Genomic DNA, 57,671 nt, shown 5'->3' on the forward strand with positions numbered 1-57,671 from the left:
CCCTATGGCAGCACACCCGACGGCCCACCCCCAACCCGGCGACAGGCACCGACTGTTGTTCGTTGGCAGCAATACGGCACCGAACGTCATCGGACTGGAATGGATGTTCGAGAAAGTATGGCCGCTGATTCGCCAGCACTCGCCCGATTGCACGCTCGATATTGCTGGCACGGTCGCTGCGGGTTTTCCGCGTGGCGGACCGGACGGCGTAGTCTTCCACGGAATGGTCGACGATCTTGGACCTTTCTATAGCCAGGCGGGCATCGTCGTGTCTCCGCTCACGTTCGGGTCCGGGCTCAAGATCAAACTGGTTGAGGCACTGGCGCAGGGCAAGGCAGTGGTCGCCACCAGCGTAACGCTGCAAGGGGTAGAACGCGAATGCCTCGGCGCGGTGGACCATGTAGATGCGGCCGGAGACTTCGCCGCAGCAATCCTCGCTCTGGCCGACGACGATCGCCGGCTGGCCTTGGCAACGGCCGCACTCGGCGCCGCACGAGCCCATTTCTCGCCTCAGGCGTGTTACGCCGAATTCACCGCCTGGCTCGAGGAAAAACGCCCCCACGCCTCGCATCCCCTCACCGCGGAGCAGCGCGGGTGACAGTAACGCGCCCGGCCATCGCATCGCCGCTTATTTGGTCCACCGCCTCCAGCCTGGCCACGCAGGCCCTGTCATTCCTCACTTTTGCTATCTTGGCGCGCTTGCTTGGTGCGTCAGCTTTCGGCCTCGTCGCTCTCGCCGCACTGGTGATCGACCTGCTGCTTGTGGTTAGCAACGCCGGCATCAACGAGGCGGTAGTTCAGCGCCGCACCCTCACCGAGGAAGATGCCGATACCGCGTTCTGGACCAACCTTTGCTGCGGCCTGCTATTCTGCATCGCAACCATCGCGGCCGCGCCGCTGATGGCGTATCTGTTCGGCCAACCCGAGTTGACGGCTATCGTCACTGCCCTTGCGACGATCTTCGCCATCACGCCGCTCGCGGCCATCCACACCGCGCGGCTGACGCGTGACCTCAAATTCCGGTCCGTCGCCATGCGCAACATCAGCGCAGCGCTGGCAGGAGCAGCCGTAGGCCTACCAATGGCTTTTGCCGGTTACGGCGTATGGGCGCTGGTAGGCCAGCGCATCGCAGCAGCGCTGGCAATGGTAGTGACCGCATGGGCAAGCCTGCCGTGGCTACCACGCCTACGTTTTCATCGGCAATCGTGCGCGGAGATGTTGCGGTTCGGGGCCTACATCGGCATTTCAGGCACGCTGAACCAAATCAATATACGCAGCGCGGAAGTGATCTCCGGGGCCTTGGTGGGTCCTGTCGCGGTAGCTTTCATCCGTGCCGGCTCTCGCATCGTGGAGGTGCTCAATCAGATCACCTACATGCCCTTTCAGCAAATTGCGATGCCAGTCCTCACACGCAGCACGCACGATCTTGACGCGCTGAAAAGCACTTACCTGCGGCTCAGTCGCCTTTCCGCTTTCATCATGTTTCCCGCATTCCTTGGCACGCTGGCCTTGGCGGGAGAGATTGTCGCGATCGTGTTCGGAGACGGATGGGAGCCGGTAGCCGATGCGATCCGCATTTTCGCCTGCGCCGTCGTCGCATCGCAGATGAACAATCTCATCATTGCTGCCATAACCGCAATGGGCCAGTCGCGTACTGTGCTGTCATGGACCTCCACGCAGATCGTGGTGGGTGTGGCCGCTGCAGTTACCGTTCACGGCTGGGGCTGGCAGGCAATGCTGATAACCGGCGTGGCACGTGGATACCTGATCCTGCCTTACGGTTTCCACCTGCTACGCAAACATGCGGACATCCATTTTGTCGATGTACTGGCAAGCTTGCGCCCCGCCATGGCCAGTTCCGTGTTTATGGCGCTGGTGGTAATTCTTGGCGTCAATGCCTGCCAGGGCCAACTTCCGCCGATGGCAATCGTCACGATCTGGCTACCGGCTGGTGCCGTCTTCTATTTCGCGACTTACTTCTGGCAGGACCGCACGATCATCGGACAATTACGCGACATGATCACAGCGCGGCGGGCACGATCCGCAACGGCAGGATAACCAACAGCTGCTTGCGCTTCGCCCGCCCCTTCAGACCATAATTTAACTACCCGCCAGCACTCTGACTGCGCGCTTGGCCCGCTGCAACGGCGTGGGCCGGCGTAGCGCCCACAAGTCCTCAATGTCGGGATGAATATCTGCTGTGAGGTCAAAGAAGCGGTCAAGGTCACCAAATACAGTTTCCAGCCGAGATGCCACCATGTCCGTGGAGTAGCCTGCGAACCACGGTGCAGGCGGCGGGGCAGGCGCGCGATCGTTGACCGCGCGCAACACTTCCGCGACATCCCATTCCAGCGAATGGACGCGGATCTTACGGCAATTGAAACCGGGGTCGAGGTAATCGGCCAGCGCATCGTTGACGCTAGAGAAGACCACGCAACCATGCCCCATGGCCTCAAGCGGTGGCAGTCCGAACCCCTCGGTCGCTCCCACGTCTGCCCAGTGTTCGAGCGAATCGTAAAGGTAGACACTCGAACGCCGAAACCACGCGGATAGGTCGTCCACCCAGCCATCTAGCAAGGCCACCCGGCACCGCTCCTGTAATGCCGGGACCAGCCGCTCCAGTAGGTAGCGCGAAGATTTTCGCCCTTGTACCAGAACGTCGATATCGCGCGGCCGCGCCGTGGCCGAGCTATCGACTTCGACCACGTTAGGCACATGGGCGATGTAAGAGTTGGGCGCATGCCGCCCCCAATATGCCATCGTATGGCGGCTGACGCAGAGTACCGGCACTTTCGAAGGAAGCGCCATGCCCCAGCCGGTGCTGTGCGCAAAGTAAACCACGTCGTGGCCCTTCAACCTCTCAAGCAGCATCGCGATATCCGGGCCCCAGTGAATGACGAAGATCGGTGACGATGATCCCTTTGTGTCCTGCGTCAGACAATCATCCAGATGAAGGTGCCCCGCTATCCGTTCGCCGTAAAAAGCCACGCTTGCCGCGGTGAACCGGCAACATGCCTCAAAGAAACGCATTTGCGCGGAATTGCCGCCTACATTCATGCGATCGTGCGGAAACAGGAAGATCAGCGGGCGCATTATGGCTCCATCAGGGATTGAGAACAGCAGATTGCAGGCCTTGCGTGATGGCGCGCAGCCGTTCTGCCAGCGGTTCACCGAGCATCGGCGAGGCAGCTAGCCCATCCTCCCGCGACGGCTGGAGACGGCCGATGCGCTTGGCCGTAGCCTCGTAAAGGCTGGACAGTGTCAGGTGGCGGGCATCGCGGTTTCCAGCCGTCAGCCGCAAGGCTCGCACCAGCTTGCCGGCCTTGATCGCAGCAATGGTGTCGAGATGGAGAAGTGCTCCTTCCAGGTTCGCCCGGCGGGCCAGCAACTCTACGGCAAGTGCACCGTCCGCCTCGCATGGATAGGCCTGCGCCGCGCGCAGCAGCCCTTCCAGATCTGCTCGCGACAGACGGTGCGATGTGGAGGCAGAATGCCTGCGGTAATAGTAAGTCGCCTGGGGCAAATAGAGATACCGCGCCCCCCCCAGCATCGCACGCAGCACAAGATCGAAATCCTCTCCGATGCGCAGCCGTTCGTCATAGCCCAGTCCGTTAGCCCGCAAGAACGAGATGTCGAACAAAGGTTTGAGATAGCCGGGCAACGCGCCTTTGCCGCCGATCATGCCGCGTCCGACGTATTCTTCCGCCCCGATTTGCCGCGCTTCGTTCCACATAGGACCTTGCGCGAACGGCCGGGTCGTGAGGCTGCTGCCTTCCTCCTGAAATTCGATCATGTTGGTGACCGATATTTCAACACCGACCCGCGCCCTCCTCGCCATCAGCCATTCCAGGTGACGCGGATGCAGGATATCATCACTGTCGAGGATCGCGGCGAAGCGCCCCCGGGCTGCCTGAAGGCTGGCGTTCCGCACCGCGCTCAACCCCTTTTGCGGACCTTCCAGCAGGCGCACGCGGCTGTCAGTAGCGGTATGGGCACGGGCGAGCTGAGCAGTACCGTCGCTGGACCCATCATCGACGACGACGATCTCGATATCGGTCAACGACTGTTCGCGCGCGGAAAGAATCGCCGCATCGATGAAAGCAGCAGAATTGCGCGCGACCATCAGAACCGACACCAAAGGGGCTGCCGTCATCGCGTGCCAATCTTCGTCATCGCAGGGACAATCATCACGGCCTCCACGAACGGGAATGGGATGGAAATGGGCGTTCGTTCATGAAGAGCGACCCGGCCAATACTAGGCGAAGCCACGCCTGCGACGAACGGTAACGACATCCATTCCGGAGCCAAAATTCCGTCCAATAGCCCCGCATTGCAGTAAGATCATGCCGCAACGGATCTAGGCGGGCCTACCGCGCCACAGTCCGGCACCTCACGCGCGTCCAGATCGTATATCGCTGCTTAGAGAATTGAGGCCCAGCATTCGATAGGAAAGCCATGCCCGGAAAGCGGAAGCCGTGAGGATACGATGCCAGATGGCACTGGCAGCCTGTTCGCTATTTATGTTCCCGTCGATCGGTCCACCGCCGGTTACCGCAAAGGCAGCGGCGAAAGCAGAGCAGGCCGGCCACCTTACGCCCAGTGCATTCATCAATGCGCTTGCCCAAGGCCCGCTCGGTACCCCTTCTTTTGACGAACGATTCGACACGTTCGACAGCGGCACGGACCAACAACGTCCGAAGAAGCCCCATCGCTGGCGCACGGTCTATGGGTACGGCGGGCCGCGCTCGTTGTCCAACCGACAGATGTCGGCCGGCAGCTTCGCCTCCGATGCGCATTTCGCGGGAATGACGTCCTCGGGCGCAGGCACGATGCCGCTCGGGCTCGATCCGTTTCTCCACGAACGCGGGCAGCTCACGATCCTTGCGCAGCGGACGCCTCAAAGCTTACGCGCAATGACTTGGAACAAGCCTTATTATGGCGGCGCAATCACCACCAAGTTCAGCTTTGCACAGAAGTATGGATACTTCGAGATCGAGGCCAAATTGCCCTCAGGCAAAGGAATGTGGCCAGCGTTCTGGCTCATGCCGTTGAAAGGCACCTGGCCCGATGCCGGCGAAATCGACATCATGGAGGGCCTTGGCGACCCGCACACGATTTACTGCACCGTGATCGCCGGCAAACATAAGAAAACCACACGCGTGCGACTGGGCTTCGATGCTTCCGCCGCATTCCATCGCTATGGCTTGCTATGGGGGCCTTCGGAAATGGTCTGGTTCGTGGATCGCAAGCCGGTCGCCAGCGCCCCGACGCCGCGCGCGCTCACCACACAGAGGACTTATATGATCGCAAATCTTGCCGTTGGTGGCGCCTGGGGTGGATATCCCGACAAATCCACCCGCTTTCCCGGCCGCTACGAAGTGCGCCGGATTGCCGCATGGCCGCATCCCGACATGCAGGCAACGCGGCGTGGGACCAGCTCGAATCCAACCCTATCCTTCTAACGACTTGAGTCAGCTTGAATGCGCTGCAACATATCCTGCACGCGAGCAGCGAAATCGGGACCATCAATGGGCCCGAAGCATCGCTGCAAGGGAATGGGATGGGAAAGCGATGAATCACGAACACACGGCCGACCTGCCCTACTTGCGCAAGGTGGTGGGCGCGTCGATGGCCGGGACCATCGTCGAGTGGTACGAATTCTTCCTCTACGGAACCGCCGCCACCCTGATCTTCGGCAAGCTGTTCTTCCCGGCGACCGGAAACGACCTGGACGGCGTGATCGCGGCTTTTGCGACTTACGCGGTTGGCTTCATCGCGCGCCCGCTTGGTGGCATCGTGTTCGGGCACATCGGCGATAAGGTGGGGCGCAAGTCGCTGCTCCAGTTCAGCCTTATGTTGATCGGCCTGTCCACCTTCCTAATGGGCTGCTTGCCGACCTTTGGCGGCATTGGTTACTGGGCGCCGGTACTGCTGGTGGCGCTGCGCTTCGTTCAGGGGTTCGCGCTGGGCGGTGAATGGGGCGGCGCCGTCCTGCTCGTCGCAGAGCACAGTCCGAACCGCAGCCGCGCGTTCTGGGGCAGCTTCCCGCAGGCGGGCGTACCCTTGGGCAACCTGCTGGCGACGATCGTGCTGCTGGTGCTTTCCGCCACCTTGTCCGACGCGCAGTTCCTTGCCTGGGGCTGGCGGATCGGTTTCTGGCTCTCGGCAGTGATCGTGGGCATCGGTTACTACATCCGCACTCAGGTGACAGATTCGCCAATCTTCGAAGCCGCCAAGGCTGAAGCAGAAGAGCGCGCGGACGACGGCTATGGTCTTGTTGAAGTGTTCCGCCGTTATCCGCGCGGCGTCTTCACCGCGATGGGCCTGCGCGTGGGCGAGAACATCCTCTACTACATGGTCGTCACGTTCTCGATCACGTATCTGGCGCATATCGGCGTCAACACCACCAGCATTCTCACGCTGCTGTTCTGCGCGCATATCCTGCACGCAGTGGTCATCCCGCTGTTCGGTGCAAGCGCCGACCGGATCGGGCGCAAGCCAGTCTATATGCTGGGCGCGGCGTTGACCATGGTTTGGCCCTTCGTTGCCTTCCCGATGTTCGGCACCGGCAGTCTGCTGACTATTCTGGTTGCGATCTTTCTTGGCATGATCGTACATGCCCTGATGTATGCTGCGCAGCCAGCGATCATGGCCGAGATGTTCCCTACACGTATGCGCTATTCGGGTGTGTCGCTGGGCTATCAGGTTACCGCGATCTTCGCCGGATCATGGGCCCCGCTGATTGGCACCGCGCTGCTGCGGCAATACAACGACTGGCTGCCGATTGCGTTCTATATCCTGGGCGCCGGAGCGATCAGCCTGATTTCCACGATCATCATGACCGAGAGCAAGGGCGTGTCGCTGCTCGCAATCGACCGCGAGGACGAACTGCGGCTAAACAAAGGTTCAGCCTGACCCAGCCTGCGGGGTTCGCGCCGTCCCTGATCTTACCACGGGAAACCAGCCGAACCCCAAGGCCGCGAACAACATGATGGTCGGCGCGACCAGGGCGGCCGGGCGGATCGGCTCTACCGGCGTTTTGCTCAGTTGCAGCGCCATGTAGCTCAGCCAGAAACAGGTGGCGAGCGAAGGCGTCAGGACGAAGCGGCGCAGCAACGCGACAACGCCCGCGATCCAGCCTCCGAGCATAATGGCGAGACCGATGTAGCCGGTCTCCACCATGGTCTGGATATAGCTGTTGTGAAAGGAGAAGCCGGTGCTCTCCTGATGCACATCAAAGTACCGCCACAAGCCGATCGCATCGGGATTCGCGGGATTCCAGAAACCGAAATAACCCACCCCCAGCCAAGGGCGCTGGGCGATGATGAAGTCTGCCCGATACCAAAGGTAGCCGCGCCCGGTGAGCCCGGAATCCTTGGCCGACAGTTCCTGAATCAGTGCAAGAAGCGGCTGAAAGAACAGTAGGCTCAGCGTGAATATCCCGACTACTCCAGCAGCGAAGCCCAGCTTGAGAGCCGGTGAACGTGCCCGCAGAGCCAGCAGTGCGCCCAGCAGCGCGGCGGAGAGCGCCAACGAAGCCACCGCCCCGGCCGAATGCGCCCGCACCGTCGTCAGGACGCAAATCGCAGCCATTCCGCCCGCAACAACAACAACCACCGGAGAGCGCCGCTCGATTCCTGTTACCAGCGTGACCAGCGCCAGCAAGACGGCCGTACCGGCAGTGTCCGCAAAATAGTTCTTGGCCTCGCCTCCCAGTCCATAGAGAGCAAGCGCGCCTCCCATACCGTCGGGGTGGATGTTCCCAGCTAGAAGGGAAGCAACGGTATAACCGGTGTAGGCGAAGAACAGCCCCGCCAGCACCGCCATAGGCCGCGCGGCTTGGGACAGGAGCAGCCCGGCGAAAGCTGTCAGTGTCATCTGCACCGCATAGCGCAATGTCACTTCCGGGTAGATTGCCCATGCCACCGATAGCAGTGCGAAGGCCGGGAACGTCAATTGCAACCGGCACCGCCACAAGGCATCCCGGGTTTGCTCGAGCCGGATCGCAGCATAGAGACCGGTCAGGACCAGAAAAACGAAAGCGCCGGGCATACCGAGACTGGCCGGAATGCGTGCGCTCACCATGAGTGCAGCGAAAGCACCATCCTGAAAGCTGCGATCTGCAAGAAGGGCGACAAGGCGACTGCGAGGCGTCGACGCCCCAGCGAGCGCGATGGTCATTGCACTGCACTGCCCCGCCGTAGCGAAGCAAAGGCAGCGCGCAGGATCGGCAGCCCCGCCCGGCCCATCCTCCGAATGCCGTGATTGACTTGAACGTTACGACGCATCTGTCTGAAAGCCCCCGAAGCCGCAGCACCCATGGTGCTGCAGCTTCGATACAAGGCCCCGGCTACAGGGTCGACCAGACCGCCGGGAAGACTGCTTCATTCTGGAGTATGTTCTCGGACCAATCAGGCCATCAGTCCGATCGTAGCGCCGTAATCCACGGTGCTGAGGAAGCTGATGTCGGTCAGTGCAAACTGCGCATCGCCCATCAGGGTGATCTTTTCCGCACCGATCGACACCACGGTCGAGGTTGCCGTGTGGCTGATCGAAACCGCGCTCGATTTCACGCCTACCAGTACGAGCTTATCGACGCCGTGCTGGAAGTCGGTCACCGTATCCTTGCCGTAACCTGCGGCGAAGACGAAAGTGTCCGCGCCCGCACCACCAGTCAGCATATCGTCGCCTGCGCCGCCGTTGAGGACATCGTTACCAGCCCCGCCGTCGATCAGATCGTTACCGGCCCAGCCGAACAGCTTGTTGGCGCCGTCGTTGCCGTAGATTTTGTTCGCCAGCGAATTGCCGGCGCCGTTGATCGAAGCGCTACCGGAAAGGCGCAGTACCTCGACGTTGGCGGGCAACGTATAGCTGACCGAAGAGCGTACAGTGTCGTTGCCCTCGTTGGCCTGCTCGATCACCCGCACACCGGCCTGGTCGACGATGTATGTATCGTCACCCTTGCCGCCAACCAGAGTATCAAGACCGCCGGCACCGTCGAGGTAGTCATTACCCGCAAGCCCCGTCAATACATTGACCCCGGCATTACCGATAATGCGGTTGTCTCCGGCATTGCCGGTGCCGTTGATGTTGGTGGTCCCGCTCAGGCGCAGATTTTCCACATTCGTAGTCAGGGTGTAAGTGACCGTGCTGATGACCGAGTCCGAGCCTTCGTTCGCTGCTTCGATCACCTTCACCGAAGTGCTGTCTACCCGATAGGTATCATCGCCCAGCCCGCCGTAGAGCGTATCGGCGCCGCCATTCCCGTCGAGATAATCATTGCCGGCCATTCCCTTGAGGACGTTCGCGCCCTTGTTGCCGATCAGGCGATTGTCGAGCGCGTTACCGGTGCCGTTGAGCGCGGCGTCGGTGGAAAGGGTCAGGTTCTCGACGTTATCGGGCAACGTGAAACTGACGCTGGAGATGACCGCATCAGCGCCCCCGTTCACACGCTCGACAATCTTGTCTAGCACCGAGGTAACACGGAAAGTATCGTCGCCGCTGGTGCCGGTGTAAGTCTTGCCGGTTGCGACACCGCCCGCAACGCTGTCGCCCGAACCAACCGGAACCGTAGTGCCCGGGTTGGCGGTAACCGGAGTGGTCACTACGCCAGCACCCGAACCGCCCGCCGGATAAACGGTATGCGTGCCGCTGATCGTCGCCGAGACGGTGTCGGCCGTGCGATAGGCACGCACATAGTCCACCTTCATCTCACCCGTTCCGGTAGTCGTGTCGGCCGCGCCGCCCCAGCTGCCATTCCCGCCAACCGCAAGATTGACGAGCATGTACATTTCTTTGTTCATAGCTGGCGGCGTCGCCTGACGCGCTACTTCCACGCCGTCGATATAGTAGATCACCCTGTCACCGTTCCAGTCGACGCCGTAGGTATGGAACTTCGTGGTATCCAGCACAGCGCGATCCTGCGCCATCGTGTTCTTGCCATTCTCGATACCGTGGGTCGTCAGGTAAACGACGTTCGGGTCCTTGCCGAGCATCTCGAATACATCGAGTTCAGGCGGCCAGCTGCTGTCTGTGGGCAGCAACCAGAATGCAGGCCAGAAACCCTGCCCGGCCGGCAGCGCAGCACTGATCTCGAAGTAGCCATACTGCTGCGCGAACGTGAACTTGGTCGTCAACAGACCTGAGGTGTAAGTATGCCCGTCGATGAAAGGCAGCACATCCGCCGTAGCCGGCGCTGCGGTGATCGTCAGTACGCCGTCGTTGATGGAAAAGGGATTGACGCCGAGCGCCTTCTTGCCGGTGCCCCCCCAGTCCGCGTCCATGTAGACCTCGGACTCGGTTTTCAGGGTGCGGCTGGCGATAGTGCCCGGCCCGCCGTGGCCATATTCGGTGCGCCAGGTGCCCCCCTTTGAATAAAGGCTGAGCGAATTGAAATCATCACCGAAGTTGAGCGTCAACGCAGCGCGGTTGATTTCGTAAGTGAAGTCCTTGGCCACCAGGCTGGTCGCCTTGACGCCGCGCAGGATCAGGTCTTCACCATTGGAGAAGTGCAGTACCGTGTCCGCGCCCACCTGCTTCGCGGCGGACTGGATCTGCGAGAAACTGGTAATGCCGTAACCGCCGAGCTGGATCTTGTCGACGCCGGTCGCGAAGTCGACGATGACGTCGCTGCCATCACCCTTGACGACGATGAAGGTATCCGCCCCACCGCCCCCAACCAGCACATCGTTGCCGGCGCCGCCGTTGATCTGCTGCGCATACTCGTTGCCGATGATGACGTTATCGAGGTCGTTGCCGCCACCGTACCATGAGCCACTGCCTTCCAGGATCAGGTTTTCGAAGTTGGCGCCCAAAGTATGATAGACCGAGGAGCGGACGGTATCGATGCCCTCGCCCGAGGCCTCGAACAGCTTGTCCTTTTCGGACGAGATTATGTAAGTGTCGTCACCCTGACCGCCATAGTAGCTGTCACCGCCGCCGTAGCCGCGCATGATGTCGGCCTTATCCGTCCCCCGGATAATATCCGCCGCCGAAGTTCCGAGAAACGTCTTAACAGACGAAGAAGAGCTGCTCAGTAATTTACCGTAAGCATTGCTATACGAAAAAGCCATAATGAATAACCCCGTCACTGAAGCCATATTGCTTCGCCGTGTTGAGGTTTTTGGTAGCGTTTCTATTCACAAGGCGGACATAAGGACTCTGGTAAATGCAATTTAATCGATTGCATCTGTGCATCTTATCTTGACACCACCCAATGCAATTCGCCGCGCGGAAAATATTCGCACATAAAGCGCTTTGCGCCGCTCCCCCAATTCCGCCAGGATAAACACCGCGCCGACAGTGACGCTGCCCGCAAGCAGGCCGCCCGAATCCGTCCCGATACTATCAGGCCTGATCGCTGCGATCAGCACCAGGACCGGAAGGTGGGCGATGTAGAGGGTGAAACTGCCCCCTGCGCAGTAACGAACAACTCGTTCCACGCCGGCCGGCCAGATCGACCGTTCCGGTGTACACGCCGCGAAGATGACGATGATCGCGGCCAGCAACACGCCCAGCACCAGGTAGTAGGCCATGCTTGCGCCCAGCAGTGCCGGATCAGGCCATTCGAATAGCGGAACCGCCAATGTGCCGCCCCATCTGCGCCATACAAGCATCGCGAGCGCCAAGCTTGACAGCAAAGCCCAACCGGCGACCGCGCCAATCCGCGGTCGACGCCGTACAACACGCCAAGCCCCTACTCCAACCAACCACAACGGGAATGCCACCGAGATACGGGGGCCGCAGGCCACCAGCCACAAAGCAGCCAATACCCAGCGCCAGCTCCCTCGCACATAGAACAGAATGGCGAAGGCCACATAATAGGCTACTTCGAACCCAAGCGACCAGAACGGTGAACCCGTGGATACAACCACACGATAGAACCAGAATTCGTTGGTGAAAGTCAGATAGTGGAGGATCGGCTGCCACCCAGGGGCCTCACCGGCAAGAGCTCCGCCCAGCGTAGTATAAAGCGTCTGTTCGCCGACATCATAGAGCGCAGGGTTCACGCTCGCGCCGATCGCATGGCACACCACCAGCACAACAATGGCGACAGGGATCACCGAATACATCCGGATGGCCCGCGCACTCGCAAAGCATCGAAAGTCATGCTCTTTGCATTCTGCAACAAATGCGATAACGAATCCCGAAAGAACGAAGAAGATAACCACCCCTTCTTTCGCACTGTGCGCAATTATATCCGGCATATCGAGACGAAAAACTGCGCCGGTGTGAGCGAAAAATACCAGAAAAGCGGCAAGAAGGCGAAGAATATCGAGAAAGACAGACAGATTTCTACTCAAGATCTTCCCCGCGCTCACCTTGCTTGCCCGGCCCACTTGCACATAGGCGACAAAGCGCGAGGTACAGGCATTTTCGAGCAAAAGCTGTTTTCGGCCTCAGACTAGGTGAGCCGGCAGCGGTCACAACGGAAAGAACATCCGAAATACAGGTGATTACATCCCGGTAGAATAGGCCGGTGGCACGGGATGAAACGAAGCGTCCCGTCGGATAAGCCAACGCGGCGCAGACGGCACCGGCAGGCATCGCAAAGAGGCAGGATTATTAGCCAGTCGGGCCACGCCCGGCACTAATCCAGGCTATAAGCGTAATCCCGACAGTCGCGGGCGGTTCAGCCCTGCACGCGAGCCTTCACAAGGTCATGACGACCAATACGATGCCGCTCCACAGGCAAACACTGATAGCCGCGCCGGCGAGCCAGCCCTGCCACAGAATCGGCTTTGCACCGATACGTACGGGACTTGATGCAACCGAAGTGGTCGGTCGGAAGGGGTGTTGAGGCCTTTGCATAGACCTCTCATAAGCACCAAACTGCCTCCAATCGGTTAACTTCAATCTTGGGGCGCGCCCAGGACTCTTATATCGCGTCAGGCGAGTACCGCCCTCTGATGCAACCGGACCAACGCCTCAAGCCTCTGCAACATGGCATCGCGCAAGCTCTCACGCTTGGCCGCCCGGCTCAGGTACGGCTCGCAAGTCGCCAGTTCGGCCAGTGCTATCGCGGTGCGCTGTGGGCTGAACCCGAGCAGTCGGCGCGCCGCGGGCACATCCTCCAACACCCGTTTGGCCTGCGCTTTCAGGAAGGGTATCCGGGCAGGAGGCGCAATACGGCTGCGGAACTCGCGAAAGGAAGCCTCAGGGTCCAACGGCAGCATCGTGCCGAAAGGCTCTCCCCGTTTACCGAAGCGCAGCAGCGGCATCGGATCGGGCGGGGGCACCAGCGCGATCTCTACATTCAGGTCCAGCGACCGGGTCCAGTCTGCCCACTTGGCAGTCGAGAAATTGCGCGAGACCGCAAATCCTCTCCATGGCACGCCGTAAGCATCGGCCAAAATCGCGCCATGCAGCGATTCGGTAAGCACCAGACGCGCCCCTGCCAATGCGGCGATAACCGTCTCAGGCGCGCCCCTTGGGTCGACGAGATCGAACCCAGCCATCCGCACCGCACGATCCCATCCGGGAAAGGTGATCGTCTCATAATGAGGGACGACAACCGTACTTCCGCTCACCGGAACACTGCCAACTCCGGTGTCTATACCCGTCACCGAACGTCGAAAACGATCAACCAGCGGAGCCAGGATCGCACCATCGGTCAAAGGCCTGTCCGCCGACAATCCCAGCACCTTTGCCGTCACTGGTCCGCGCACGCAGTGATAATGCACGTCCAGTCCATCCCATCGATCGGCAGCCGTATAGCCAGCACCACTGGAGAATACGTGCAGGTGTCGCAGCCGCCCGGGGTCGATCCCTATAATGGTGCCGATGCCAACAAAGGCCTCCCCCCGATCATCGGCTGCATTCTCTTCCTCGAACAGCGAGGGCGCCAGGGTCGGCCAGAGGATCCCGTTGAGGTCATCGCCGAAGTTCGGGACGGCGGGTTCGTAATGCAGCAACTTCACTGAGCGCCTCCAACACGAAGGCGATGAAGCGCCCTCCCCCGGAGATGAACCAAATCCGATTCAACCACCACCAAGTTGAACATCAGCATGGTGCGCCCATGCAACACTTCAGCCCGCACGGAGCACACCATATCCACTCGATACGGCAAAACTTGGCATATGCTGGCCGTCGGAACGGCCGCCGCTGAGGCTATTCGCATCCACTATGAACCGTTCCTTTGGCACCCGACCGCCGCGCGATTGACGACCTCTAGGGGATACGCCTGCTTCCAGCCGCACTTCTCCTGACGAATGTATCCGAACAGAGAAGGTAATAAATCACATAATCGTCCATAACGGACAATACGGAACAAATTTCAACGATTCACGTCACGGAAATACTTGAGCTAGAAAATAATTTAGAATTATAGTGAACGCGGCGAAAATTATTGCTCATCAGAGATAGGCGCTATTAATCTCAATAATACACTTAAATCTCTGAAATTTCCGCCACCACCGGGGATTACTACATATTTTCACTTAGGAGGATGGACATGACAGCTTACAGAGGAACCGAGGGTAGCGACAAAATCGCCGGCAGCGGCGGCAACGACTCCCTCGCTGGCGGCAAGGGCATCGACTATTACTATGGCGGCGCGGGCAACGACGCATTCGTGCTCAAGCTGTCGGACTTCGATCCGGCGCTGAACAACAACGCGTCACTCGGAGCGAAGGCGCAGGATTTCATCTACGATTTCCACGGTGCCGGCGTATACGAAGCAGGGAACAACGACTTCCTCTATCTCTCCGGCTTCGGGGCCGGATCGACGATCACGTTTACGGGATACGGATACAACAGCGCGAGCCCCGGCGGTGACATTCACGCGCAATACTACACAATCCACAGCACCACCACGGGGCTGGACTACGTCGTCGCCGTGGGGTCAACGAACGGCAACCAGCTCAAGCTGGGTGACTATAACTTCTATAACTGACGTCCACGAAGGGCTGCCTTCTTGGTTGAGACCTTCTTGGAATAGTGGGAGAGAGACGTCTCGGCGTCTCTCTTTCGCATCCGGCACAAAGACATCAAGGCATCGCCAGAAGGCATAGCCTGACGTGTACCCTCCCGGACCCAGGCTTTCGCTCCCTCAGATATACGAAAAATTCCCAATGAGCGGGCTACCGCCAAATATTGGGACCAATACCTATACCTATAAAACTGGTTATATATTGCAGTATGCATGGACGCAGGGACGAAAATCCGACATCCGACACCGGATCCACGTAAATTGGTCGCTATTGGACCAGTATCGCGCAATTCGGATCGCAATTGAACGGTTCTTTCTTTGAAGAATGTTGCTGTCCCAGCCAGACTGCCCCGCAAGACATCAGCCATTTACCGAACCGAACAGACACAAGGTTCGAACAGAAAACAGGCGACAAATGCGGATATTCGTGACCGTTCTGTCAATTCTCATCACCGGATGCCTGACATCGGGCTGCGCAAGTAGCGGATCGCTTCCGGAACTGGCCTTGTCGAGCACTGACACCAGCTATGCATTGGGCGCTGGCGACAAGCTGCGCATCACCATCTACGGCGAGGAAAAGCTGACCGGCGAATATCTCGTCGATGGTTCCGGCGCCATTGCGTTCCCGTTGATCGGCGCGGTCCAGGCGAAAGGTCTCACCGCGCCGGCGTTAGCTGACCGCCTCACACGCGCACTCAGCAAGGGCTATATCGACAATCCCAGTGTCGCGATCGATGTACTGAACTTCCGCCCCTATTACATCCTGGGCGAAGTCAACACGCCAGGAGAGCATCCCTTCGTCGAAGGGCTGACCGTGTTCAGCGCGGTCGCCAAAGCGGCAGGCTTCACCTACCGCGCCGATGAAAAACGCGTTTATATCCGCCATAAGGACAGCACTGGCGAAGCCCTTTACCGGCTAGACGGCAACACGCCGGTGCAACCGGGCGACACGATCCGCGTCCTCGAGCGGAAGTTCTAGGGCTGTGCCAAAGATCGCCTTCTACGGCACTGGCTCCTGCCAACTATCAAGTCACGCCGTAGGTCCTTCAGCCTTGTGTATTACGGGCCTACGCACCAGCTTCGCGGTCCTTGCCCTGTCAATTGCCTGGTCTCCCGCAGCGGAGGCCCAGAACATCGGGCCGCTCATCCGTGAGCCGAACGATGTACCCGGTTCCAGGATCATCTCGGAGTATAAGCAGATCGGCTACGATATCGCCGGCTTCCAGGTGCTCCCGACCGTCACTTTCGGCGTGCGCGGTGACGACAACGTGTTCACCCGCACCAGCGTGAAGGAATCCGACAATGTGCTCCAGGCGGAACCGCGCCTGCAACTGCGCAAGCAAAACAGGTTTTACAACATTTCCGTCGGAACCATGGTGCGCACCAGTTCCTACTTGAAGCTTACCAGCCAGGATTCGACTGAATATAGCCTTGAGGGCACTTACACCCTTGGCACCACCAGCCCCAATTCGATCGCGGTGAATGTGGGCTACCGCCGCGAAGCGATCATGCGCGGCACGGTGGAGAACGACCTCGCCGGCGGTGAACCGTTGATGCGCCGCGTCCTCCACGGCTCGTTTACCGGGCGCAAGCAGTTCAACCGGGTTGCGATAGATGCCCAGGTCCTTAGCATACACCAGCGTTACGAAGATCTGGAGGACAGTGCGGGCACTCCGGTCGATCAGCACTTCCGCAACGTCACGCGGTATGGTGTGCAGGGCATCGCATCCTACGAGATCAGCAGCCGCACTGCGATCTTCCTCGGCGTCGAATACGACCGTTTCAACTACGCACTCTCACGCCGTCTAGTGAACCGTGACGCCGAGAACTGGAGCGGGACGGCGGGCGTCCGCTACGAGATCTCACGCCTGATCTATGCTCAATTGGGGTTCGGATACCGCCGCTATAATTTCAAGGACCCGGCGTTTGGCGCCATTGCCGGCCTCGCCGTTTGGGGGCACCTGCGCTACTTTCCCTCGCGCGTACTCGCCGTGCGCGGCAGCATCGAACAGAGCAACACTACCAGCCCCTACGATCTCGTAGGCGCCGTCACGCTGACAACCGCGAAAATCGAAGCGGAATACGAGATGCGGCGCAGCCTGTCCTGGCTCGCTGCGACCAAATTCACACTGGAAGACTACGGCAAGCAGCCTTATTCAGCCCGGCGCTTCGACGTTTCGGCGGGGCCACGCCTACGGTTCAGCCGCTGGCTTTCGGCAAATGCAAGCGCGGGCTACACGCGGCGATTCGTAAACGGTTCCGCACCTTTCGAGCCCTACTCCCAGTTCTACGGCCTAATCTCGGTCACGTTGGCACGATGATGGTAGCGGCCACTTTCGACTTTCATCGACCGGCAATGGCACCCTGCCACCTTCTGGGCGCACTTCCACAAGTATCCAATGGCGTGCTGAACTGGCGGGAACGGGGAGCAATCGCCCTTGCGCTGGTGGCCTGGGTCAGTCTGCGCCGCCTGACCGCCGCGGTCATGCTGTCATTGACCCTTGCGCTTGTTGTCACCCTCTTGCTCTCCGGTACTCTGCTCCCGGGGCAACCGAGCGCAGCATCGCGCTTGATACCGGAACGCCGAGGCCACGCGCTGCCCGGGTACCATGCTGCGCCCGGTACCAATGCGCCGAAAATCGAACCCCTTCTTCTTGCCGATGTCGATCCAAACACCGCCCGCGAACTCAACAAGGCAATCCCTTTCGCCGCACTCGGCACGGACCGCGCTCTGCCGTTTCGCATGCCCCCCGATAGTGCCGAATTCGCCCGCGCGCGGGACTGCCTCGCAAGCGTCGTACTTTACGAAGCGGGCAGCAATCGTGAAAGACAGGCGGCCGTCGCCCAAGTCGTCCTGAACCGCGTGCGCCATCCAGCCTATCCCCATTCGGTCTGCGGCGTAGTCTATCAGGGATCCGAACGCGCGACCGGATGCCAGTTCACTTTCACCTGCGACGGCGCGCTGGCACGGATACCGTCGCCCTCCACGTGGCAGCACGCCCGCGCCACGGCATCGGCCTTCCTCACGGGAGAGACCGATCCGGCCGTCGGCATGGCCACGCATTATCACACCGATTGGGTGCTTCCCTACTGGAGCGCCACGCTCGACAAGATCGCCCGGGTCGACACGCACCTGTTCTTCCGCTGGCGAGGCGATTGGGGACGCCAGCGTGCTTTCACCTCGCCTGTTGACCAGGCAGAACCTTTCGAACCCAAGCTGGCCTTCCTCTCTCCCGCCCATCGCGGGGCAGCCACGTCGCCATCCACGATCATCAGCGACCTCTCGGGCCAAGCCGGTTTGGCACTCGCCCCCGACGCCAAGGACACGCTGAGCCCGCGCGAAGGCGATCATTTCATTTCCATCGACGCCGAAGGTGACGGCGCCAGGTTGGCAATGCTCGGATTGGGGCAGTGCGAGGGACAAGCCTATTGCAAAGTCGTCGGCTGGGACCGCGCTTCGCAAGGCTTCGGCTCACCCCAAAACCCCGTCATTCGCACGGTCGCGTTCCTCTACGTTACCGACAAGCGTACCGGCGTCGAAATCGTCCTTTGGGACTGCGCCCGCTTCAATCGCCCGTCCAACGCACAGTGCCTGTCGGACGCAAACCGTCGCTGGATCAGCTTCAAGGGAGACCTTTCTCATGCTTCCTGAAGTACAATCACTGACAGCTATATGGGAAACTCCCAGGTCTCATCTCAGGGCGATATTCACCATGCCCGCCCATCAATTGCCCCGAACGATGAGCGGCGCGAACATGCCCATGACAATGGCTGCAAAAATACGGACCTTGCGCTGGCTGCCTTTGCTGCTGTGGGCAGGGATGCCTGCTCCGGTATCGGCAGAAACGCTCGGCGAAGCGATGGCCATCGCCTACCAACACAACCCCGGCGTCGAGGCGAGCCGTGCTTCCACCCGCGCCGCCGAAGAACGCGTGCGTCAGGCCAAGGCCCAGTTCGGCCCCACGCTCACCGCCGATGCCAGCTATCGCTACGCCTCGCGCCGCGTCACACAGAGCAGCGTCACCTTACTGCGGCAGGATGGTTTTACGCCGCAATTCTCGCTTTCCCTCGACCAGCCGCTGTTTACTTTCGGCCGGCTTAGCGCCCAGCGAAACATCGCCAAAGCCGGTTACGGTGCATCGGTTGCCGACATGCTCTCCAGCGAGCAGGACCTGATGGCCAACGTGGTTATCGCCTATGCCGCTGTCCTGCGCGATGAGAAACTGGTCGGCATTGCAAAGGAGAATCTTTCGCAACTGACCGAAACACTCGACCAGATCAACGCCCGCTACACCGCACGTTACGCCACTGAGACAGACCTGCAGCAGACCCGCAATCGCATCTTCAGCGGTCAGGCGCAGCTTGAGCTGGCTCAAGGCAACCTGCAAGCCAGCCGCAATACTTACCGCAACATCCTGGGCCACTATCCAGATGCGCTTGTGCCGCTGCCGCAGCTGCCGCCCCTACCGCGCTCAATCGAGGAAGCGCAGGCGATGGGCGCTGTATCCAGTCCCGTGCTCGCATCCGCCCGCTTCGACCTTGCCGCAGCAAAGGGCAGGATCGCGCAGACTCGCGGCAACGCAAGACCTTACGTCGGCATTCAGGGCAGCCTCGCCCGCTCACCACTGACAATCGAAAACGACGATACACGCGAACTTTCCGCGCAAGTGCAGGTGGGGCTCACCGTACCGTTATATTCCGGCGGTCTGCTGTCCGCCCGCATCCGCGAGGCGAAGCAACTGGCAGATGCCGCGACCCAGCAACTGGAACAAACATCGCGAGGCGTCCGCGAGAACATCGCCAGCTACTGGGACCAACTCTCCGCCGCTCGCCGCGCGCTGCCCGCTTACACTCGTGCAGTCACCGCCGCCCAAAGCGCTCTGGACGGCGCGCAGCAGCAGCAGCTTGCCGGACAGGTAACCTCGCTTGACGTACTCGACACCGCGCGCGACCTACTAACTTCTCGTCAGGCGCGGGCGCAGGCCGAAGCCCAGCTCTACGTGCAGCATGCGCTACTACTGGGCGCCATGGGACAATTGCGCGCGGAAAGTTTCGATCCCGGCACTCCGGCGTTCGATCCGGACGTCTACAGCTCTGTTCCCTACGCCGGATTGCCGACCGGGCCGCTCGTCGAGACGCTTGATTCGGTCGCCGTCGACGACAATTTCAAAGTGTCGCCGGTCCAGTTCGAAAACGATGCCGAACCGGGCCACGCAATGGCGCCGGAACCCGAAGGGCAATGACGATGCTGCCCATCCCGCACGGCTACTACACGCCGCTCAACGCTATCAGGAATTGCTAGAATGGATCCGGCCAGAGAAAACCTGTTCGCCGGAGTCCGGGGAATGCTGCAAGCACTGCTTCCCGTCCTGTGGCCAATCCTCGTGTTAAGCGCCGTGTTCAACGTGCTGCTGCTGTCCGGCTCGTTCTTCATGCTGCTGGTTTACGACGACGTGCTGGCCAGTCGCAGCGGCACGACCTTGGCGGGATTGCTACTCATGGTCACTGTCGCCTACATATTCCAAGGCGCCATCGACGTGATCCGCTCTCGCGTGATGCTGCATACCGGCGCTCAGACCGATCGTCGCCTGTGCGACCGGCTCTATGACGTGATCAGCCGTTACGAGCAGGAAGTTGGGCCCCTGCCCTCCGGCGCCGCGCCCGTGCGCGATCTCGATCTCGTGCGCGGCTACATCACGGGTGCCGGTCCCCTTGCGCTGCTGGACCTACCTTATCTCCTCATGTTCCTGTTGATCCTGACGCTGTTCCACTGGGTTCTGGGCCTGGCCACGCTCGCGGGCGTTCTCGTAATGATCGTACTGATGGTTCTGGGGGACCGCCAGACGCGCGGCCCGGCGTTGCAGGCCGCTGCCGTCACCGCCGCGCGTTTCACCATGGCGGAGGATGTGCGCCGCAACGGCGAAGTTCTCAGAGTACTGGGCATGGGCGGTCGTCGCCGTTCCAGTTGGGACACGGTCAGCCTCAGCCTGATCTCCGCGCACGACGAACTGGCCGGTGCTGCGGGCCGAATGCAAGTGATCGGCAAGGCCTTCCGCCTGTTCCTGCAATCCTTCGTGCTGGCCGTGGGTGCCTTCCTCGTCATCGATGGCGATGCAACCGGCGGTGTTATCATCGCCGGCTCGATCCTGAGTGCGCGTGCTCTGATGCCTGTTGAGCAGACGATCGGGCAGTGGAAACCGATGACCGAAGCCAGCCAGGCCTGGCGCCGCCTGACCGTTCTGCTGGAACATATACCCCTTCGCGAAGCGCCGATGCCGCTACCGCGTCCCAAAGCCAGCCTCGAAGTGCAAGGCGTGGTCTGCGGTCCTCCCGGACGACAGAAGGTTACTGCTGCTAACGTTTCGTTTCGGCTTTCGGCCGGAGAAGCGCTTGCAGTGATCGGACATAGCGGATCCGGCAAATCGACACTGATGCGTGCCGTTACCGGCGCCTGGCCGCTACTGCGCGGCGCGGTGAGACTCGATGGCGCATCGCTGGAGCAATGGGACCCGGTGCTGCTGGGCCGCGACATCGGCTACGTGCCCCAAACCATCGAACTTTTCGACGGCACCATCGCGCAGAATATCGCCCGCTTCGACGCTGAAGCCGACCCCGAGGCAATCATCACCGCTGCGCGCGCTGCCGACGTTCACGACATGATCGTGGCATTGTCGGGAGGCTACGAATACATGCTGGGCGGCCCCGGCGGCGGCGGCCTTTCCGCAGGCCAGAAGCAACGCATCGCACTGGCCCGCGCTCTCTATGGCGATCCGTTCCTGATTGTACTCGACGAGCCCAATTCCAACCTCGACGCAGCTGGCGAGGATGCCCTTGTCGAAGCTGTGCGCGCAGCCAAGCAACGCGGCGCGATAGTGATCATAGTCGGCCACCGTCCCACCGTCTTCGCCCATGTCGATCACATCATGATCATGGCCGATGGCCAGCTCATGCAAATGGGCGAGCGTACCGAGATGCTCAAACGCATCAATTTCAACCCGGCGCCGCAATCTCCCCCCACCCCGCCAGCAGAGTAAAGCGCCTTGTCCAACCAGATCGTCATCCAACCCGGAACCGTTCCCGTCCTTTCCAGCACATACGCGCCGGAAAAAAGTCTGCATAAAGAAGTACGTACAGGCATGTTCCTGTGCGGCACACTGGTTTTCGGGCTTGGCGGAATGGCGGCTTTCCTGCCGATGACCGGCGCGGTGATCGGGCCCGGCGAAGTCACCGTTTCCACATATGTGAAGGAAATCGGCCATCCCTCGGGCGGCGTCGTCGCCGACATCATGGTGCGCGATGGCGCCCATGTGAAAAAGGGGCAGGCGCTGATCCAGCTTGATTCGACAGTCAGCGGCGCCGCGGCGAATTACACCGGCGAGAATGTGGACCAACTGCTCGCCCGTGCCGCGCGATTGACGGCGGAGCGGGACAATTCTGCAGGCGTCGCTTTCCCTGCCGAACTCACACGCCGGGCCAGCGATGCCAACATCGCCGCCTTGATGGAGCAGGAACGCAAGACCTTCCTCCTGCGCCGCGATACGCGCCGATCTATGGCTGCGCAGCTGGGGCAACGGATCAGCCAAGCCCAGGCCGATGTCGCCAGTTCACGTACTAAGGCGCAAAGCTTCACCGATCAAGCGACGCTCATCAACGACGAACTCGATGCCACGCGTAAGCTTTACGAAAAGCGCTACACCACGCTCGACCGCCTGAATGCCCTGGAACGCTCAGCCTCAGGACTCACAGCTGAGGCGGGCAGCGCCCGCGAAAGCGCGGTGTCCGCCGCCGCACGCATCGGTGAACTGCGCCTGCAGATGGGATCGATCGAAGCGGAAGCCCGCAGCACGGCCGCCGCCGAACTGATGGACGTCCAGGCGCGTGTCAGTGAACTGCGCCGGGCCCAAGTGGCCGCCGACGACAGCTACGAACGTGCGGTAATCCGCGCCCCGCAGGCCGGCGTGGTCGACAAGCTCGCCTATCGCACCGTGGGAGGTGTCGTTCCTGCAGGGCAAACTATCCTCGAGATCGTGCCCGACGATGACAACATGATCGTCGAGGCGACCATCTCGCCCGTGGATATCGACCAGGTGCATGCAGGCCAGAAGGCCACGGTGCGTTTCAGCGCCTTCTCCACCCGGACGACGCCGGAACTGATCGGCACGGTCACGCATGTCTCCGCTGACCGGACCGACGACAAGGCAACCCGCAGCGCATTCTACCGAGTCACCGTTGCGCTCGACAGGGGTGAGATTGCCAAACTGGGCGAATTGCGGCTGAGGCCAGGAATGCCGGCAGAAACTTTCATCCAGACCGGCCGACGCACCATGCTCAGCTACATCCTCAAACCCCTGTCCGATCAGTTCAACCGCGCATTCCGCGAGGGTTGAGCAGCTCCGAAAGGGCCTATTACAAGGCAAACGAAACGTGTTCCGGCCGGTTTTAGCGGATAGGTTTACCCTTCGCTTCAAATGGTCTCCGCACGAACCGCGCCAAACCCCGCCGTTCAAAGCGAGGCCCTGCGCGTTTGCAGGACAAAGCTTTGCTCCGGACTGCTCCGGCCCGTTGTCAGCCCAAGTACATCACTGACATTCAGCGATTCGGATGAAAGACATCAATCTCACTTCCGCCGAAGTGCGCCAATCGATTGTATCGAGTCCAAAATTGATCGGGATCGGACGCGCCATACTTAAGTGGAAAAAACGAATGATCCAGTTTGAAGCATTAATTTTCCGCAGCATCCATAACGGATGCGTTCCCATACCACCTGATCAACGGATTTCTGCGCGCGCGCTCTTCAAAAATGAAACGCAGCTAGATGAATAGATTGTAATCGGACAGATTATTCATACCGCACTGCAACAAGGACTTATTGACGACTCTTTAACTTGTATTACCATGCAATCAACCAATAAGGGTTGCCCGGTGCCACGCAAATTTCCGTTACCTCACAGATGGATGGATCGATGGAAGCTCTCTCGACTCATTATGGTGACACGGTGGGGAACAGGGCTGCGGCACCTTTCACCGTTTACCAGGACCTCCACGGCCGCGGCGCTGCCGGGACCATAAATGTTACACCATTCATTCCCCTTCAGCCGGGGAATGAAGCAGGCCTTGTCAAATCCGAATGCACAGTTGCACGGGCTACGCCCAGTGGACGTGTTTTCGATGTTATCGTCGCGCTCCTTGCTATCCTGGTGTTCCTTCCGTTCCTGATCCTGGCCGCGATTGCGATCAAACTATCCGCGCCCGGACCCGTCCTATTTGTACAGCGACGGGTCGGGTGCGACGGCAAGCTGTTTCCCTGCCTCAAGTTCCGCAGCATGGTGGTGAACTCGCAGGAAGTGCTGAATGCCGTCCTTGAATCCTCACCGGAAGCGCGTATCGAATGGGAGCGCGACCAGAAGCTGCGCAGCGATCCGCGGATCACACCGATCGGTGCGATCCTGCGGAAAAGCAGTCTCGACGAACTGCCCCAACTATTTAACATCCTTGTCGGCCACATGAGCATTGTCGGGCCTCGCCCGATCATCGAAGCGGAAATCCCCCGGTATGGACAGCGCTTCAACGCCTATTGCTCAGTGCGCCCCGGCCTAACCGGCCTTTGGCAGGTCAGCGGCCGCAACGAGGTTTCCTATGAAGCCCGCGTCCGGCTCGATGGGCTCTATGCCCTGCGCAAGTCCATGCTCTACGATCTGTCGATCTGCCTGCGCACTGTTCCTGCTGTATTGGGCTCACGCGGGGTTTACTGAGCAATGCGGCTTTTATTACCGGGGATCGAAGTAACCAGACAATGACCGCAGAAGCCACGTCGAAGCAACCTGTCAATTTTCATACGGCTACGGCCCTTCAAAAACCGGAACATCCTGCCATCCGCAGCGGCGGGCCGCGCGCGTCAGCGCGGGAAGCTATGGAACGGGCTATCTTCCTTGCCCGCAAGCTGCACCACCGGGTCGTAGGCTCGGCTTCCGGCAACGAAAAGAAAACTTCAGCTGTTGATGAGCATCTCCCTGATTGTCAGGGGTCCATAATCGCCGTGAAATAGGGCCGCCTTATCGGCCGATCTCGACGCGTCGTGCGCTCCGGTCGATGCGAAAGGCGAAGGGGACGTTCTGATCCTCAGCCGCGCAACTGAGCCAGCCATCACCTGCCCTCTCCCAATCGGCGACGGTCATTTCATCGCCTTCGCGAGTGAGCCAACGGACCGGTTCGGGAATACGATCATAACAGGACAGGTGTGCCGCTCGCTCTGCCGAAAGGCCGGCTACATGATCTTCCAAATCTTGATCGCGGCCCGCCCAGTCAACCCAGCCGATCTCATTATCCTGACAATAGGCATTGTTATTACCCTGCTGGCTACGGCCAAATTCGTCGCCAGCGGTAAGCATGACCGTGCCCGACGAGGCAAAAAGAGTGCCAAGCAGAGCTTTGAGATCAGACCTGCGCGCGGCGATCACGGCTCCATTTTTGCTCGGCCCTTCGAATCCATTGTTCCAGCTGAAGTTTTCGCCGTGTCCGTCACGGTTTTCTTCGCCATTTGCCCAGTTGTGGCGCTGCTCGTAGGCAACCATATCGGCCAATGTGAAGCCATCGTGGGCGGAAAGAAAATTGACCGAGCGGCACCCCACATTCGTTGACGGTCCGAATACATCGGATGACCCGGCAAGACGCGTTGCCAGAGCGCCTATCCCCCCCTCACCTTTCCAGAACCGGCGAACATCGTCACGGAAGCGGTCGTTCCATTCCAGCCAATTCTCGGGGAATTGGCCAAGTTGATAGCCCCCCGGCCCAATGTCCCAAGGCTCGGCAATGAATACCCGGTCGGCCAGAAGCGTGTCAGCGGCAATCTCGGCGAAAATTGGTGCGGCGGGGTCGAAGCCGGGACCTCTCGCCAGGATCGGAGCGAGGTCGAAGCGGAATCCGTCTATGCCACAATGTGCGACGAAATGGCGCATCGTATCTAAAGTCAGACGGCGTACCGCAGGGTTCGAAAAATCCAGCGTATTGCCGCAGCCGGTATCGTTGATCAGCGTGCCGTCAGCCGCAATCGAATAGGCAGCATTGTCCAGACCGCGCAGGGATAAGACGCCGCCCGCCGTATCGCTCTCGCCCGAGTGGTTGAACACGAGGTCGAGCAGCACCCCGATCCCCTCGGCGTGAAGCGCCGCGGCAGTGTCGCGCATTTCGGCAATGCCGCCCGGACACAGGCTGGGGTCAAGCGCCATCATGGCGACTGGATTGTAGCCCCAGGAATTGACGAGACCAAGCGGCGGCAGGTGACGCTCGTCGATCCATGCGACTATCGGCATCAGTTCGACGGCGGTGACCTTGAGCTTCTTCAAGTGGGCAAGGACCGCCGGGTGGGCCAACGCAGCTACGGTGCCGCACAGGGACTTCGGCACGTCTGGGTGCAGCATTGTGAATGCACGCACGTTAAGTTCGTAGACAAGGCCGCCGCGGGCAAAGCGGGGTGGCTCTGGCTTCAGAGGGACAAGCGGTGCAGGTACGACTGCGCACGGGACGATATCTGCCGTATCCTCCCCGAAGCGAGCCAGACGTGGATTCTGCACGAAGCGGCGGTCCAATGCGACGGCGTAGGGGTCTACCAGCAGCTTGGCCGGATCGAACCACAACCCTTTGCGCGGCGCCCATTCACCCGCGGCGCGATAGCCGTAGCGAGTACCTGACAAATCGCCGGGCAGCGCGATAGTCCAGTCCGGTCCGGTTCGTTCCATCAGGTAGCGGGTTTCCAACTCTCCCTCAAAACGGCAGAGCCATACCATGTCCGCATGGGGCGAGCGTACTGTGAAGCGGGTCTGCCGCCCTTCAACATGCGCGCCAGGCTGGGTCATCCGATCAGCGCGGCATAGAGGTCGGCGTAAGCCTTCCCGCTGGCCTTCCACGAGAAGTCGCACTTCATTGCGTTCTTCTGGAGGCGCTCCCACACTTCCGGCTGATGATAGAGCGATACGGTGCGGGTAAGCGCAGCAGCGAGACCATCATAGCTGACACCGTCAAACTGCACCCCGGTTGCACAGCCCGCTGCGAGGGCGGCGGGGTTGGCGTCAATCACCGTGTCGGCAAGGCCGCCGGTGCGGGCAACCACGGGCAGACATCCATAAGCCAGGCCGTAGAGTTGAGTCAGACCGCAAGGTTCAAAACGCGAGGGGATGAGTATCGCGTCGCCGCCTGCCTGCATCCGGTGCGAAAGCGCCTCGTCATAGCCTACGCGAATACCGATGCGGCCGGGATGACGAGCGGCGGCCTCGAACAGATCGCGCTCGATCGCGGCATCGCCCGAGCCGAGGAGCGCCAACCGCCCGCCGATGCCGACGAGATGGTCGATCACTTCCAGCAGAACGTCCATACCCTTCTGCCAAGTCAGGCGGGTAACAACGATGAACAGTGGCCCTTCCCCTTCATCAAGGCCGAATTCAACCTCAAGCGCGCGCTTGTTGGCGCGGCGCTTATCGAGCGAGCGGTGACTGTAGCGAACGGCCAACGAAGAATCGGAGGCCGGATCCCACACTTCGGCGTCGATACCGTTGAGGATACCGTGAACCGCGCCACCGCGTTCCACGATCACACCTTCGAGACCCATGCCGAAGGTAGCTGAACGTATCTCGCGCGCATAAGTCGGGCTGACGGTGGTGATCGCATCGGCGCTGGCAAGGCCTGCCTTCAGCATGCCTACGCCGCCGTGGTACTCGACGCCGTCGAGGGCCCAGGCCTCAGGCGGGAGGCCCAGTTGAGGGAAAACCTCAGGACCGGACCAACCCTGGAAAGCCATGTTGTGAATGGTGATGACAGAAGGCGTACGACTGGCGCCGTGAGGCGCGAAGCGCAAGTAGGCAGGGGCCAGCGCAGCCTGCCAATCATGCGCGTGAACGAGATCGAAACTCTGCGGCTTGCCCCGTTTGACCACGGCACCGCCCGCAATGTCAGCTGCGGCGCGGCCGAGCGCGGCAAAACGCTGCCAGTTGTCGGCCCAATCACGGCCTGCTGCATCGGAGTAGGGAGCGCCTTCACGGGCGTAGAGCGCCTGAGCATCGAGCACCAGTAGCGGGTGGCCGCCTTCCAGTGTGCCGGAGAGCAGGCGCGCCGGGGTTCCGACCAGCGCGTCCCAGGCGTGGACCGTTCTCGGCCGATTCAACGCCGCGAGCACCGAGGGGTAGCCGGGCAGCAGCGTCGTCGTCTCCACCCCATGCGGGGTAAGCGCGCCCGGGAGCGCACCGACGACGTCGGCGAGCCCGCCGGTCTTGACCAGCGGGACTGCTTCCGAAGCGACCGAAAGGACCTTGATCGTCATGCCATCATCACAGCGCCAGTCGCTCTATCATCGGTTTGGTGATGAGGCACACGCCGTTGTCCGTGCGGCGAAAGCGGCGTGCATCGAGTTCTGGATCTTCGCCCACTACCAGTCCTTCGGGAATCCGCACGCCTGAATCGATGATGACGCGGCTCAGGCGCGCACTGCGACCGATGTTGCAATAAGGCAGGATCACGGCCTCTTCCACGCATGAAAAGCTGCCCATCTTGACGCCCGTCATCAGCAGCGAGCGCCGAGCCAGGGCGCCGGAAACGATGCAATCATTGGAGATCAGCGAGGAGATCGCATGCCCCCGCCGCCCTTCCTCGTCGTGGACGAACTTGGCGGGCGCGGCGACCACCGCATCGGACCAGATCGGCCACTCACGGTCGTACATGTCGAGCTGAGGCACCGTGTCGGTAAGGTCGAGGTTGGAATCGAAATAAGCGTCGAGCGTCCCCGCATCGCGCCAATATTCGCCGATTTCCTCGGCTGCGCGGATGCAGCTGTCCGTGAAGCGGTGGGCCTGGGCCTTTCCGTGCTTGACGATGTAGGGGATGATGTCCCCGCCAAAGTCGCGCTTGCTATCGGGATCGGCGGCATCGCGGCGCAGCTGGTCGAACAGGAACTCGGTATTGAAGACGTAGATGCCCATGGACGCGAGCGCCATGTGCTCCTGCCCCGGAATGCCCGGAGGATCGGCGGGCTTTTCTACGAAGGCAGTAATTCGGTCTGCCTCGTCGACGTGCATGACACCGAATTCCGTCGCTTCCATACGCGGCACCACGAGGCAGCCCACGGTAACATCCGCACCCGAGTTGACGTGCTGCTGCAGCATCAGCTCGTAATCCATCTTGTAAACATGGTCGCCCGCCAGGATCACCATATACTTGGGATCGTGGACCGCGATAATGTCGATGTTCTGGTAGACTGCGTCGGCCGTGCCTTCGTACCATAACAGTTCGGAGATGCGCTGGCTGGCGGGCAGAATGTCGAAACTCTCGTTACGCTCGGGGCGCATGAAGTTCCATGCACGCTGCATGTGACGGATCAGGCTATGCGCCTTGTACTGCGTGGCGACGCCGATACGGCGAATGCCCGAGTTAATGGCATTCGACAGCGCGAAGTCGATAATGCGCGCCTTGCCGCCGAAATAGACCGCAGGCTTGGCACGGTTGTCGGTCAATTCCTTGAGGCGGCTACCGCGCCCGCCGGCAAGGACATAGGCCATGGCATCGCGCGCCAGCGGCCCAGACGGTGTTCTCATCGTTCGCTCTCCATTAGCCGCATCCGCCGCGCCTGCCGTTGATTGTTACCGTTACTGCGCCGGTGCTCACCCGGCATATTCGAGCATAATTGTCGCGAGTGGCGGCAGCGTGACCGTGGCGTGCCCGTCGGCCGCTTTAACCTGGCCCATGTTGCCTTTGCCGGTGCCGCCATAATGCCGCGAATCGCTGTTGAGAATCTCGTTCCACTTGCCCGCCAGCGGGAGGGGCACCTCGTAGTTGGTGTGCATCGTTGGCGTCATGTTGGCGATCACCGCCACCGGGCTCACTCCCGGCGCTTTGCGCAACCAGGCGAAGACGGAATTCTGGGCGTCGTCGACTACGAGCCATTCGAAGCCGTCGCCTTCGCAGTCACCTGCGTGAAGTGCTGGCTTCATCCGGTAGAGACGGTTCAAATCTTTCACCAAGCTACGCACGCCCTCGTGCGCTGGAGCAGCGAGCAGGTCCCAGTCGAGAGCGCGCTCCTCGCTCCATTCGCGGCGTTGTGCGAATTCCTGGCCCATGAACAACAGCTTCTTGCCGGGATAGCCCCACATGAACGCGTAATACGCGCGAAGGTTCGCGAACTTCTGCCAGTCGTCGCCGCTCATCTTGCCGAGAAGCGAACCCTTGCCGTGAACCACTTCGTCATGGCTGAGCGGCAGGACGTAGTTTTCCGAGAAGGCGTAGACGAGCCCGAACGTCAGATCTTCATGATGATAGCGCCGATGCACCGCATCGCGCGCCATGTAGCGCAGCGTGTCGTGCATGAAGCCCATGTTCCACTTGAATCCGAAGCCGAGCGCGGTCTCTTTTCCCTTTCCGTCGCCTTCATAGGCGGGCTGGGTGACACCGGGCCATGAGGTGGATTCCTCCGCCATCGTAATGAAACCGGGGTGTTGGCCGTAGAGCGCGCGGTTGGTGGCGCGCAGGAACCCCACCGCCTCCCAATTCTCGCGCCCGCCTTCCTGGTTGGGTATCCACTCGCCAGCTTTGCGCGAGTAATCGCGATAGAGCATCGAGGCGACCGCATCCACGCGCAGGCCATCGACATGGTACCGCTCAGCCCAGAAAAGCGCGTTGTTGAGCAGGAAGCTCTGCACTTCGCGGCGGCCAAAGTTGTAGATCAGGGTATTCCAGTCAGGCTGGAAGCCGAGGCGGGGGTCTTCGTGTTCGTAAAGCGCGGTGCCGTCGAAGCGGACCAGACCATGGTCGTCCTTCGGAAAATGCGCAGGCACCCAGTCGAGCAGCACGCCTATGCCGGCGCGGTGGGCGCCGTCCACGAAACGGGCAAAGCCGGCCGGCTCGCCAAAGCGCGAGGACGGCGCAAACAGCCCGGTCGCCTGATAGCCCCACGACGGGTCGTAAGGATGCTCGCTGATCGGCAGGAATTCGATATGGGTAAAGCCCATCTCGACGACGTAAGGGATGAGTTGGTCCGCCATCGCGTCCCAGTCGAGGAACCAGTTCCAGCGGTCGCGCCGCCACGATCCGGCGTGGACCTCATAAATCGAGATCGGCACCTTGCGCGCATCGACCGAGGCCCAATGCGCACGGTGGCCCTCGTCCCCCCAGTCGAGCTTGGCGGGCACGGCAGTCATAGAGGCATTATTCGGCCGGATTTCCGCCATGAAGGCAAAAGGATCGGCTTTCAGCGGCTGCACGGAGCCATCGGCACCGACGATATGGTATTTGTAAGCGCGGTAGTCGGCGATGTCCGGGATGAAGATTTCCCAGACGCCGATGTCGGTGCGGCTACGCATGACATGGCGACCTGCGTCCCAGTCGTTGAAATCACCCACCACGCTGACGAGCATGGCGTTGGGGGCCCAGACCGCGAAATGGACGCCCGATGCACCCTCGTGCTTGATCAGGTGCGCGCCCAGTTTGTCGAACAGGCGAAAATGCGTGCCTTGTGCGATCAGCAGGTCGTCGATGGGGCCCAGCACCGGGCCGAAGGTATAGGGGTCGGTAACCAGCCAATCGCTGCCGCGCGCAGTACAACGGTAGCGGATCGGCTGCGGTTCGATGCTCAGACGGGTCTCGAACAGGAAGCGATCGTCCACTTTGTCGAGCGTGCCGAGGCGGTCGCCGTCAAGGCTGAACGCCTCGACCGTCTCCGCGCCCGGCAGGATCGCGCGCAAGGTAGTCCCTTCAGGTCCGGGATGGGTGCCGAGCAGCGAGAACGGGTCTGCGTTGGTTCCTTGAAGCAGGGATTCGATGGCGTTTTCCGATGGCTTCACAGAACTTTCCAGATGTCCTTGGCATATTCACCGATAGTCCGGTCCGAAGAAAACCACCCGACATTGGCAATGTTCCTGATCGCCGAAGTGCGCCAGCCGGCAGCGTTCTCCCAGCGCGCGTCGACCTGCCGCTGCGCGGCGGCATAGGCATCGAAATCGGCGGCGCACATAAACCAGTCATGGTCGTAGATGCCGTTCACGAGGCCCTCGTACCGCCCCGGATCGTCGGGCGAAAACACGCCTGAGGAAATAGCCGTGAGCGCCTGCGCCAGTTCGCGCGAGCCTTCGATGACTTCGCGCGGGTTGTAACCTTCGGCGCGCTTGGCGGCGACTTCCTCGGCGGTGAGGCCGAAGATCACGATGTTGTCGTCGCCGACGTGGTCCTTGATCTCGACGTTGGCACCGTCGAGCGTGCCGATGGTGAGCGCGCCGTTCATCGCAAACTTCATGTTGCCGGTGCCCGAGGCTTCCATGCCGGCAGTAGAAATCTGCTCCGACAGGTCGGCCGCGGGGATGATCCGCTCAGCCAGGCTGACATTGTAGTTGGGCACATAGACCACCTTCAGCAGCCCGCCGACGGAAGGATCGGAATTCACGCGCCGGGCGATGTCGTTGGCCAGTTTGATGATAAGCTTGGCGTTGTGATAGCTGGGCGCCGCCTTGCCGCCGAAAATCTTCACGCGCGGCACCCAGTCACGTTCAGGGTGGCTGCGGATTTGGTCGTAGAGGGCGACCGTCTCGATCAGGTTGAGCAGCTGGCGCTTGTATTCGTGGATGCGCTTGATCTGGACGTCGAACAGCGCGTCGGGATCGAGGCGGATGCCCATGGTCTTGCGGATATGCTCCGCCAGCGCGACCTTGTTCGCGCGCTTCACCTCACCGATACGCTCGCCCAGCGCGGCATCTTCTGCCAGCGGGTTGAGGTCGGTGAGCCTGGCGGCATCATCGAGGAAATCCGGGCCGATGGCGTCCTTGATTACCGTGGTGAGGCCCGGATTGCACTGCTGCAGCCAGCGCCGGGGCGTGACGCCATTGGTCTTGTTGTTGATCCGCGTGGGGTACAGCGCATGGAGATCGGCGAAGACCGTCTCCTTCATCAGGTCGGTATGCAGCGCAGCGACCCCATTGATCGAATGCGCGCCCACGAAAGCCAGGTTCGCCATGCGCACGCGGCGTTCCCCGCTCTCGTCGATGAGCGAGATCGCGGCGATCTGCGCGTCGGTGCAGCCCGCCTTGCGCGCTTCACGCAGGACGCGGCTGTTTATCGCGTAGATGATCTGCATGTGACGTGGCAGCAGCCGTTCGAACAGCGGCAGCGGCCAAGTTTCCAGTGCCTCGGGCAGCAGGGTGTGGTTGGTGTAGGAGATGGTGTGCTTGCACACCTCCCAGGCCTCGCCGAACTCAAGCCCGTGGACGTCGACCATCAGGCGCATCAGTTCCGCCACCGCCACCGAGGGATGCGTGTCGTTGAGCTGGATCGCAGCCTTTTCCGGCAGGGTGCGGATATCGCCGGTGTACTGGACATGGCGGCGCACGATGTCCTGGATCGATGCGGCGGTGAAGAAATACTCCTGCCGCAGGCGCAGTTCCTGACCGGACTGGCTGGAATCAGCCGGGTAAAGCACGCGCACGAGGCTTTCGGCGCGCATTTGCTCGGCCAAAGCGCCAAGGTGGTCGCCGGCGTTGAAGGCGTCCAGCTTGAGCGGGTCGATCGGGTTCGCGGTCCACAGGCGCAGGGTGTTCACGCGCTTGCCCTTCCAGCCGACGACGGGGGTATCGACTGCGGTCGCTTCCACCTTCTCGGCCGGATTCCAGATCACCCCGTCGCCCTGCGCGGCAACTTCACCGCCGAAGCCGACGAGGTAGGTGCTTTCCACCCGCTCGAATTCCCAGGGATTGCCATGGGCCAGCCAGGTTTCGGGCAATTCGACCTGCCAGCCATCCTCGATACGCTGGCGGAACATGCCATTAACGTAGCGGATACCGTAACCGTAGGCCGGGATGTCGAGCGTGGCGAGGCTCTCCATGAAGCAGGCCGCGAGGCGCCCGAGGCCGCCGTTACCCAGCGCTGCGTCAGGCTCCATCTCTTCCAGTTCGGCAAGGTCAAGGCCGTGGGCGGCGAGCGCTTTTTCCATTTCGCGCGTCATCCCCATATTGGACAGGGCATCGCGCAGCAGGCGGCCGATCAGGAACTCCATCGAGAGATAATAAACGCGCTTGCCGCCGGCATCGTAAGTACGCCGCGTGGATTCGAACCAGGGGTCGATGATCTCGTCGCGCAGCGCGTAGATCGCGGCGCGATACCAGTCATGCTGCTTTGCCGCACGTTCGTCCTTGCCTACACGGTTGCGCAGGACGCGCATGATGTGTTGGTCGAAATCGGACGGCGCTGGCTGGGTGTCGCACACGGGTTCGCTGGCCACGAGAACTCTCCTTGACAAGTCGCCGCGAGCGCCGTTTTCGGCGCGCCCGTGACGACGCCGGTTATCGCCAGGTCAGGGGGCGACTTCCCCCCTCTCCCACTCTTCAGCGTCATGGCTAGCACAGGGTAGCGGGGCGGCAAGTGTCATTGTGCAGTGCCGCAATATTTTAGTCGGCCGCGGCGACATACGTATCGGCGCCCCGAACTCGATCCGGGATGGCAAGCGGCAAATGCGCCCGGAGCGAGCGAAAAAAAGGCCGGGGCAGCAAGCAGCCCCGGCCTCCCTGCATGGACCCTAGCGGTCCTCCTCCCAGGTGCAGTCCTTGATCTCGATGCCCATTTGCGTGACCAGATCGCGCATACCCAGAATATCGAAAAGCACTTCGCCCTCGCCGATGCGGCGACGAAATTCGACTTCTTTGGCGGCGCGCGCCTCGGCGTTGCAGACGGCGAGTTCCAGCAGCCCCTGCGGAATCACCAGCACACCGTCCGAGTCGCCTACGATCACATCGCCCGGCTCGATCAATACCCCGTCGACGACCAGCGGGACGTTTACTGCTGCCGGCCCGCGCTTCTTGGGATGCTCGACCGAGACGGCGGTGGACCAGACCGGATATCCCAGTTCCCGGATCGCATCGACATCCCGCGTGGCGCCGTGGACGACAGTGCCGACGATCCCCTTCTTCTTTGCGAACGTGCAGGCCACATCGCCCCACAAGGCACCCTGATGCCCGCCGCCATTGGTCAGGACCAGCACGTCGCCCGCCTGCGCGGTGTAGAGCGCAGCGTGGATAGCGAGATTGTCGCCGGGGAAATTCCATGCGGTCACTGCCGGACCGCAGACCTTCTGACCTGGACCGATCGGCGTCATCGCCGGACTCATCAGGCACATGCGCCCGGCAATCTCGCCAAGCCCTTCGTGCAAGTCGGCGACTGCGAACTTCGCTGCGCGTTCCAGCAAGGTCGGGTCGGGACGGTTGATCCTGCTGTAGATCACGGATTTAACAGGCACGGTCACGGCAGAACCTCCGGGTTGAGCAGGGTTGCGGGAATCTCGCCCCGGCTGATGGTCTCGATCACGGCCGCGACGTTCAGGGCCATGTCCTTCATTCCTGCCTCGGTCACGCCGGCGACGTGGGGCGAAAGGAGGCAATTGGGCAGGCCGAAAAGCGGGTGATCGGCGGCGGGCGGTTCAGCCTCGAACACGTCGATCCCGGCTCCGGCGATCTGACCACAGCGCAGGGCCTCGGCCAGCGCCGCCTCGTTGACGATGCCCCCGCGCGAACAGTTCACGAGGATCGCATGCGGTTTCATAAGCCCCAGTTCGACAGTATCGATCAGGCCCCGCGTGCTTTCGGTCAACGGCGTGTGAATGGATACGATATCGCGTGAGAGGATACCGGCGAGATCCATCGGCCTGACCCCTGCTGCACGAATGTCCGCATCCGATAGCATCGGGTCAAAGGCGGCAACGTCCGCCCCGAAGCCCGCCCCGCAGATCTTCGCGACATGGCGGGCGATCCGGCCAAAGCCGATCAGCCCTACTGTCGCGGCGGTCAGGTCGCCCAGGCGAATGCCCCAGCGCTCGTCCCAGCGGTTCTCCCGCACCAGCGCATCCATGGACGGAGTGCGGCGCAGCAGGCCAAGCATCATTGAAACCGCGCCCTCGGCGACGGCCGTGGAATTGTTGCCACCGGGCGTGTTGGCAACCATCACCCCTTGAGCGCTGGCGGCGGGAATGGCGATATTGTCCACCCCTGCCCCGTGCTTCACGATGGCCTTGAGACGCGGCATCGCTCCGAAGATCGCGGGACCGAGCGGGCTTGTGCGGATGACGATCACGCTAACCTCGGCAAGGCGCGGATCATCCCGCCAGCCAGCAGCGCCGATCACCTCATGCGCCGAGGCGATACGTTCCACCCCGGCGGGATGGATTGGATCAATTATGCAGACGAGTTCACGGGAACCCATCGATTTTCCTCTCCACAAACCCAATCATGTATACGATATGGCGATATTGTACGTGACACTGTCGTGAAAGGGCTTTGCCTGACGGTCAAGGCGTAATAGGGCTGCGGGGAACAAACATGTATCCGATCCGGGCTTTCTCCGTCCGGGCGATGCCTTTGAGGAGAGAGCGATGTTCGCTGCCCCGCCCGCCGTCATGGCCGAGGTCTTCTGCCGCATTCCCGACAAGTTCCGTCGCTTCGGCGAGACCACCGAATGGGCGCAGGTCCAGCTTCACGGCGCCGCCGCGCCGGTCTTCCTCGAAGGGCCGGTATTCGATGCGGCGGGCAACCTGTGGGTGACGGATATTCCCTGGGGCCGGCTGTTCAGAATAAGTCCCGACGGGGAGTGCGAGGTCGGCTTCGAATACGATGGCCAGCCTAACGGCATGAAGTTCCTCGCCGATGGCCGCCTGCTCGTAGCCGACCATCACAAGGGCATGGTCATCTGCGACCTTGCCACCGGAAAGACGGAACCGTGGTTCGAGCGCTATCTGCTGGAACCGTTCTTGGGCTGCAACGACTTGACAATCGCGAAGAACGGGGACGTATGGTTCACCGATCAGGGCCAGTCAGGCTGGCAGAACCCCAACGGCCGCCTGTTCCGCGTGCAGGCCGGGACCGGCCGACTGGAACTGATGCTGGACAAGATTCCCAGCCCCAATGGCCTCATCCTCAACAGGGCCGAAACGGCATTATACCTCGCCGTCACCCGCGCCAATGCCGTATGGCGCTGCCCGCTGGTCAAGGCCGGGCCGAATGGCGAACTCGTGATTTCGAAAGTCGGGACATATATCCAGCTGTCAGGGGGCTCCGGGCCTGATGGACTGACCATCGATGCAAACGACAACCTCGTAGTGTGCCACGTCGGCTTTGGCGTGGTCTGGCTGTTCTCCGACCGAGGTGAGCCGCTACTGCGCATCGACGTGCCGGAAGGCCGGTACACCACTAACGCAGCTTACGGCGGACCGGACAACAGGTGGCTGTTCTTCACCGAGTCCAGCACCGGCACGATCTACAAAGCGGAAATGCCGACTCCGGGGCGTGAGGTGTTTACCACCAGCGCGTAGATGAGCGCCCCGAATCGGAAAGACACTTGCAATTTCGCGCGTGAAAGCAGATTATGCTGCGATGCACAATCGACAAGAATATACCTAGGCAATCCTGATGAACGACCCGCGCCTTAAGCTGTTAGAGGCTATCGCCCACAAGAAAATCGTTGCGGCGTCCTATAATGGCGCCACCATCAGGCTTGCCCCTCATTTGCTTTTCCAGCGCCATGGAGACTTGTTTCTCAGCGCGCTGAACTTGAGCAAAAACTGGCGGTCTGAAGACGAAAAGCAACTTGGTCAGTTCAAGCTGGCTGGCCTGGCCACGCTCGAACTGATCGACGAGAATTTTACTCCGCTACCCTCGTACGAGGCGCAGCCGCCCAGATCCGACGACGTTCTCGTACTCGGCGTGTAAAGCGCAGCACCACCAAATGCCGCTTTAGCCGGCAACGAGGCCGGCCGCCGCGATACCGGCCAGCGCGGCCTCCTCATCCTTGTCCGACAGGTCCCCGCTGACGCCAATGGCGCCGAGAAGTACTCCGCGCTCGTTCTTGACCAGTACACCACCCGCCGCCGGTATCAGCTTGCCGTGCCAGGCGGCGGAAAGCGCGGCCATGAACTGGGGACGTTCTGCGGCCATGTCGCCGAGTTTGCGACTGGAGACACCCATGGCCAGCGCCCCGGCCGCCTTGCCGCCCGCTACATCCGGCCTGCCGTAGGCGGAACCATCCTCGCGCTCCATGGCGACGAGATGTCCGCCCGGGTCGAGGACGACGACGGTGAGCGGGTTGAGCCCCATGTCCCTGCCGCTGGCGCGGGTCCCGCCGATGAGAGCGCGGGCCTGTTCGAGGCTGATCATGCAGGCAGTCCTTGTCCGGTCGAAACTATCTTATCCCTAGACCGCGAGTACCCTGCTATTCAAGCACTCAATGTATACGATGCGGACGCCTAACCCGCTTCGTCCGGACTACCTGCACTGGCATTGGCCAGCAGGTGTCCATAGCGCACGAGCCCGATACGAGTGCGACGGATGTGCATGACGAGCGCCGCCTGTGCGGTCTCGACTTCCCTGTTGGCCACGGCATCGTAAAGCAGTTGATGCTCGATATCATGCGTACGGCCTCCGCCGGTCGTCGTATTTCCCATCGCCAGCTTCATATAAGCCCGGCGGTAGCTCTGTGTAGTATCCCAGACCCGCTCCACGATCTGCGCAAGCAGCGGGGTGGAGTGTCTGCGATAGGTAATCCAGTGAAACTCCCGCCCTAGAGCGATCGCCTCGTCGACGTCAGTGACGCTCTCGTTACGCTCCATCACTTTGCGTAAATCGGCGAGATCTTCGTCGGTCAGATGCGGTACGCTGTCGGCCAGCAGCAGCGGCTCAATGCGCTCGCGGATCTCATAAGAAACCTCCAAATCACGGCGGGTCAGAGTAGTGACGCGGGCACCGGCATTGGCCCGCATGGTAACCAGCCCCCTTGCCTCCAGCATGCGCAGGGCGTCACGCACCGGGATGCGACTGGTCGCGAGTTCGTCGGCCAGTTCGTCCTGCTTGATCCGCGCGCCGGGCACGAGTTCGCCCGACAGGATACGCTCGGCGAGAATGTCGGCGACGCGTTGACTGGCGACACCCTGTGCTGCGCTGGAGGTCGGATCTTTAATCATGGGCATTCCATCAGGTGGTATACGATCGCGCATAGACCACGGCGCCCTCCGCGCCAAACCGCGAATGCGCCGGGCCGACGATATCGCAGACGGTCAGTCGCCCTGCGTCTGAGTCCACTCCACGCGGTAAAGGTCGAAACGGCGGTCCTTGAGGTTCTGCACCGCACCAGATTGCCGCGCTGTCAGCAGCGCGTCGAGGCTGAGGTCCGCGATGGCGATCGTCTCGGTATTGGGCGCGGTATCCGCCGCCACGCCGTCGCGGGCGAAGGGGAAATCGGACGGGGTGAGGATGGCGCTTTCCGCGTAGTGTACGTCCATGTTCTCGACGTTGGGCAAGTTTCCCACTACTCCGGAGGTAACGACGTAGCACTGGTTTTCCACCGCGCGGGCCTGGGCGCAATAGCGCACTCGCAGGTAGCCGCGGCGCTCGTCGGTGCAGAACGGCACGAACAGCATCAGCGCACCCTGGTTGACAAGGTGGCGCGCCAGCTCGGGAAACTCGCTGTCGTAGCAGATCATGACACCGATCGGCCCGCAGTCGGTAGGGATGACATTGGCGCCGTAACCACCGCGCACGTTCCACCAGCGCCGCTCGGAGGGAGTAGGATGCAGCTTCTGCGTCTCGTGCACAGCGCCGTCGCGCAGGAAGGTATAGGCAATATTGCGGATCTCGCTCTTGCCGCCGCCCAGCTTGACGCGGGTGGGGTGCGAGCCGCCGATGATGTTGATGTTGTAGCTTACCGCCATGCGCTGCATGAATTCGACGAAGCGCTCGGTATAAGTGGCGACTTTCTCGATCGCTTCCACCGGCTCCAGCTTCTTCTCCTCGATCGAGAGCAGTTCAAGAGTGAACAATTCGGGGAAGACCACGAAATCACTTTCGTAGTCGGCGGCGACATCGATCCAGTATTCGACCTGTTCCTCGAACTGGTCGATTGTTTCGATCTTGCGCATCTGGAACTGGACAGTGGCGACGCGCACGCTGGAAGGCACGCGCTCCTTGAGGCCCGGCACTGCCTTGCCGGTATCGCGCGGGGCAAGCGGATTGACCCAGTACATCATGACTGCGTTGCCGCCGCTCTCGCGGTCGGTGGGAATATAATCGGGCAGAATCCCGCGCGGCTCGTAGCCCTCGTTCATCTGGAAGTTGATGACCTGGTCGCGGACCTTCTTGTCGCGCACCGCCTGCACGTAATCGGCCGGATCGGGGTACTGGCGCTTGCGGCGCGAGTAGCCGGGCATGCGGCCTGCGAACGCGATGCCCTTCAATTCGAAATACTGGCAAACTTCCTTGCGCTTGCGATAAAGACGCTGGCCGATCCGCAGACGCCGGTAATCGGGATCGACGCAGACCTCGAAGCCATAGAGCACGTCGCCCTCGGGCGCGGGCGGACGGCCATAGCCGCCGTTGCTGATCTCTTCCCAGGTGTGCGGCTTGAAGGCGAGGTCGGCGGTGACGATCATCGTCGCACAGTGGCCCACCACCTTGCCTTCGTATTCGGCGACGAACTGGCCTTCAGGAAAATTGATGAGCTGGCCGCGAATCTCGGCGCGGGTAAAGGCATCTGCCTTGCCGTACACCTTCACGGAGAGGCGGGCGATCGCCGGCGCATCCGCAACGGTGGCCTGGCGGATGATGAGCTTGGCTTTGGTCTGGTCCATGGGTGGACCTAATACGCGCGGCAGGCCGTGCGGTTCCAGTGCGTTATCCTCACCGGCCAGCAAGACACCCTGACCGGCCAGAAATATTTCGGGCCGCGCCGGGATACATGCGGGCTTGCATCCGTTCTCTCTGTTAAGAAAGGAGAACTCATCATGAGCGCAACTCTCTTTGCCCTCGCCCTCTTCGCCTGTTCGGACGACGGCACGGCCTGCGAGCGTATCTCCGCCGCTCCTGCCCACACGTATCAGACGCGCGAGCAATGCGCCGCCGGCATCGATGCCGCGCTGGACACCGACGCCGCGCGCCGCGCCGAAGCGCCCACCGTATATGCTCAGTGCCTGAGCAATCGTCAGATGGCTTCGATCGGCAGCGGCGTTATCGACCTGACGCGCGTTAACGGCGCCAGGTTCGCCGACGCGGGACTCTGATCAACCCCGGCCGCGGTAACCCTGGACGCCCTGATCCGGCACCCACAGTCCTTCGGGCGGCGCGCTCGACTGCCAGAACACGTCGATCGGGATGCCGCCGCGCGGATACCAGTAACCGCCGATGCGCAGCCATCTGGGCTTCATTTCGTCGAACAGACGCTGGCCGATCCCGACCGTTACATCCTCATGAAAGCCGCAATGGTTGCGGAACGAGCCAAGAAACAGCTTGAGGCTCTTGGATTCGACGATCGTCTCGCCCGGCGCATAATCCAGCACGAGGTGGGCAAAATCCGGCTGTCCGGTAACCGGGCACAGCGACGTAAATTCAGGCGCCGCGAAGCGCACAAGGTAGAGACTTCCGACGCGTGGATTTGGCACGTAGTCAAGCACCGCCTCCTCTGGCGAAGCAGGAAGGGCGCTCTGCTGGCCGAGATGCTTTGGCATGGAAGCCTGGAGCATGGATGCGGGCGGTATGGAGGGGGGAGGTGTATCGCTCATCTCAAAAGCCATGCCGCCAAGCCATCGACAAGACAAGCATACAGTACCACCCCCGACTTTAGATCAACATGGACTTGCAACGGCTCGTCGCGTGTGAGCATGGGCATTAACACGCGGTTCACAGCGGATTGGGCGACGGTAGCAGGGTCATGAGGGGCAACAGCAGAACCATTTCGCGCGCGGCTACGGCAGCCGCGCTTTCGGCGACCGTATTTGCGGTGTCGCCTGTGATAGCGCCTGCGCTGGCACAATCGGCCAGCACTTGGAGCTTGCCCGAGCCAACCGCGCGGCCCACGGCATCGCGCGATCAAGGCCCGGTCGACGGAGCGAACCCGATGGTCAGGCCAGGCGACGGCGCCGGCCAGCCACAAAGGCAGCCGGCACCGACCGCTGTTCCCACGATCACGCCGCCCGCTCCGCCCGCTGTGCGCATTACTCCGGCGCCCACTCCGCAGCCGTCCCCTCGCCCCCGTCCGGCGCCCAATGCCACTGCGCCTTCCGCAACGCCCTCCTCCTCCGCAGAACCCGCCGCGCAGCCGACACCGCGCGCGGCTGCCACAGCAGATACGCCTGTCGCTGCGCCCACAGCTTCCGCTCCGTCCGAGGCCCCCGCTCCCACAGTCGCTCCAGCAGCTGAGACCGCTGCGGCCGAGGAAGCACCTGCTACGGCGCCGATAGCTGCGCAGGAAACCTGGCCTTTCTGGTGGTGGGCCGCACCTCTGGCTCTCCTGGTACTGAGCGCGCTGGCCCTCATCCTGCGCCGCCGAACCAAACCGGGCGTGCCGGAATGGGATCAGCCCGAACAGGCCGCGCTCTCACCCGCCGTCACCCCGCCGGCCCCGACGCGTAAAGTCGCGGTTGTGCCTGCAAAGACCGCGCCAGCCGCACCTCAGCCTGCGTTCGCGCCGCCTCCCCTTGCGCCTGCCGAAGAACAGGCGCGGGCCGAAATCATATTCGAGCCTGTCAGCCTGCGCCTTTCGCTGGTCTATGCGACGCTCCAATACCGCGTCGCGATAGCCGCCGTTACCGACCTGCCGGCCAGTCAGCTTCTCGGCGACATGATCGGCGCCCATGGCTCAATGACGCCCGAGGAACAACTCGCGCCGCCCGTAGAGGTCCTCACCGCCCTAAAGTCCGTGCCTCCCATCGCCGGAGGCGAGAGCGTGACGCTGACCGGCGAAGTGCAGTTGCCGCTGACCGCCATCCGCCCCCTGCTGCAGGGCACGGCCTCGTTCTTCGTACCGCTGGTACGCCTGTCTATCCTCGGCGAGGCCATGGCGCTGCGCCGGGTCTACACTGTGGGCATCGAGGGCGGCGGCGCGGGTCTATCTCCGTTGCGCCTCGATACCGGCCCGCGCGAGCATCGCGAACTCGCCGCCCGCGAAGTCGAGGCCGCACGGGCGTATCCGTTGCAGCCCGGCGGCCAACAGCGCGCTACCGGCTGACAACCTCTCGTAATATCGGGCGATTCCCAGCCTCGACAAAATGTCCTAGGGTCTACCTACCGACACACGGAGATGACATTGGACACCAGTAAGCGCCTCCACGAGCTTTCCGAAGTGCCTCAGCGCCCCGCAACCAGGATCGTCGGTGCCGGTCGGCGCAGCGAATGGACCGGCCCGGTGGTCAACCCGCCCGTCTGGCGCGCCAGCACGCATCTCTACGCAGACACCGCCGCGCTTGCACAAGGCCCCCGCACGAACGAGGATGGCCGCTTCTTCTACGGCCGGCGGGGCGCTCCCACGCAGTGGGCACTGGCCGATGCATTGACCGCGATCGAGCCCGGGGCAGCCGGCACCGTTCTCTACCCTTCGGGCCTTGCTGCCATTGCCGGTGTCATGCTGACCCTGCTGCGGCCCGGCGATGTCGTGCTTATCAGCGACAATGCCTATGACCCCACCCGCGCCACGGGCACCGGCCTGCTGACAGACTTCGGCATCGAGCCGCGCTTCTTCGACCCGCTGGACAGGGCCGGCTACGAAGGCCTGTTCTGCGAACGGACCCGCGCCGTACTGCTGGAAGCGCCGGGCAGCCTGTCCATGGAGATGTGCGACTTGCCCGAACTCGCCCGGATCGCGCGCGAAAAGGGCGCGATCTCGGTGCTCGACAATACCTGGGCCGGGCCGCTCGGTTTTCCGGCGCTGGAGCGCGGTATCGACATCACGCTGATGGCCCTCACCAAGCATGTCGGCGGCCATTCCGACGTGATGATGGGCAGCGCGAGCGCCGGGCCGGAACTGTACGCGAAGCTGCGCCAGCGCGCGCAGCAGCTTGGCACCGTGGTTTCGCCCGACGACGCCGCGCTGATCCTGCGCGGCCTGCGCACGCTGCACCTGCGCCTGCGCCACGAGGCCGACAGCGCCTTGGCCATAGCGCAGTGGCTGAACGACAGGCCGGAAGTGGCGCAAGTGCTGTGCCCGATGCTGCCCGATGCGCCTGGACACGAGATCTGGAGCCGCGATTTCTCCGGCGGCTGCGGCCTTTTCAGCTTCACGTTCAAGGGCGGCACCGCAGCCGCGCGCAACCGCTTCGTCGATGCCCTCACCCTGTTCGGCATCGGCTATTCTTGGGGCGGCTTCGAGAGTCTGGCGATACCAATCGATCCCTCCACCTGCCGCAGCCGCATGGCCTGGCCGCCGCAACCAAACGAAGCCGGCGATCGCCACGGCGTTCGCCTTGCCATCGGACTGGAGGATGCGGGCGACCTTATCGCCGACATCGAACAGGCGCTCGCCGCCTGGCGGGAAGGATGACCACCCCCGCCGCCCTTGCCACAGCGTCCCGCGCCGCAGCTGCGAATGCGACCCCGGCGCCCACCGCAACGGCTACGGCGGCCGTCATTCCGGCGCAGCCGATATCCGGCGCCGACGGCATCAAGGACGCGGTCGCCTCGCATAGCGACGCCGTCGGCAATGTGGTCAACACCCTCGACAAGCTGGCCGTGCAAGTGGGCGCAACGCGCTTCTCGGTGTGGGATCTGTTCGTGGTGCTGGCGGTGCTGGCACTGCTGATCTCGGCGGCCTGGGCGGCCAGCCGGCTATCGAGCCGCATCCTCGCGCGTGCCAGCGGCCTGGACCTTACTCAGCGGCTGCTGACAGAAAAGATGGTCAGTCTGTTCATCTGGGGCCTGGCGATCCTCGTCGGTATCGACGTGCTGGGCATAGACCTGACCGCCCTCACCGTGTTCTCCGGCGCCTTTGGCCTCGCCATCGGCTTCGGTCTGCAAAAAACCTTCGGCAACCTGATCGCAGGAATCATCCTCCTGATGGACAAGTCGATCAAGCCGGGCGACGTGATCGCCATCACCGACCAGGGCGGACAGTATACCTTTGGCCAGATCCGCCGCATCGGCATCCGCGCCGTCTCGCTAACCACCCGGGATCAGAAGGAATACCTGATCCCGAATGAAAACCTGATGATCAATCAGGTTGAAAACTGGTCGTACTCCAGCCGCAACGTGCGTATCCAGGTGCCGGTCGTAATCCCCTACGCCACCGACATCGAGCGCGCGGAAGAACTGATGCTGGAGGCTGCACGCTCTGTAAAACGCGTGCTTGTGGCCCCCCCGCCGACCGTCTGGCTGGACAGCTTCGGTGAGAATGGGGTCGCCTTCGTGATCCATGTCTGGATCACCGACCCCGAAGAGGGCGTGGGAAATGTGCGGTCCGACGTGCTCAAGACCCTGTGGCGCCTGATGCGCGAAAACGGCATCCGTGTCCCCTATCCCCAGCGCGATCTGAACCTGCGCGACACCGAGGCCGTGCGCGAATTGATCGAGGCGGTGCGCGGAAAGACGGGGGGAGACGATCAAGCGTGAGCGCATGGCGCATATGCCCACGCCGATCGCGTCATCCCAGGGTCAGGGAAGCTGCCGAACTGCGATGAAGTTCATCGGAAAAACAGCCACAGCAGAAGAATGACCGGGATGGGAACACCGATAAGCCACAAGAGAATTCCCTTACCCATTTTCGTTCTCCATTTTTCTATAAATGAAGAATTACCGATCACCCCCAATGTTCCCTTGGAAAAATAGGGCGATAGGGTGCCTTTCCTGCGTGCAGGAGCGCGATGGACATAAGCCTGTCACCCCACTGCGAGGCGGACCGGCTTTTCCATTTCCAATCGGTTGCGCCCCTTGGCCTTGGCCACAAACAGCGCCATCTCGGCGCGCTCTATGGTAGAATCGAGGCTGGTGCCGATCCGCGCGACGCTGGCGCTGGCGGTCATCGCAAAGTGACTGGTGCCGACCTTTTGCTTGAGTTCGCCCAGTGTCGTCACCACCCGGCGGCAGATGCCTTCCGCTTCAGCCGCCGTGACGCGCGGCAGGATCACCGCGAAGCGCTCGGAGCCGATGCGCGAGATGATGTCCTCGGTACGCAGCATCTCGCGCAGAAGGTCGGAGAAGACGGTCAGCACTTCATCTCCTACGCTCTGACCGTACTGCATGTTGATCGTGCGGAAGAAATCGATGCTGAAAAGCGCCAGACAGCCGTCGATGCCCGCCTCCAGCATGTGCTCCAGCATGGAGATGAAGGCGGTGCGGTTGGTCAGGCCGGTCAGCGGATCTGTGTACGTCGCTGTAAACAGCCGTTCGCTGAGCGAGCGCAGTTCATCGACGTTGCGCATGACACCCAGCACCCCATAAGGCGTGCCGTCGTGGCGCAGCAGCGCGCGCAGGCGTATCTCGAACCAGCGTCGGCGCTCGTCGTTGCCCAAGGCGGGGAACTCGATCCAGTCGATGTCCTCACCCGCCATCGCGCGGGCATGTGCGCGTGCCACCTGCTGCTTGGCTTCAGGCGCCACAAAATCGAGCAGGTGGGGTCCCACCAGCGCATTTGCCTCGCGTCCAGCTTCGCTGCCGGGCACGCGAATTCCGAGGCCTGCTATCGCAGAGGTTGCGTGGACGATGAACCCTTTGGGGTCTGTCTTGAGGATGACGTCGGTCGAGCTCTCTGCCAGCATGCCGTAGAGGACGGAGCTTTCCTGAAACGTGAAATTCATGCCCATGCCGACTGCGTCCCGAATGTCGTGCCTACAAATATCCGATGACGCGGCAGACCATATGGCCCACCACCTGATTGCAATTCCGCCCGACAGTCTTTCAACAAACAGATCAGAATCGCAATTCTCCAACGAATTCTAATTCAACACCTTAGATCAAGAACAATTAATTGGGTTAGTTAACCCGATTGTACTTTGTCTATTCTTATCAAGATGTTTACCATCGATTAAGGATGGCGTGAATATGGAAACTCAAAGGCGGAGCATTGAATCGAGGTTAACGGCAACTTGGGCAAGGAACTCAGGTTAATCGAACTGAGCCGATCAAAGCTCGATCATGATACGGACCTTGTCCGGGGTCGTTTCCACGGCGGCGGCAATTTGCTCGCGGCACCGCGATATCAGATCGGACAGGCCCGGCACGGTGCGGCTCGGACGCAGATCCGCGCTCTCCACGCCGAGCGCTTCGGCGATCGCCTCGATACGGTCCTCGATCGGACGCGCACGGCCCTGCTCCCAGGCCCAGACGGTCGGCTTGCTGACGCCCAGCCGGTTGGCGAGTTCGCCCTGCGTAAGGCCGCGCAGCTTACGCAGCCGGTGCAACCGCTCACCCAGGCTTTCGCCCCCGATCGCGGAAGGCCCGACAGGTGAAGGCGGCGGAGCCACCCCCAGTTCGCCCTGCACAGCGCTGCGCAGCTTTGCCGCGCTAAGCGTCGCTGCGGGAATCGGTGCGTCGAAGGCGCAACCGTAAAGTCGCCCGCTCGACCAGATCACCCGTGCGCGCGCCTGCGGCGCCTCGGGAAGTTCCAGTTCGATCGATTCGCCGATTTCCAGTTCGATCTGGCTTTCGAGCAGGACGCCGCCTTCGGAAAAATTGTGAATCGTCACCGGGGTTTCAACGCCCGATTCGAGCGCGCCCTGCGTCGCGAGAAGCAGCCGGCGCCGCTCGGGACGCGGTTGCCCGGCCGATTCTCCGCCGAAATAGCCGTCGCTGGCCGTGTTTACTTCGAAATGGGCCGCAATCGGCATTCGTACCGCCTCCTTGGGTTGCATAAATGTCCACTGGTGCGGTTAAGATTTGGTTAGCACGGAACTTAATGAAGCTCCCGAGTCGCAGAAAAACGCCCTTTTTTGCCCTCGCAGCCATTTTGTCCCACAGCGATGCCTTTCGGTGACGCAGCGACCATAAAGTTGCCCTTAGCCCTTCGAAAGTCATTCTGGCTGGCGCAGCGCGGGAATGATCGCCATCTGCGCCATCATGGTATCGAATTCCGACTCCGGTGGCCGCGGCTCGAATGAGCGCAAGGGCCCAATTGGCAAAGTCTGGCTCGTCGGCGCGGGCCCAGGCGATCCCGACCTGCTGACGCTGCGCGCCGCCCGGCTCCTGCTGAGCGCGGGCCTGGTCGTGCATGACGGCCTTGTCGATCCCTCGATCCTGGCGATGGCCCGGCCTGGCGCCCGCCTCGTCTCGGTCGCCAAGAGCCGCTCGCGCCATACTATGAAGCAGGAGGAGATCAACGCCCTCCTCGTGCGCGAGGCCCTCGCCGGTAATGACGTCGTGCGTCTCAAGGGGGGCGACCCATTCATCTTCGGACGCGGCGGCGAAGAAGCCGAAGCCTGCAAGGCTGCCGGCGTACCGGTGGAAGTCGTGCCCGGCATCACCTCTGCGCTCGGCGCTGCCGCCGCTGCGCAGATCCCGCTGACCCACCGCAACCATGCCTCGATCGTCACCTTCGTCGCCGGCCAGTGCAAGGGCCTTTCGGATCAGGACTGGTCCGGCCTTGCCGGCAAGGGCCGGACGCTGGTAATATTCATGGGCGTCGCCACCGCTGCCGACATCTCGGACAAGCTGATGGCTGACGGCCTCGCCCCCGACGTACCCGTCGCCGTGGTGGAGAAGGCCACGCGCGAAGATATGCGCGTGCTGCGCGGGCCGCTGGCCAGCCTTGCCCACCTTGTCGAAAGCGAGAGGGTGCAAAGCCCGGCGCTTATCGTTATCGGGCACGTCGCCGCTGAAGCGGACAACACCATTCGCGCTCTCGCGCTGGAGGCAGTACAGTGAAAATCCTGACGGGCAACGACCTGAAGTCCGGCGCGGTCATCTGGTGGACCGGCGTGGGCTGGTCGCTCGATGTGAATGACAGTGCCGACGTGGCCGATAGCGGCGCCGCGCTCATCGCACGCGAAGAAGGCGTCCAGAACGTCTTCGCCGCTTATGTGGTGGACGGCGTCAAGGACGAGACGGGCGTGCGCCCGGCACATATCAAGGAGCGCATCCGCGCGCTTGGTCCCACCGTGCGCCTCGACCTGACGCTTAAGCCCTCCGACCCCCAAGCCGTGAACTGGGTGATCTGATGTACAAATATGACGAATACGACCAGCAGATGGTCGATACCCGCGTCGCCGAATTTCGCGACCAGGTCCGCCGCCGCATCTCGGGCGAACTGACCGAGGACCAGTTCAAGCCGCTGCGCCTGCAGAACGGCCTGTACTTGCAGCTCCACGCCTACATGCTGCGCGTCGCCGTACCTTACGGCACGCTCAACTCGGTGCAGATGCGCCTGCTGGGCGACATCGCCGACAAGTACGACCGCGGCTATGGCCACTTCACCACCCGCCAGAACATCCAGTACAACTGGATCAAGCTGGACGAGACGCCGGATATCCTGGCCGAACTCGCCACGGTGGAAATGCACGCCATCCAGACCAGCGGCAACTGCATCCGCAACATCAGTTCCGACCAGTTCGCCGGCGCCGCCGCCGATGAGATCGTCGATCCGCGCCCTTACGCGGAACTGCTGCGCCAGTGGTCCAGCTTCCACCCGGAATTCCTTGTCCTGCCCCGCAAGTTCAAGATCGCCGTCATCGCGTCCGAAAAGGACCGCGCGGCGATGCGCCTGCACGACATCGGCATCAAGATGGTGAAGAATGACGCGGGCGAGATCGGCGCCCAGTTCTACGCCGGTGGGGGCATGGGCCGCACCCCGATGATCGCACCGATGATCCGCGACTTCGTACCGCTGGACCAGCTCATCACCTTCGCGGAGGCGTGCCTGCGCGTCTACAACCGCTACGGCCGCCGCGACAACAAGTACAAGGCACGCATCAAGATCCTGGTCCACGAACTGGGCCGCGACGAATATGTCCGTCAGGTCGAGGAAGAGTTCGCGCACCTCCTTACCCAGCCGATCGAGCCCCCGCTCGCCGAGCTGGAGCGTATCAAGGCGCACTTCACCAACCCCGCTTTCGACGCCGGTGCGCCGGACGATCTGGACATCTCCGATCCCGACTTCCGCCTCTGGGTTGAGCGCAACACTACCGCGCACAAGGCACCGGGCTACATCATCGCCACGATCAGCCTGAAGCCCGTCGGCGGGATCCCCGGCGACGCCACGGCCGACCAGATCCGCCTGATGGCAGACCTGGGCCGCGACTATTCGTTCGACGAACTGCGCGTCACCCACTCGCAGAATATCGTCCTGCCGCACGTGAAGAAGGCCGACCTCTACACCGTCTGGAAGGCGCTGGACGAAGCCGGCATCGGCACCGCCAACATCGACACCGTGGGCGACATCATCGCCTGCCCCGGCCTCGACTACTGCAGCCTTGCCAATGCGCGTTCCATCCCGGTGGCGCAGAAGATTTCCGAGCGTTTCGGCTCCGCCCAGAAGCAGGCGGAGATCGGCGAGTTGAAGCTCAAGATCTCGGGCTGCATCAACGCCTGCGGTCACCACCATGCCGGCCACATCGGCATCCTGGGCGTCGACAAGAAGGGCGTCGAAAACTACCAGCTCTCCTTCGGCGGCAGCGAGGGCGCGGACACGTCGCTCGCCAAGATCACCGGTCCCGGCTTCGACGAGGACGGCGTGGTCGATGCTGTTGAAAAGGCCACGCAGGTATACCTCGCCAATAAGCAGGGCGAGGAACGCTTCCTCGACACCTATCGCCGCATCGGCATGGATCCGTTCAAGGAAGCTATCTATGGTTGAAGTCCAGTTCCGCTTCCGTGACGACGAAGCCGTCAACGATCCGGCCATCACCGTGGATGCTTTCGCCGAGCAGACCAACGCCACCGCCGTGCGCATCGAACCGGGCGACGACGCCCGCGATCTCATGCCGCATCTGGACCGGCTGGCGCTGATCGAGGTCAATTTCCCGGCCTGGACCGACGGGCGCGGCTACTCCGCCGCCCGTATCCTGCGCGAAGCCGGTTACACCGGCGAGATGCGCGCCGTGGGCGATGTGGTGATCGACATGCTCGGCCACCTCCAGCGCTGCGGCTTCGACGCCTTCGCGCCCGATAAGGCGCTCAACCCCGACGATGCGAAGAACGCCTTCGCCCGCTGGGACAATGTCTACCAGGCTACCGTCGTGGACGGCCGCCAGGCGATCTGGGCCAAGCGCCACCCCGCTTGAGAGCCCGGCTGAAGGGATAACCCAATGCTCCGTACCGAAGCTGAGAACGGCCGCGCCGACATCAGGACGCGCGACCGCATCGACACCGGCCCCCGCTTCGCCGAGGCGGACGCGGTGCGCCTCAACCGCCTGTTCCGTGGCAGCGACACGAGCGAGATGCTCGAGACGTTGATCAAGGAACGCATGGCAGGCGAAGTGGCGATCGTCTCCAGCTTCGGTGCGGAAAGCGCGGTGCTCCTGCATCTCATCGCGCAAGTGGACCCCGCGGTGCCGGTGCTGTTCCTGGAAACGGGCAAGCATTTCCCCGAAACGCTGGCTTACCGCGACCTTCTGATCGCGCAGCTTGGCCTTCGGGACTTGCGCAATCTTGTGCCCGACGAAGCCGAGATCGCCAAGAAGGACGAGAACGGTCTGCGCTGGTCGTGGGACCCCGACGGCTGCTGCGAAATTCGCAAGGTCAAGCCGCTGGCCAAGGCGCTTGCCGGCTTCGACGCCTCGTTCTCGGGCCGCAAATCGTTCCAGGCTGCGACCCGTTCGAGCCTGCCGCGCTTTGAAATCGATACGACGGACACCCAGGGCCGCCTGAAGATCAACCCCCTGATCGACTGGTCGCCCGAGCGCATTGCCGCCTATATCGAAGAGCACCACCTGCCCGCGCACCCGCTGGTGGCGGAAGGCTATCCGTCGATTGGCTGCATGCCCTGCACCAGCAAGGTCGCAGCGGGCGAAGATCCGCGTTCCGGCCGCTGGAAGGGCTGGGACAAGACCGAATGCGGTATTCACGTCCCGGGCCAGGAAGACGTCGCGGGCGGCACCGGCAATGGCGAACTGCCTCCCGGATTCGACCCGGTGTTCTGAAAAAGGCGAGGTCCCGGCTTCCCTGCCTTCATGCGGGCAGGCGATCCGGGACAGGCCCGTCCTTCTCGCAAGCCGGGCGATTGCCGAAACCGGCCCGCGAAATGCAAAAAACGCAAGGGTTACTCGCTTTCGCGACGGGTAGCCTAAATAGGCATATGGCCCTATTTTGCGCTGCAACATGACCAACCATACACAGACCAAACACGTCCATCCCGCCCTAGTCACTCTGGCGCTGGCCATGGGTGCCTTCGCAATCGGCACGACCGAATTCGCAGCGATGAGCCTCGTGCCGTTCTTTGCCCGTGATCTGGGGCTGAGCGAGCCCGAGGCAGGCTATGCAATCAGTGCCTACGCGCTGGGTGTGGTAGTCGGCGCACCGGTCATCGCGGTGCTGGCGGCCAAGATCGAACGGCGCAAGCTGCTGATTGCGCTCATGGCGATCTTCGCCATCGGCAACGGCATTTCGGCTATGGCCGCAAGCTATCCCCTGCTGCTGGTGTGCCGCTTCGTCAGCGGCCTGCCTCACGGCGCCTATTTCGGCATCGCCGCGCTGGTCGCCGCCTCGATGGTGCCGGCCAACAAGCGCGCGCAGTCGGTGGCGATGGTCATGTCCGGGTTGACCGTGGCAACGATCATCGGCGTGCCGGTGGCGAACTTCCTTGGGCAGGAACTGGGTTGGCGCAGCGGTTTCGCGGTAGTTTCCGTCCTCGCGGTGATCACGATGGCGCTCGTCGCGCTCTATGCGCCCGTCCAGCACGCCGATGCATCAGCCAGCCCCTTGCGGGAACTGGGCGCGCTGCGCCGTCCGCAAGTGCTGCTGACGCTGTTGACCGGCGCCATCGGCTTCGGCGGCCTCTTTTGCGTCTACACCTACGTCGCCTCGACCATGATCGAAGTTACCGGCGTATCCGAACGCCTCGTCCCAGCCGTGCTTGCTATCTTCGGTGTCGGCATGACGGTGGGCAACCTGTTCTGGGCCTGGGTCGCCGACCGCGCGCAGACCAAGGCGGCAATCGCCGCGCTGCTCTTCAGCGCGGTGTCGCTGGCGCTGTTTTCGCTGCTGGCGGGCAATATCTGGACGTTGAGTCTGGTAGTTTTGCTGATCGGCTTCAGCGGCGGTCTTGGCACGATCCTACAGACGCGCCTCATGGACGTTGCCGGCGACGCACAGGCGCTGGCGGCAGCGGCGCACCACAGCGCCTTCAACATGGCCAATGCGCTGGGCCCGTGGCTTGGCGGCCTTGCGATCAGCGCCGGCTACGGCCTGACTTCGACGGGGTGGATCGGATCGGGGCTGGCCCTGGGCGGCCTCGCGATCTTCCTGGTGACGATCTCGCTCCACAAGCGTGAGACCCTGCGAGCCTTGCCCGCCTGACTTCAGTGTCGACTCAGGCCCCGACGCGCTTTTCCAGATGCATGTGGACGGCGTCGGGGGTCGTCTCCATTTCGGAAACGAAGTAATTCTCCACCGGGATATCGTCTTCGAACAGCGCTGAGCCGCAGCCTAGGGTGCGCGGCGTCATGCGCAGCCAGATCTCGTCCGCTTCACCGGTGCCCATGGCGGCCTTGAGAGCGCCGGCCTCGCCCACCACCAAAACTGCGCGGCCGTCCGCGGCTTCCCTGGCTTCGGCGAAAGCGGCGGCATAACTGCCGAGAAAACGCAGCCCCGGCGGTCCACTAGCCGGGACGCTCGCAATCGGGGTGTCGGTGACTACGAAAACCGGGGTTTGCGCTGCATAGGCCTCCCCGATCCAGCTGGGATCGCCGGAGAGGTCGAAAGAACGGCGGCTCATCACTACGGCGCCACATACACCGCCGAGCCGGCCCGAAAGTCCCGAGCCCTGCAAGTCGGCAATGCGCATGACGCACCTGCCGCGCGAATCCGCCCAGAAGCCGTCGAGGCTGGTTGCGGCATCGATGATCATTCTGCTCATCCTACTACTCCAGCCTGCCGTATCCTCCCTGCGCCATGATAATGAAACGCAGTGAAGCAGCAATGAAGCAACATCAAAAGCGACCACGAGTTGCATTCGGTCCGTCGAACGGGGCCTCACTTACGGCAGTGCGACCGGGAACAATCCCGGTCGCATGTCGCTTTCCGCAATCAAGTCAGAGAGTTGTCAGCCGATCATCATCAAGCTGGCATTCCCCCCCGCAGCGGTTGTGTTGATCGAGGTTGAAACCTCTTCCAACAGCCAGGCCCCGCTCGGCCCGAAGCCCTGAAGCGGATTGCCGTGCTCCCACAGGTGCACCGGTACGATCGGCCCGGCCAGTGCGGCAACCGATTCGCAGGCCCCGCTCACCGTTGCCACGTCGCCCTCGGCGAGGCAGGCCGCGAAAGGCTCGACCGGATCGGCGGCGAACCGGGCGGCGATGTCTCCAGGCAGCCCAAGGGGCAGTTCCATACCCTCGACCGCGCCGCGATTGCCCGTCGCCAGAACCGCTGCGATCTGGCCGAACAGCCCCTCCCGGGTCGCCGGGCGCAGCAGGATGCGGCCGCGCGGGTGGAGCGCATAGAGATTGCGTTCCCCCACCGGACCGGAAAGTTCCTGCACCGTACCTAGCGCCGTGGAAGCGCCCAGGGTGCGGGCGGCTTCGGCTGCGGCGTGTTCGCCCTGCGCTTCCAGCCACTGCACGAAGGCGGTGAGCAGCACCGGCGGCGCTGCGGCGGCGGGCAGCACGGCGGCCGGCAGCTTGGTAAGCCGCCCAAGGTAGAGCGGCCCCCCCGCCTTGGGGCCCGTGCCCGAAAGCCCGCGCCCTCCGAAAGGCTGAACGCCGACGATGGCGCCGATGGTGTTGCGGTTGACGTAAAGGTTGCCAGCGCGGACCTGCGAAGTCACCCGCACGACCGTCTCGTCAAGACGGGTGTGCAGGCCGAACGTCAGGCCGTAGCCGGTGGCATTGATGGTCTCGACCAGCTTGCCAAGATCGTCGCGGCGAAAGCGCACGACGTGCAGGACGGGCCCGAACACCTCACGCTCCAGTTGGTCAATGCTGCCGATCTCGATGATGGTCGGGGCGATGAACGTGCCCGACGCCGCCTCATTGCCCAGCACGACCTGCTCAACCTTGCAGCCCTTGGCCCGCATCCCGGCGATGTGGCGCTCGATGTTCGCCTGCGCCTCGGCGCTGATGACCGGGCCGATGTCTACGGCGAGACGCTCCGGGTTGCCCACGCGCAATTCGGCGAGCGCACCCTTGAGCATCGTCAGCGTGCGGTCGGCGACCTCTTCCTGAAGGCACAGCACCCGCAGTGCCGAACAGCGCTGGCCGGCGCTGTCGAAGGCCGAGGCGATGACGTCCGCCACCACCTGTTCGGCCAGTGCGGAGCTGTCGACGATCATCGCGTTCTGGCCGCCGGTCTCGGCGATCAGCGGGACCGGACGGCCTTCGCGCGAAAGCCTCCCGGCAAGCTGACGCTGGATCAGCCGCGCCACTTCGGTCGAGCCAGTGAACATCACTGCGGCAACCTGCGGTGCGGCAACCAGCGCGGCACCCAGTTCGCCCGCGCCGAGCATCAGTTGCAGAGCATCGCGGGGCACGCCCGCCTCGTGGAGGATGCGCACCGCTTCCGCGGCGATCAGCGGGGTTTCCTCGGCGGGCTTGGCAAGCACCGGATTGCCCGCGACCAGCGCCGCGACCACCTGTCCGGCGAAGATCGCCAGCGGGAAGTTCCACGGGCTGATGCAGACCACCGGCCCTAGCGGCGCCTGCTCGGGCCCGAAAGTGTCTCCGGCCTGCCGGGCGTAATAACGCAGGAAGTCGATTGCCTCGCGCACTTCGGCAATGGCGTTGGCGGCGGATTTCCCCGCCTCGCGGATGGCCAGCCCCATGAGTACGGCCATGCGGTCCTGCATGATGTCGGCGGCGCGGGCGAGGATCGCGGCCCGATTGGCAACCGGCACCAGCGGCCAGGCGCTGGCGGCAGCGCGGCCGGCGGCGGCTTCAGCTTCATTGGGCGCGATCTCAATGACGGTGCCGACGATGTCGCCGTGGTCGGCGGGGTTGCGCACCGGCAGGCCTTGCCCCTCGGCGCCTTCGGGAAGCGCGCGCCATTCGACTTTCGCCGAGGCTTCGAGCGCCTCTGACAGCGCGGCCAACGCAATCTCGTCGGTCAGGTCGATGCCGGCGGAATTCGGACGGCCCGCGTAAAGATCGGCGGGGAGCGCGATCAGGTCGTGCCGCGCGCCGGGATTGGGCATTGCGCGCACAACGTCGACGGGATCGGCCACCATCTCGGCAACCGGCACCGCCGGATCGGCGATGCGGTTGACGAAGGAGGAATTCGCGCCGTTCTCCAGCAATCGCCGTACAAGATAGGCGAGCAGCGTCTCATGCGTACCGACGGGCGCGTAGATCCGGCAGGGGCGATCCAGCTTGTCAGGTCCGACAACCTGCGAATAGAGCGGTTCGCCCATGCCGTGCAGGCACTGGAACTCATACTTGCCCACGGCGAAGTCCGGCCCGGCAAGCTGGTAGATCGTCGCCAGCGTTTGCGCATTGTGGGTGGCGAACTGGGGGAAAACCGCATCCGGCGCAGCAAGCAGCAGCTTCGCGCAGGCGACATAGGCGACGTCAGTGTGGACCTTGCGGGTGTAGACCGGGAAGTCCGCCAACCCGTCCACCTGTGCGCGCTTGATCTCGGCGTCCCAATAGGCACCCTTGACGAGGCGGACCATGATCCGCCGGTCCGCGCGGCGGGCAAGGTCGACGATCCAGTCGATCACCATCGGGCAGCGCTTGCCGTAGGCCTGGATCACGAAACCAAGGCCATCCCATCCCGCCAGCGCCGGGTCCAATGCGAGGCTTTCCAGCAGGTCGAGCGAGAGTTCGAGCCGGTCAGCTTCCTCGGCGTCGATGTTGAAGCCGATGTCGTACCCCTTGGCCATCACCGCCAGCGCCTGCACCATCGGCAGCAGCTCGCCCATGACCCGTTCGCCTTGCGCCCGGACATAGCGCGGGTGCAGCGCCGAAAGCTTGATCGAAATGCCCGGCCCTTCATAGATGCCGCGCCCGGCCGAGGCCTTGCCGATGGCATGGATGGCGTTTTCGTAATCGGCGTAATAGCGCGCCGCGTCGGCTGCCGTGGTCGCGGCTTCGCCCAGCATGTCGTAGCTATAGCGGAAGCCCTTCCCTTCCAGCTCGCGCGCGCGCTTGAGGGCCTCGGCAATCGTTTCGCCGGTGACGAACTGTTCGCCCATCATGCGCATCGCCAGATCGACGCCGCGGCGGATCACCGGCTCACCGGCGCGGGCGATCAAACGGGTAAGTGCTGCACCCAGCCCCCGGTCGTCCACAGAACCGACCAGCTTGCCGGTCACCACCAGCCCCCAGGTGGCGGCGTTGACGAACAGAGACTTGCCGCCGCCCAGGTGCCCGCTCCAGTCCCCGCCCGAAATCTTGTCGCGGATCAGGGCGTCGCGGGTAGCGTGATCGGGAATGCGCAGCAGCGCTTCGGCCAGACACATGAGCGCCACGCCTTCCTGGCTGGAAAGCGCATATTCCTGCACCAGTCCTTCTACCCCGGTGCCCTTGTGATTGGCGCGCAAAGTCGTGACCAGATGGGTCGCGGTCTGGCGCACTGCCGCGCGCATCGGCTCGGATAAAGACGCAGCGTCCAGCAGCGGTGCAAGACACGCGGCCTCGTCGCGGCGACGGGCCTCGGCGATGGTCCTGCGCAGGGGCGACAGTTCGCGGATGGCAGGGGCGAAAGCGGCGAAGGGTGCGGGCGAAGTGCTCATGGCGAAAATCTAACCGATTCGCGCTTGTCGGTCTGCCTTTTCAGTGCCACCGATATATCCATATCGACTTATTTATCGAACCTATCAGGGCAATCTGCATGACAAAGTCCAAGGAACCGGTCGAACTGGACGAACTCGATCGCAAGATCATTGCAGTTCTGCGCGCCGACGGGCGGAT

At 62.3% G+C, this 57,671-nt stretch carries 49 protein-coding genes (1 of these 49 running past the window's edge); 27 read left to right on the forward strand and 22 right to left on the reverse strand.

The window, feature by feature from the left end; genetic code table 11:
• Both GVL61_RS16615 and GVL61_RS16620 read left to right on the forward strand, forming a co-directional pair.
• On the forward strand, nucleotides 1-598 hold a 598-nt coding region (locus GVL61_RS16615; RefSeq protein ID WP_235037743.1), incomplete at its 5' end, for a glycosyltransferase family 4 protein.
• Entirely contained in the window at nucleotides 595-2,058 is a 1,464-nt protein-coding gene (locus GVL61_RS16620; RefSeq protein ID WP_159981782.1) for a lipopolysaccharide biosynthesis protein, read from the forward strand. The genes GVL61_RS16615 and GVL61_RS16620, both read left to right, overlap by 4 nt.
• A gap of 42 nt (nucleotides 2,059-2,100) precedes the next feature.
• Here GVL61_RS16620 and GVL61_RS16625 read toward each other — a convergent pair whose 3' ends face one another.
• Both GVL61_RS16625 and GVL61_RS16630 read right to left on the reverse strand, forming a co-directional pair.
• The gene (locus GVL61_RS16625; RefSeq protein WP_159981783.1) at nucleotides 2,101-3,093 is read right to left on the reverse strand and encodes a glycosyltransferase family 4 protein; all 993 of its coding nucleotides are present in this window, start codon (nucleotides 3,091-3,093) and stop codon (nucleotides 2,101-2,103) included.
• Nucleotides 3,094-3,103: 10 nt separating this feature from the next.
• Nucleotides 3,104-4,153, reverse strand: coding sequence for a glycosyltransferase family 2 protein (locus GVL61_RS16630; protein WP_159981784.1), 1,050 nt, complete (start codon nucleotides 4,151-4,153; stop codon nucleotides 3,104-3,106).
• Between the two features lie 340 nt (nucleotides 4,154-4,493).
• Here GVL61_RS16630 and GVL61_RS16635 point away from each other — a divergent pair, with 340 nt between their 5' ends.
• Both GVL61_RS16635 and GVL61_RS16640 read left to right on the forward strand, forming a co-directional pair.
• A complete protein-coding gene (locus GVL61_RS16635) occupies nucleotides 4,494-5,462 on the forward strand; it encodes a family 16 glycosylhydrolase (RefSeq protein ID WP_159981785.1) in 969 nt (322 codons plus the stop codon).
• 109 nt (nucleotides 5,463-5,571) lie between these two features.
• Nucleotides 5,572-6,915, forward strand: coding sequence for an MFS transporter (locus GVL61_RS16640; protein WP_159981786.1), 1,344 nt, complete (start codon nucleotides 5,572-5,574; stop codon nucleotides 6,913-6,915).
• On the opposite strand, the gene GVL61_RS16645 is transcribed toward GVL61_RS16640, so the two are convergent.
• The 4 genes from GVL61_RS16645 to GVL61_RS16660 all read right to left on the reverse strand — a co-directional run bounded on the left by GVL61_RS16645 (nucleotide 6,907) and on the right by GVL61_RS16660 (nucleotide 13,919).
• Nucleotides 6,907-8,181 (reverse strand): O-antigen ligase, encoded by a 1,275-nt coding sequence (locus tag GVL61_RS16645; protein ID WP_159981787.1) that lies wholly within the window; start codon nucleotides 8,179-8,181, stop codon nucleotides 6,907-6,909. The genes GVL61_RS16640 and GVL61_RS16645 overlap by 9 nt on opposite strands.
• Nucleotides 8,182-8,411: 230 nt before the next feature.
• Entirely contained in the window at nucleotides 8,412-11,099 is a 2,688-nt protein-coding gene (locus tag GVL61_RS25355) for a family 16 glycosylhydrolase (RefSeq protein WP_368667127.1), read from the reverse strand.
• A gap of 75 nt (nucleotides 11,100-11,174) precedes the next feature.
• Nucleotides 11,175-12,383: an acyltransferase gene (locus GVL61_RS16655; RefSeq protein WP_159981789.1), complete on the reverse strand. Its 1,209-nt coding sequence runs from the start codon at nucleotides 12,381-12,383 to the stop codon at nucleotides 11,175-11,177.
• A 504-nt stretch (nucleotides 12,384-12,887) separates the two neighbouring features.
• Nucleotides 12,888-13,919: a polysaccharide pyruvyl transferase family protein gene (locus tag GVL61_RS16660; RefSeq protein WP_159981790.1), complete on the reverse strand. Its 1,032-nt coding sequence runs from the start codon at nucleotides 13,917-13,919 to the stop codon at nucleotides 12,888-12,890.
• A 533-nt stretch (nucleotides 13,920-14,452) separates the two neighbouring features.
• On the opposite strand from GVL61_RS16660, the gene GVL61_RS16665 reads away from it, so the two are divergent.
• The 10 genes from GVL61_RS16665 to GVL61_RS16710 all read left to right on the forward strand — a co-directional run bounded on the left by GVL61_RS16665 (nucleotide 14,453) and on the right by GVL61_RS16710 (nucleotide 24,974).
• Nucleotides 14,453-14,893, forward strand: coding sequence for a hypothetical protein (locus GVL61_RS16665; RefSeq protein ID WP_159981791.1), 441 nt, complete (start codon nucleotides 14,453-14,455; stop codon nucleotides 14,891-14,893).
• A gap of 463 nt (nucleotides 14,894-15,356) precedes the next feature.
• Entirely contained in the window at nucleotides 15,357-15,908 is a 552-nt protein-coding gene (locus GVL61_RS16670) for a polysaccharide biosynthesis/export family protein (RefSeq protein ID WP_235037744.1), read from the forward strand.
• A 73-nt stretch (nucleotides 15,909-15,981) separates the two neighbouring features.
• Nucleotides 15,982-17,250 carry an outer membrane beta-barrel protein gene (locus GVL61_RS16675; protein ID WP_159981793.1) on the forward strand — a complete coding sequence of 423 codons (1,269 nt, stop codon included), beginning with the start codon at nucleotides 15,982-15,984 and terminating at the stop codon, nucleotides 17,248-17,250.
• Nucleotides 17,251-17,285: 35 nt separating this feature from the next.
• Nucleotides 17,286-18,581: a cell wall hydrolase gene (locus GVL61_RS16680; RefSeq protein WP_159987274.1), complete on the forward strand. Its 1,296-nt coding sequence runs from the start codon at nucleotides 17,286-17,288 to the stop codon at nucleotides 18,579-18,581.
• Nucleotides 18,582-18,684: 103 nt separating this feature from the next.
• Nucleotides 18,685-20,172 carry a TolC family outer membrane protein gene (locus GVL61_RS16685; protein WP_159981795.1) on the forward strand — a complete coding sequence of 496 codons (1,488 nt, stop codon included), beginning with the start codon at nucleotides 18,685-18,687 and terminating at the stop codon, nucleotides 20,170-20,172.
• A 60-nt stretch (nucleotides 20,173-20,232) separates the two neighbouring features.
• Entirely contained in the window at nucleotides 20,233-21,963 is a 1,731-nt protein-coding gene (locus GVL61_RS16690; protein WP_159981796.1) for a type I secretion system permease/ATPase, read from the forward strand.
• Nucleotides 21,964-21,969: 6 nt separating this feature from the next.
• Complete coding sequence (locus GVL61_RS16695; protein ID WP_235037745.1) at nucleotides 21,970-23,316, forward strand: HlyD family type I secretion periplasmic adaptor subunit; 1,347 nt, start codon at nucleotides 21,970-21,972, stop codon at nucleotides 23,314-23,316.
• Nucleotides 23,317-23,530: 214 nt separating this feature from the next.
• Nucleotides 23,531-23,752: a hypothetical protein gene (locus GVL61_RS16700; RefSeq protein ID WP_159981797.1), complete on the forward strand. Its 222-nt coding sequence runs from the start codon at nucleotides 23,531-23,533 to the stop codon at nucleotides 23,750-23,752.
• A gap of 140 nt (nucleotides 23,753-23,892) precedes the next feature.
• Nucleotides 23,893-24,681 carry a sugar transferase gene (locus GVL61_RS16705; protein WP_159981798.1) on the forward strand — a complete coding sequence of 263 codons (789 nt, stop codon included), beginning with the start codon at nucleotides 23,893-23,895 and terminating at the stop codon, nucleotides 24,679-24,681.
• A 41-nt stretch (nucleotides 24,682-24,722) separates the two neighbouring features.
• Entirely contained in the window at nucleotides 24,723-24,974 is a 252-nt protein-coding gene (locus GVL61_RS16710; RefSeq protein WP_159981799.1) for a hypothetical protein, read from the forward strand.
• A gap of 7 nt (nucleotides 24,975-24,981) precedes the next feature.
• Here GVL61_RS16710 and glgX read toward each other — a convergent pair whose 3' ends face one another.
• The 7 genes from glgX to GVL61_RS16745 form a co-directional block, all read right to left on the reverse strand.
• Complete coding sequence (gene glgX / locus GVL61_RS16715) at nucleotides 24,982-26,781, reverse strand: glycogen debranching protein GlgX (RefSeq protein ID WP_159981868.1); 1,800 nt, start codon at nucleotides 26,779-26,781, stop codon at nucleotides 24,982-24,984.
• Nucleotides 26,778-28,238, reverse strand: coding sequence for a glycogen synthase GlgA (glgA, locus tag GVL61_RS16720; RefSeq protein WP_159981800.1), 1,461 nt, complete (start codon nucleotides 28,236-28,238; stop codon nucleotides 26,778-26,780). The genes glgX and glgA overlap by 4 nt, the downstream gene beginning before the upstream one ends.
• Before the next feature lie 7 nt (nucleotides 28,239-28,245).
• The gene (gene glgC / locus GVL61_RS16725) at nucleotides 28,246-29,505 is read right to left on the reverse strand and encodes a glucose-1-phosphate adenylyltransferase (protein ID WP_159981801.1); all 1,260 of its coding nucleotides are present in this window, start codon (nucleotides 29,503-29,505) and stop codon (nucleotides 28,246-28,248) included.
• A 66-nt stretch (nucleotides 29,506-29,571) separates the two neighbouring features.
• Nucleotides 29,572-31,746, reverse strand: a complete 2,175-nt coding sequence (gene glgB / locus GVL61_RS16730) for a 1,4-alpha-glucan branching protein GlgB (protein ID WP_159981802.1) — start codon at nucleotides 31,744-31,746, stop codon at nucleotides 29,572-29,574.
• On the reverse strand, nucleotides 31,743-34,169 hold the full coding sequence (locus tag GVL61_RS16735; RefSeq protein ID WP_159981803.1) for a glycogen/starch/alpha-glucan phosphorylase: 2,427 nt from the start codon (nucleotides 34,167-34,169) through the stop codon (nucleotides 31,743-31,745). The genes glgB and GVL61_RS16735 overlap by 4 nt, the downstream gene beginning before the upstream one ends.
• Before the next feature lie 294 nt (nucleotides 34,170-34,463).
• The gene (locus GVL61_RS16740) at nucleotides 34,464-35,186 is read right to left on the reverse strand and encodes a 4-carboxy-4-hydroxy-2-oxoadipate aldolase/oxaloacetate decarboxylase (protein ID WP_159981804.1); all 723 of its coding nucleotides are present in this window, start codon (nucleotides 35,184-35,186) and stop codon (nucleotides 34,464-34,466) included.
• On the reverse strand, nucleotides 35,183-36,139 hold the full coding sequence (locus GVL61_RS16745) for a hydroxyacid dehydrogenase (RefSeq protein WP_159981805.1): 957 nt from the start codon (nucleotides 36,137-36,139) through the stop codon (nucleotides 35,183-35,185). Before GVL61_RS16745 ends, GVL61_RS16740 begins: the two co-directional genes overlap by 4 nt.
• A 169-nt stretch (nucleotides 36,140-36,308) precedes the next feature.
• Between GVL61_RS16745 and GVL61_RS16750 the strand changes: the two genes are divergently transcribed.
• Together GVL61_RS16750 and GVL61_RS16755 are read left to right on the forward strand one after the other, a co-directional pair.
• Complete coding sequence (locus GVL61_RS16750) at nucleotides 36,309-37,244, forward strand: SMP-30/gluconolactonase/LRE family protein (protein WP_159981806.1); 936 nt, start codon at nucleotides 36,309-36,311, stop codon at nucleotides 37,242-37,244.
• 97 nt (nucleotides 37,245-37,341) lie between these two features.
• Nucleotides 37,342-37,641, forward strand: a complete 300-nt coding sequence (locus tag GVL61_RS16755) for a hypothetical protein (protein ID WP_159981807.1) — start codon at nucleotides 37,342-37,344, stop codon at nucleotides 37,639-37,641.
• Between the two features lie 24 nt (nucleotides 37,642-37,665).
• On the opposite strand, the gene GVL61_RS16760 is transcribed toward GVL61_RS16755, so the two are convergent.
• The 3 genes from GVL61_RS16760 to GVL61_RS16770 all read right to left on the reverse strand — a co-directional run bounded on the left by GVL61_RS16760 (nucleotide 37,666) and on the right by GVL61_RS16770 (nucleotide 40,550).
• Nucleotides 37,666-38,085: a heme-binding protein gene (locus tag GVL61_RS16760; RefSeq protein WP_159981808.1), complete on the reverse strand. Its 420-nt coding sequence runs from the start codon at nucleotides 38,083-38,085 to the stop codon at nucleotides 37,666-37,668.
• Between the two features lie 89 nt (nucleotides 38,086-38,174).
• A complete protein-coding gene (locus GVL61_RS16765) occupies nucleotides 38,175-38,888 on the reverse strand; it encodes a GntR family transcriptional regulator (RefSeq protein WP_159981809.1) in 714 nt (237 codons plus the stop codon).
• A 93-nt stretch (nucleotides 38,889-38,981) separates the two neighbouring features.
• Nucleotides 38,982-40,550: a carbon-nitrogen hydrolase family protein gene (locus tag GVL61_RS16770; protein ID WP_159981810.1), complete on the reverse strand. Its 1,569-nt coding sequence runs from the start codon at nucleotides 40,548-40,550 to the stop codon at nucleotides 38,982-38,984.
• 153 nt (nucleotides 40,551-40,703) lie between these two features.
• On the opposite strand from GVL61_RS16770, the gene GVL61_RS16775 reads away from it, so the two are divergent.
• On the forward strand, nucleotides 40,704-40,979 hold the full coding sequence (locus tag GVL61_RS16775; protein ID WP_159981811.1) for a hypothetical protein: 276 nt from the start codon (nucleotides 40,704-40,706) through the stop codon (nucleotides 40,977-40,979).
• Here the strand turns inward: GVL61_RS16775 and queF are convergent, their stop codons facing one another.
• Entirely contained in the window at nucleotides 40,980-41,423 is a 444-nt protein-coding gene (gene queF, locus GVL61_RS16780; RefSeq protein WP_235037746.1) for a preQ(1) synthase, read from the reverse strand.
• A gap of 172 nt (nucleotides 41,424-41,595) precedes the next feature.
• On the reverse strand, nucleotides 41,596-41,772 hold the full coding sequence (locus tag GVL61_RS16785; protein ID WP_159981812.1) for a hypothetical protein: 177 nt from the start codon (nucleotides 41,770-41,772) through the stop codon (nucleotides 41,596-41,598).
• A gap of 40 nt (nucleotides 41,773-41,812) precedes the next feature.
• On the opposite strand from GVL61_RS16785, the gene GVL61_RS16790 reads away from it, so the two are divergent.
• The 3 genes from GVL61_RS16790 (at nucleotide 41,813) to GVL61_RS16800 (ending at nucleotide 45,294) form a co-directional block, all read left to right on the forward strand.
• The gene (locus GVL61_RS16790) at nucleotides 41,813-42,922 is read left to right on the forward strand and encodes a hypothetical protein (RefSeq protein ID WP_159981813.1); all 1,110 of its coding nucleotides are present in this window, start codon (nucleotides 41,813-41,815) and stop codon (nucleotides 42,920-42,922) included.
• Between the two features lie 78 nt (nucleotides 42,923-43,000).
• Complete coding sequence (gene metC / locus GVL61_RS16795; RefSeq protein WP_235037747.1) at nucleotides 43,001-44,230, forward strand: cystathionine beta-lyase; 1,230 nt, start codon at nucleotides 43,001-43,003, stop codon at nucleotides 44,228-44,230.
• The gene (locus GVL61_RS16800; protein WP_159981815.1) at nucleotides 44,227-45,294 is read left to right on the forward strand and encodes a mechanosensitive ion channel family protein; all 1,068 of its coding nucleotides are present in this window, start codon (nucleotides 44,227-44,229) and stop codon (nucleotides 45,292-45,294) included. The genes metC and GVL61_RS16800 overlap by 4 nt, the downstream gene beginning before the upstream one ends.
• Before the next feature lie 266 nt (nucleotides 45,295-45,560).
• On the opposite strand, the gene GVL61_RS16805 is transcribed toward GVL61_RS16800, so the two are convergent.
• Together GVL61_RS16805 and GVL61_RS16810 are read right to left on the reverse strand one after the other, a co-directional pair.
• On the reverse strand, nucleotides 45,561-46,484 hold the full coding sequence (locus GVL61_RS16805) for a GGDEF domain-containing protein (RefSeq protein ID WP_159981816.1): 924 nt from the start codon (nucleotides 46,482-46,484) through the stop codon (nucleotides 45,561-45,563).
• A 318-nt stretch (nucleotides 46,485-46,802) separates the two neighbouring features.
• The gene (locus GVL61_RS16810) at nucleotides 46,803-47,507 is read right to left on the reverse strand and encodes a helix-turn-helix domain-containing protein (protein WP_159981817.1); all 705 of its coding nucleotides are present in this window, start codon (nucleotides 47,505-47,507) and stop codon (nucleotides 46,803-46,805) included.
• 229 nt (nucleotides 47,508-47,736) lie between these two features.
• Between GVL61_RS16810 and cobA the strand changes: the two genes are divergently transcribed.
• The 6 genes from cobA to GVL61_RS16840 all read left to right on the forward strand — a co-directional run bounded on the left by cobA (nucleotide 47,737) and on the right by GVL61_RS16840 (nucleotide 53,127).
• A complete protein-coding gene (cobA, locus tag GVL61_RS16815) occupies nucleotides 47,737-48,540 on the forward strand; it encodes a uroporphyrinogen-III C-methyltransferase (RefSeq protein WP_159981870.1) in 804 nt (267 codons plus the stop codon).
• The gene (locus GVL61_RS16820; RefSeq protein WP_043970998.1) at nucleotides 48,537-48,833 is read left to right on the forward strand and encodes a DUF2849 domain-containing protein; all 297 of its coding nucleotides are present in this window, start codon (nucleotides 48,537-48,539) and stop codon (nucleotides 48,831-48,833) included. Before cobA ends, GVL61_RS16820 begins: the two co-directional genes overlap by 4 nt.
• Nucleotides 48,833-50,467, forward strand: coding sequence for a nitrite/sulfite reductase (locus GVL61_RS16825; protein WP_159981818.1), 1,635 nt, complete (start codon nucleotides 48,833-48,835; stop codon nucleotides 50,465-50,467). The genes GVL61_RS16820 and GVL61_RS16825 overlap by 1 nt, the downstream gene beginning before the upstream one ends.
• Entirely contained in the window at nucleotides 50,460-50,894 is a 435-nt protein-coding gene (locus tag GVL61_RS16830; protein WP_159981819.1) for a DUF934 domain-containing protein, read from the forward strand. Before GVL61_RS16825 ends, GVL61_RS16830 begins: the two co-directional genes overlap by 8 nt.
• Before the next feature lie 24 nt (nucleotides 50,895-50,918).
• On the forward strand, nucleotides 50,919-51,752 hold the full coding sequence (locus GVL61_RS16835; RefSeq protein WP_159981820.1) for a phosphoadenylyl-sulfate reductase: 834 nt from the start codon (nucleotides 50,919-50,921) through the stop codon (nucleotides 51,750-51,752).
• Between the two features lie 178 nt (nucleotides 51,753-51,930).
• A complete protein-coding gene (locus tag GVL61_RS16840) occupies nucleotides 51,931-53,127 on the forward strand; it encodes an MFS transporter (protein WP_159981821.1) in 1,197 nt (398 codons plus the stop codon).
• Between the two features lie 13 nt (nucleotides 53,128-53,140).
• Here GVL61_RS16840 and GVL61_RS16845 read toward each other — a convergent pair whose 3' ends face one another.
• Together GVL61_RS16845 and putA are read right to left on the reverse strand one after the other, a co-directional pair.
• Nucleotides 53,141-53,686: a riboflavin biosynthesis protein RibD gene (locus GVL61_RS16845; RefSeq protein WP_159981822.1), complete on the reverse strand. Its 546-nt coding sequence runs from the start codon at nucleotides 53,684-53,686 to the stop codon at nucleotides 53,141-53,143.
• A 186-nt stretch (nucleotides 53,687-53,872) separates the two neighbouring features.
• The gene (gene putA / locus GVL61_RS16850; protein WP_159981823.1) at nucleotides 53,873-57,493 is read right to left on the reverse strand and encodes a trifunctional transcriptional regulator/proline dehydrogenase/L-glutamate gamma-semialdehyde dehydrogenase; all 3,621 of its coding nucleotides are present in this window, start codon (nucleotides 57,491-57,493) and stop codon (nucleotides 53,873-53,875) included.
• Between the two features lie 98 nt (nucleotides 57,494-57,591).
• On the opposite strand from putA, the gene GVL61_RS16855 reads away from it, so the two are divergent.
• Nucleotides 57,592-57,671: the 5' end (the start) of an Lrp/AsnC family transcriptional regulator gene (locus GVL61_RS16855; RefSeq protein WP_159981824.1), read on the forward strand. 391 nt of this gene lie beyond the right edge of the window; only the first 80 of its 471 coding nucleotides appear in the window; its start codon is at nucleotides 57,592-57,594; its stop codon lies beyond the right edge, outside the window.

The organism is Novosphingobium sp. 18050 (assembly GCF_902706195.1).
GTDB lineage: Bacteria > Pseudomonadota > Alphaproteobacteria > Sphingomonadales > Sphingomonadaceae > Novosphingobium.

Coding starts and splice junctions, on each gene's coding strand:
- GVL61_RS16750 (WP_159981806.1), top strand. CDS start 36,309: ATGTTCGCTGCCCCGCCCGCCGTCATGGCCGAGGTCTTCTGCCGCATT.
- GVL61_RS16690 (WP_159981796.1), top strand. CDS start 20,233: ATGGATCCGGCCAGAGAAAACCTGTTCGCCGGAGTCCGGGGAATGCTG.
- GVL61_RS16625 (WP_159981783.1), bottom strand. CDS start 3,093: ATGCGCCCGCTGATCTTCCTGTTTCCGCACGATCGCATGAATGTAGGC.
- GVL61_RS16760 (WP_159981808.1), bottom strand. CDS start 38,085: ATGATCAGCCTCGAACAGGCCCGCGCTCTCATCGGCGGGACCCGCGCC.
- GVL61_RS16640 (WP_159981786.1), top strand. CDS start 5,572: ATGAATCACGAACACACGGCCGACCTGCCCTACTTGCGCAAGGTGGTG.
- GVL61_RS16665 (WP_159981791.1), top strand. CDS start 14,453: ATGACAGCTTACAGAGGAACCGAGGGTAGCGACAAAATCGCCGGCAGC.
- GVL61_RS16630 (WP_159981784.1), bottom strand. CDS start 4,153: ATGACGGCAGCCCCTTTGGTGTCGGTTCTGATGGTCGCGCGCAATTCT.
- GVL61_RS16790 (WP_159981813.1), top strand. CDS start 41,813: ATGGTCAGGCCAGGCGACGGCGCCGGCCAGCCACAAAGGCAGCCGGCA.
- GVL61_RS16805 (WP_159981816.1), bottom strand. CDS start 46,484: ATGGGCATGAATTTCACGTTTCAGGAAAGCTCCGTCCTCTACGGCATG.
- GVL61_RS16755 (WP_159981807.1), top strand. CDS start 37,342: ATGAACGACCCGCGCCTTAAGCTGTTAGAGGCTATCGCCCACAAGAAA.
- glgX (WP_159981868.1), bottom strand. CDS start 26,781: ATGACCCAGCCTGGCGCGCATGTTGAAGGGCGGCAGACCCGCTTCACA.
- glgC (WP_159981801.1), bottom strand. CDS start 29,505: ATGAGAACACCGTCTGGGCCGCTGGCGCGCGATGCCATGGCCTATGTC.
- GVL61_RS16800 (WP_159981815.1), top strand. CDS start 44,227: ATGACCACCCCCGCCGCCCTTGCCACAGCGTCCCGCGCCGCAGCTGCG.
- GVL61_RS16745 (WP_159981805.1), bottom strand. CDS start 36,139: ATGGGTTCCCGTGAACTCGTCTGCATAATTGATCCAATCCATCCCGCC.
- GVL61_RS16830 (WP_159981819.1), top strand. CDS start 50,460: ATGGTTGAAGTCCAGTTCCGCTTCCGTGACGACGAAGCCGTCAACGAT.
- glgA (WP_159981800.1), bottom strand. CDS start 28,238: ATGACGATCAAGGTCCTTTCGGTCGCTTCGGAAGCAGTCCCGCTGGTC.
- GVL61_RS16810 (WP_159981817.1), bottom strand. CDS start 47,507: ATGCCGATTGCGGCCCATTTCGAAGTAAACACGGCCAGCGACGGCTAT.
- GVL61_RS16645 (WP_159981787.1), bottom strand. CDS start 8,181: ATGACCATCGCGCTCGCTGGGGCGTCGACGCCTCGCAGTCGCCTTGTC.
- GVL61_RS16705 (WP_159981798.1), top strand. CDS start 23,893: ATGGAAGCTCTCTCGACTCATTATGGTGACACGGTGGGGAACAGGGCT.
- GVL61_RS16825 (WP_159981818.1), top strand. CDS start 48,833: ATGTACAAATATGACGAATACGACCAGCAGATGGTCGATACCCGCGTC.
- GVL61_RS16840 (WP_159981821.1), top strand. CDS start 51,931: ATGACCAACCATACACAGACCAAACACGTCCATCCCGCCCTAGTCACT.
- GVL61_RS16765 (WP_159981809.1), bottom strand. CDS start 38,888: ATGATTAAAGATCCGACCTCCAGCGCAGCACAGGGTGTCGCCAGTCAA.
- GVL61_RS16685 (WP_159981795.1), top strand. CDS start 18,685: ATGCCCATGACAATGGCTGCAAAAATACGGACCTTGCGCTGGCTGCCT.
- GVL61_RS16700 (WP_159981797.1), top strand. CDS start 23,531: ATGAAAGACATCAATCTCACTTCCGCCGAAGTGCGCCAATCGATTGTA.
- GVL61_RS16710 (WP_159981799.1), top strand. CDS start 24,723: ATGACCGCAGAAGCCACGTCGAAGCAACCTGTCAATTTTCATACGGCT.
- GVL61_RS16845 (WP_159981822.1), bottom strand. CDS start 53,686: ATGAGCAGAATGATCATCGATGCCGCAACCAGCCTCGACGGCTTCTGG.
- putA (WP_159981823.1), bottom strand. CDS start 57,493: ATGAGCACTTCGCCCGCACCCTTCGCCGCTTTCGCCCCTGCCATCCGC.
- cobA (WP_159981870.1), top strand. CDS start 47,737: ATGGTATCGAATTCCGACTCCGGTGGCCGCGGCTCGAATGAGCGCAAG.
- GVL61_RS25355 (WP_368667127.1), bottom strand. CDS start 11,099: ATGGCTTCAGTGACGGGGTTATTCATTATGGCTTTTTCGTATAGCAAT.
- queF (WP_235037746.1), bottom strand. CDS start 41,423: ATGCCAAAGCATCTCGGCCAGCAGAGCGCCCTTCCTGCTTCGCCAGAG.
- GVL61_RS16770 (WP_159981810.1), bottom strand. CDS start 40,550: ATGGACCAGACCAAAGCCAAGCTCATCATCCGCCAGGCCACCGTTGCG.
- GVL61_RS16775 (WP_159981811.1), top strand. CDS start 40,704: ATGAGCGCAACTCTCTTTGCCCTCGCCCTCTTCGCCTGTTCGGACGAC.
- GVL61_RS16635 (WP_159981785.1), top strand. CDS start 4,494: ATGGCACTGGCAGCCTGTTCGCTATTTATGTTCCCGTCGATCGGTCCA.
- GVL61_RS16835 (WP_159981820.1), top strand. CDS start 50,919: ATGCTCCGTACCGAAGCTGAGAACGGCCGCGCCGACATCAGGACGCGC.
- GVL61_RS16680 (WP_159987274.1), top strand. CDS start 17,286: ATGGCACCCTGCCACCTTCTGGGCGCACTTCCACAAGTATCCAATGGC.